This window comes from Providencia sp. PROV202 (assembly GCF_028479565.1).
In the GTDB taxonomy this organism is placed as follows: Bacteria; Pseudomonadota; Gammaproteobacteria; order Enterobacterales; family Enterobacteriaceae; genus Providencia; species Providencia zhijiangensis.
This window is the reverse complement of the sequence record NZ_JAMPNV010000019.1, coordinates 57,672-115,342: the sequence shown is the minus strand read 5'-3', so window position 1 is coordinate 115,342 and position 57,671 is coordinate 57,672. Positions and strand designations below refer to the sequence as shown.

Sequence of the window (57,671 nt, the reverse complement as noted above, 5' to 3'; positions counted from 1 at the left end):
TTGCGGGTGTTGTTTCCATGGGTAATCCGCATTGTGTGGTACAAGTGGACAGCGTGCAAACCGCTGAAGTGGAGGTTTTAGGCCCTGCGTTAGAAAGCCACGAACGCTTCCCTGAACGTGCCAACATTGGTTTTATGGAAATTGTTAGCGCGGACTATATTCGCTTACGTGTTTATGAACGTGGCGCGGGGGAAACTCAAGCGTGCGGGAGTGGTGCATGTGCCGCGGTTGCCGTAGGCGTAGGACAGGGCTTATTAGCTAACCGTGTTCGTGTTGATTTACCGGGCGGTTCCCTCGATATTAGTTGGGAAGGCCCCGGATCACCGTTGTATATGACAGGGCCCGCGACCCATGTTTATGATGGAGTGATCCAAATTTAATCTTGATTGAGTGTAAAGAGGGGAATAATGGATAAGCGTGAACAAGTGCCAGAGATTGCTCAGTTAATTGATGAGCAAGATGTGGTGCAATATTTAAAACAGAACCCTTATTTCTTTATTCGCAATGTGTCTCTTGCTGAACATATCAAGGTTCCTCATGCCGTGCAGGAGGCTATTTCGCTTCCTGAATTGGTGATGAGTCGTCAACGTCAAAAAATCAAAAATCTCGAGCAGGATATCCGCTTTATGGTGGAACAAGCCCACGAAAATGGGCAACTGTTCGATGAGCTTCTTTATCTCGTCATTGAAATGTCTTCCGCAAATAGTTTGCGGGAGATGCTGTTTGTGTTGAATCGCTGGGCTAAAAAGCTTGGGCTATCAGGGGCTTCTGTACGCCTGTTTAGTGATAGCTGGCGATTATCTGCACCATTGGATGCCTACGAATTGGTGCTCCCACGCCGCGTTTTTGAACCCGTACGTATTCAGCGTTTTGGGGATAACCTCAATTATCTTGGGCGACTAAATGGTCCTGAGCTCCAGCTTTTACTTCCGGATGCCCAAAATGTGGGCTCAGTAGCTATTTCGCTGTTTGGCCATCATGGGGAATCTGGCATGGTAATATTTACTAGCCGTGACCGTGAACACTATCAACAGGGTATGGGTACGGTAATGCTGGAAAAAGTGGCTCAAATTCTACCGAGGTTATTATGTCAATGGATAGAGCGCCTGTAGACATTCAGCCAGAAGGGCTGATGATTCAAGTGGAAGCCTTCTTGCGTTACCTCCGTGTTGAACGCCGGTTAAGTCCAGTCACGATAACGAATTATCGTCGCCAATTAGGTGCGGTTTGCCAAATTTTAGGTGAACTGAAAGTGAGCCAATGGCAGCAATTGGATATGACGGTGGGGCGCAATATTGCCGCGAAGAGTCGCCGAACAGGCTTGCAAGCAGCGAGCATGGCATTAAGGCTTTCCGCACTGCGTAGTTTCTGTGATTGGATGGTGCAGCAAGGCGAGTTACCAGCAAACCCAGTTAAAACCATTCATGCCCCTAAAGCCAAAAAACGTCTGCCGAAAAATATGGATGTGGACGAAGTTTCTCAACTGTTGAACATGGACAGTGGCGACCCACTCGTGGTGCGAGATAGAACCATGCTGGAAGTGATGTATGGCGCGGGATTACGTCTTTCTGAATTGGTTGGTTTGGATGTGAAGCACCTTGACCTCAATTTAGGTGAGGTTTGGGTGATGGGGAAAGGTAGTAAAGAACGTAAAATTCCCCTAGGAAAAACGGCAGTGAGCTGGCTAAAACGCTGGCTTGAAATGCGTGAATTGTACGAACCTGTTGATGGTGCGGTATTTATTTCCACCAAAAGTGGTAAGCGTATCTCGAATCGTAATGTGCAAAAGCGGTTTGAGCAGTGGGGTATTAAACAAGCGGTGAATAGCCATATAAATCCCCATAAATTACGTCACTCTTTTGCAACTCATATTCTCGAATCAAGTGGTAATTTACGTGGAGTACAAGAGTTATTAGGACATGCTAATCTCTCTACCACCCAAATCTATACCCATCTTGATTTCCAACATCTCGCTAATGTTTATGATGTGGCACATCCGCGAGCGAAGAGGGAGAAATCTTAATGCACTTTTACCGTCCGTTATCACCCATCAAAGCGATGACGTTTGATTTGGATGATACGTTGTACGACAACCATCCCGTGATTGATAAAACGGAAGAAGAAGTTTTACGATTTATTCGTGAATATGACCCGCGTTTTCATCATTTTACGAACGATGATATTTATGCATTTCGCTATCTTGTGGAAGAACAAGAGCCGGATATTCGCCATGATATTACCCGCTGGCGCTGGTTATCGTCGAAAATGATGCTGTGCCACTATGGTTATAATAAAGAGGATGCCCTCAAAGGTGCGGACGATATTATGGCGCACTTTACCTACTGGCGTAATCAAATTCATGTCCCGCAATCTACACATGAGACGTTAGCAAAATTAGCCGAAAAATTACCGCTGGTGGCGATTACGAATGGTAACGCAGAGCCGCAAGCGTGTGGGCTGGGGCAATATTTTCAGTTTGTATTAAAAGCGGGGCCTGATGGGCGTTCTAAGCCATGCTGCGATATGTACCATCTTGCCTCTACACGCTTGAATATCGAGCCGAGTGCCATTTTACATGTTGGTGATAATTTGCTTACTGATGTAGAAGGGGCGATTAATAGCGGTATGCAAGCTTGCTGGTTCAACGTGGATCATATGACGTTAATGGATGAGAAAGAGGGGCGCATATTGCCTCATGTGGAAATTTGTCGGTTGGATTCTCTCTTGTCATTGGTATAATCCTTTCTCTGTATAAAAATACAGTGGTGGTGATAGCCGCCACTGTCTTGCTTTGATGGTAACTATGGACGTCTCATATCTGCTCGAAGGTCTTAATGACAAACAGCGCGAAGCGGTTGCCGCCCCGCGTACTAATTTACTGGTGCTCGCAGGGGCGGGTAGCGGTAAAACACGCGTGTTGGTTCATCGCATTGCGTGGCTCATGTCGGTGGAGAATGCCTCCCCATTTTCGATTATGGCCGTGACGTTTACCAACAAAGCCGCCGCAGAAATGCGTCATCGTATCAATCAGTTGGTGGGTACTAGCGAAGGCGGTATGTGGATCGGTACTTTCCACGGTCTCGCGCACCGCTTACTTCGCCAGCATTACTTGGATGCGAATCTGCCGCAGGATTTCCAAATTCTCGATAGTGATGACCAATACCGTTTGATTCGTCGTCTGCTTAAAGCCATGAATCTTGATGAGAAGCAGTGGCCGCCTCGTCAGGGAATGTGGTACATCAACGGTAAAAAAGATGAAGGACTACGTCCTCAGCATGTTGAAAGTTATGGTAATCCAGTCGAAGCGACATGGCTGAAAGTCTACCAAGCCTATCAAGAAGCCTGTGACCGCGCAGGGCTGGTGGATTTTGCTGAATTATTGCTACGTGCTCATGAGCTATGGCTGAATAAGCCTCATGTTCTTCAACATTATCGTGAGCGTTTTACCAATATTTTGGTGGATGAGTTCCAAGATACCAACAGTATTCAATATGCGTGGATCCGCGTGTTGGCGGGCGAAACTGGCAAAGTGATGATTGTCGGCGATGATGACCAGTCAATCTATGGCTGGCGTGGCGCTCAAGTTGAAAATATTCAGCGTTTCTTGAATGACTTCCCCGGCGCAGAAACTATCCGTCTTGAGCAAAACTACCGCTCTACCAACAATATCTTGAAAGCGGCAAATACCCTGATCGCTAATAATAGTGACCGTCTCGGTAAGAATTTATGGACGGAAGGCGGTGATGGTGAGCCGATTTCCCTTTACTGTGCCTTCAATGAGCTCGATGAAGCTCGCTATGTGGTTGGGCGGATTAAGCAGTGGCATGAAAACGGTGGTGCGCTGCAAGATTGCGCTATTCTTTATCGCAGCAACGCCCAATCCCGTGTGATGGAAGAAGCGTTAATTCAAGGCGCGATGGCATACCGTATTTATGGTGGTCAACGCTTCTTTGAACGTCAAGAGATCAAAGATGCCTTATCCTATCTCCGATTGATTGCTAACCGTAACGACGACGCCTCTTTTGAGCGAGTGGTAAACACGCCAACACGGGGAATTGGTGAGCGTACGCTGGATACGGTTCGCCAAACCGCTCGGGATCAACAACTGACATTATGGGAAAGTTGTGAGTACTTACTTCGAGAGCAAGTCTTGGGTGGACGAGCGGCAAGCTCCATCGAGCGTTTCCTTGAGTTAATTGAGGCGTTAGCCAAAGAGACTCAAGAGATGCCACTGCATGTGCAGGCTGATCGCGTGATCAATGACTCCGGTTTGCGAGCGATGTATGAGCAGGAAAAAGGTGAAAAAGCTCAAGCGCGAATTGAAAACTTGGAAGAGTTAGTCAACGCAACCCGCGATTTTAGCTATCAAGATGAAGACCAAGATTTAATGCCATTGCAGGCATTTTTATCTCATGCTGCACTCGAGTCTGGAGAAGGGCAAGCAGATGCGAACCAAGATGCAGTGCAATTAATGACGTTGCACTCAGCGAAAGGGTTGGAATTTCCTGTCGTATTTATGGTTGGCGTGGAAGAAGGCATGTTCCCAAGCCAAATGTCGATGGATGAAAGTGGGCGCTTAGAAGAGGAGCGTCGTCTTGCCTACGTGGGTATCACCCGCGCCATGGTGAAATTGACAATCACTTATGCAGAAAGCCGTCGTCTTTATGGCAAAGAAGTTTACCATCGTCCTTCACGCTTTATTGGAGAACTGCCGGCGGAGTGTGTGGAGGAAGTTCGATTAAGAGCCACTGTTTCACGTCCTGTCAGCCATCAACGTCTTGGTACACCGATTAGCCAAAATGATTCGGGTTATGCATTAGGGCAGCGAGTCATGCACCCTAAATTCGGCGAAGGTACGATTATTAATCTCGAAGGAAGTGGTGAACATTGCCGCTTACAAATTGCCTTTCAAGGGCAAGGAATTAAGTGGCTGGTTGCATCTTATGCTAGGTTAGAAACAATATAAATATAGATTCAATGGAGCACCAAAAATAAAGGTGCTTCATTGGAACATATATTTGTCTTATTTTTTTGGCTCAGGTATACATTATTAATATTTGTTTTTTTAGTTTCATTCAATATAATTTCCCTCTCTTAATCAGATAATTAGAGAAATGGAGTTTATATTATATGATGCATGTAAGATCTAAGCCGTTAAGTAATAAGATTATTTTAGCTATTTCTAAAGTAGATAAAATTAATTCACTCATCGAAGAAACTAAGCTTAGCGCAGTTAATGCAAGAGGTCATATGACTTCTGTTCGCGATGGATTATCTAATTCGAATAGAGTTGGTTTTCTGAAAGCAAAAAAAACAATGGGTACTTTAGATTATAAAATAAAGAAAAGTGTTGCAGGGCAACAGAAACGGTTTAATTCTTTATCTAAAGATTTATTACGTCAAAGAGAGGATTTTTTAAATTTAAATTCAATTGATAATACGTATGATCAATACGAAATTGATTATTCTATTAAAGAAATAAATCAAGATTTGAATAATATAGATAGTTGGACTGTGACTGAAAAAAAATTCGAAAAAATAGATTTTCATAATCACAATGGACTGAGAGGGATGATTTTTACACCAATAGCAGATTTCAATCGAAAGAGTGAACAATTAGAAAACGAAATCTATGAGCTGGATTTGCTATTAAATGAAATTCGTAAAGAGAGTTTGTCTCTAGAATTAGAGAAATTTATGGCGATGAAAAACACTGAAGTATTTAAAACTCAGTCTGATCAAACCGAGATGCTGACTCACTATTCGTCAGAATTTGACAAGGGTCATGAAGGTAGTTCAATGGTTGGAAGTCAAATTGAACCAGTGAAAACATCGCTCCCTTTATGTGGCTGTGGCGGTATTGGTCGAACAGCATTTTGTGTTTGATTTGAAATAATTTTACACTTAGTGAACTAATTTTCATCTCTGATGAGATAAGGGACTTAACCTTGTTTAAGTCCTTTTTTTGTCTCCTATTTTTCTATATTTATGATATGAAAACAATTATTCACTTTACTATAGAAATTATAATGTTTTAGTGATTAGCGTTGATATAGTTATTGAATCATCAAGATTTACGTTTTTAGTTTTAATTTTTTATGATAATCAAGTATAAAATGTTACCTAATAACCACTCTTAGATTCATCATGTCGATTAATCAACTTATTGATTCACTTGCTTCACAAGGTTGGTATGTGTGGGACGATTTTCTGAATCTGTCAGAGATTCATACCATTAAAGATTGTATTCCCGATACACTGCAAGACGCACGTATTGGCTATCAAAACACGTTACAAGACAACAAAACCATCCGCGGTGACCAAACGGTGTGGCTCGAGCCCGAAATGGGGGCGCCTGTCGTTCATTATCTGGATAAGATGGAAAACTTGCGTCAGGAACTTAATTGCCAGTTATTTCTTGGATTACGAGACTTTGAAACTCATTTTTGTCGTTATCCCAATGGTGGATTCTATAAAAAGCATGTGGATAATTTCCGTGGGCAAGGGCGCCGTCGAATAACTACTGTGCTGTACATGAATGAGTCATGGCAGCAGGGTGATGGCGGTGAAATTGTGATGTATGACATGCAGGATAACGAGTTGTTTACTCTAGAGCCGTTAGCTGGTCGCATGGTATGTTTTATGTCTGAGGATTTTCCCCATGAAGTTCTACCTACCCAAAAAAAGCGTGAAAGTATTGCCGGTTGGTTCTTGACCGAAAAAATACTGTAACCCTTTCTCGTCTATGCCGCCTCTGCAAAGGGGCGGGCTGTAAATTAATCACCTTAATAATAAAACTTGAGCTTACATATAAATAATAAGTTTGTTTTTTAAACACTCTGCCTTTATTTTAAATTTATTATCTTGGTTGGTATGAAGATAATGAATTTCATTAATTTAAATATAAATAAAGGATGAATTATATGATGAATTTAAATAATAACTTTGAATTTAATTTACAAGTGGAATTTAATTCTTTCAAGTTGAAATTTGAAGATTACAGCGAAAAGTTTGAAGTTTATGTAAAAGAGCAGCAAAGAAATATTAATATTTTAAGAGAACATACAGACAGAAGCTTAGATACCTTAACAACCCGAGAGGTTAAACCTACGGATAAGTTCATACATCAGGAAGAGATGAATTTAAATAATAATAAAGAAAAGTTCTCAATTATTAAAAATAAGATCGTGGAAATGGAAAAATATATTAATACTATTGGTGATGCAGATAACTTTGATAAAGTTATGGGCAGTATTAATGCGCTAAAGCTGAGTTTGGCGTCATTTTCGAATACGGAATACCCATTTCCTTCAGTAATCCCTTCAGACTCCCCATTTGTGCAGCATGCGGTAATATCTCTATATATCCAAAATCAATGGATAAATGGAGAATTCGCAACGTTAGATGCACAACGTATTCGTTTTTCTGAGACGGTGAGCGCAGAGTTCGATATTCTGAATGAGCCTCAAATACCCGATTGTTTTGGCTATAACAATGAATCGATGCTCATCGAATACGTAACAGCGATGGACTCTGTAAATAGCTGTTATATGGGGGATGATGCTATGAGTTCATTGTTCCCTGCTTATCCTGCTTGTGATATTTATCTTGGTTATCCTCATTATGCTTAATTGGTGATAATAGGGTGCCACGAAATAGTGTGGCACCCGTGTTTTTTAAATTCTTTAAGGATGTTCGAGACAATTGGAGTGGCGTGTAGCGATGAGATAATCGTCCTTTACACTCAGTTCGCATCTATTTTCGACCTGCGCCATGCGCGAGGGAATACAAGCTAATCTCATTAGCCACTGGCGAGACCAAATAGCTGTAATCGCCTCGAGAGCCGAGAATAATCACCATACCACGATCAGAGGGAGCTGCACCTTTGCGGTGTAGTCAGCCATCAACTCCATTAATACGACAAGGCTCTACGAGGTTATGGTTCAAATCCAAACATTGCTCGCCAGAAGTTTTTACTTGCTGCCGCCTCATCGGAATTTTTATCAAGCCCATTATGACTATGTTGTTCGACGTATTGGCGTAGAATAGATTGCCCTAAGCCACGCAAGCCACTGTGTACGAGTAACAGGAGTTTTTGTTTATCCAAGCCACTTTGTGCAAATAACTCCGTATCCAGCACTTTAATCGACGGATTGGCACTCAGCGAAATGGTTACCGCCACCAATAGAACTAACGTTTAAAACGATTTTTAACGTTTAAGGCTATTTCTGAGGCTGTCCACAAAGAGTTTGATTAATTGTTGTCATGATGAACCTCCTTGCAGTGAATTGAATGAATGAAAACGTGGCGGATATTAACGGGCGCTTTTTTCTTTTGCATGAGGGAAAAAATCAAAAGTGTAAAATTAATCTTTATCCTAAAGTAATTAATAAATGAGAAATTAATTATTTTTACGACTAATAATAATTAAAAGCTTAAATTTATATTTAATTCTAGATTTGAATGTTATAAAAATATTTCATTGAGATAAGCGCAAACAGGTATATTTTCGCTATTTTAACTTTGCGACTCTTTTGCTGGGTGCTTGATCTTACTCAGTTCAAGCATTTATTTTTGGTCTGGGAAAGAAAAAGCCCCGTTAGTGATATTCACCAACGAGGCTGCACTCCCAACCACACAATCGGGAGTGTGCCTCTTAATAAAAGAGAGGTCAAGGAGAAATGACAAAGTACGCAATGATAGCTGTAGTTTCTATTTGCGTAACAATATTGGGTTGCTCATTTTTAATAAAGGATAGATTAAGCTATTTGCATATTGATAATGACAATACAGTCGTTCAGGTGAAATTGGATTACGAAATCAATTAATCACTGAGTGGGGAAGTTAATTTTAGTTAATTCAATTTAATGACAACTAATTTCCCACTCTTTCTTTTTTCCTATTACCGGTTGGGATATCAAGCACCCAAACTAAAGAGCCCCAATATAATTGGGGCTCTTTTTACTATTTTAATTCATTAAAAAACTACGAAGCAATATGAACCGTTTTTCCGCCCACAATGGTACGTAACACTTTCACATTTTCAATATCATCCGCAGGAATGGTAAATACATTGCGATCCAGTACGATCATATCCGCGAATTTACCCGCCTCAAGCGATCCTAAAACATCTTCACGATGTTGCGCATAAGCAGAGTCAATCGTTGCCGAACGCAGAACCTCGATCACGGTCATATCGCGGTCATTATCCAGTCTTGGGGCTGGCTGACCATTAATATCACGGCCACGGCGGGTTGCGGCGACTTTCAAATCATACCATTCGTCAAAATCATCAATTGGCCAGTCACTACCAAAAGCAACTACTGCACCTGCATCAATAAATTTAGCGATCGGCTCTAGCTGCTGGAAGCGGGCTTCACCCAGCATGTTTTTCTCAAATGCAGCCAGCTCAGGTGTTGGTGCTGCCCACTGGAATGATAAGCACGCAATGGTTTTCAGGCGCGCAAAACGGGCATAATCTTTGGCATCAACCAGTTCATTATGAGCAAGGCCTGGGCGGATATCTTTCTCTGGGTGAGCTGCTCGCATTTTTTCAATGGCATCCAGCACGATAGAAACGGCACCTTCACCGACGGTATGTAAGTGAGGGTCGTAACCCGCAGCGGCGATTTTTTCGAGCAGCTCATCCAGAATTTCAGCTGTGAAATAGAGGTCGCCGTAATTATCGGTTTCGACCCAATTTGGTGCTGAATCAGTACCTTTGTTCACGCGGTATGGCTGTAATAATGATGCAGTCATGGTTGGGTATTGCAGCACGCCATCCACAAACATTTTGATGTTACGCAGACCGATACCCGGCGCTGGAGTCCACTCCGCTTGGTGCCATTTTTTGGCGAACGCCACGGCTTTATCAACAGCAGCCGCAACGGCAGCCACATTCGGGGTATCATCAGGCGTGATTTCGCGCGCAGCTTGGAAGCGCAAAGTGAGTTCGCCACGTTGCTGGAGCTGATGAAAAGCCTCTAATTGTTGCTCAGAAACGCGGGCATCCATCACCATAGTAACGCCTTGCTGATTCAATACTTTTTGAACCAATTCAGCGACTTCAACTGCTTGCTCATCACGGATAGACGGAATGCTATCCGCAGCACGCATGGCGGGTGCATCTTCTAAAATGCCATTAAGTTCGCCATTTTCGTATTTACCGATTTTGCCATCTGGTGGTTCAGGGGTTTCTTTGGTGATCCCGAATAATTCAAGGGCGCGGCTATTGGCTAAGAGGGTATGGCAGTCATTAGAAAACAGGACGACTGGGCGCTTAGTATTGAGCTTGTCCATATCTTCACGGTACATATCAATACCTGCTGGTAACATGCCTTGGCGTAACCATGCAGTGACTTTTAGCCAGTCATTTTCACCCGTGCGAGGATCTTTATCGAGGTGATCTTGCACGCGCTGTAAAATTTGGTCGATAGTCAGGGATTCGTAATTAAGATGGCAGCCGAACAGCTGAATGCCGCCCCAAAATGGGTGCATATGTCCATCAATGATCCCTGGCATCATCATCTTGCCTTCAAGGTCGATGCTCTCGGTTTCTGGACCAACATATTGATGTAATTCATCGGAAGTCCCTGTTGCAAGAATATAACCTTCTTTCAAGGCGATAGCATCGACAACACTATCTTGACTGTCTGCGGTATAGATATAACCGTTGAAATAAATAACATCAGCAATTTTATTATTCATCGTAAACCGTCTGTATCAGGGGCTCCTACGGAGCCAGAACCAAAAAAATAATGGGGAAGATAAGCTTCCCCATAATCAACGAAAGGTACTGGAGGATTAATTGATAATCATCTCAGTCTCGGCATCAGAGATAGCAGGTGGACGACGAGTAAAACCATGAGTCAGAAGCGTGAGGTAGCCTGCCCCTGCCGCTAGCCAGCATAAGCCGACTGTGAAGGCTTCTGCATCTAAGCTTGTCCATAACCATAAGGTTAAAACAACCCCTATGGATGGCATGATCAGGCAAGTGAGCAACTTGGTATTATCCAAGGAGGCTTTGCGGTCAATGTAGAAATGTTTGATGACTGACAAGTTCACAAAGGTAAAGGCTATCAGCGCACCAAAGCTAATCATCGACGCAACCATGCTGAGTGATAACACCAGCGACATCAACGAAGCCACAGCCACAAAGATAATGGAATAGACCGGTGTATTCAGGCGCGGGTGCAAATATGCAAAGATAGAGCGAGGTAGCACACCTTCACGACCCATTGCATAGAAAATACGCACGATACTGGCTTGCGAGGTCATTGCAGAGGCAAAGACACCGATAACATAAGCGGTAATAAAGCTCGATGCCATCAAGGAGGCGCCGATCCACTTCATTTTATCACCCACTTGCTGCATTACCGCGATACTGGCGACATCCGTATTAGGGAGAAAATCTTGCCATACCGGATACATTAAATGTGCACCGTAAGAGATGGCAATAAACAAGGCTCCCGCGATAAATACGGTATATAAAATCGCTTTCGGTAAAGCACGGCGTGCGTCTTTTGTCTCTTCGGCCATGGTTGAAATGGCATCAAAGCCCAAGAAGGCTAAACACAGTACCGCTGCACCCGCAAACAGCCCCGACACTTGTGATGACATCACGGTGAGCGGTGCCATAAGGGCTTCAACATCCAGTACCATCGCGTTTTGCAAGCAGATGTACAAGAAGATGGCGATGAAGACAAATTGCATCAGAATAATCAGCATATTCATCCAAGATACCAATTTGATACCCAAAATGTTCATGATGCTGACAACAGCGATGGTTGAGCAGATTATCACTGGCATTGGGATGTTCGGGAAAGCTTCGTGGACAAAGATCCCAATCGCAATGTAGTTAATAATCGGCAGAAATAGATAATCCAGCAGTTGTGCCCAACCAACAAGAAATCCAAGAGTGCCGCCAAAGGTTTTTTGCACATACGAATAAGCAGACCCAGAAAGCGGGAGTGCACTGGTCATACGGCAATAGCTCATGGCGGTAAAGAAGACAGCAGCGAGCGTAATTAAATAAGCGATAGGTAGATGCCCTTCACTTAATACAGTCACTTGTCCATAGGTGGTAAAAATTCCGAGCGGCACCATATAGGCCAGCCCGAAAAATACTAACGCAGGGGTGGTCAGTACACGTTTCATTTGAACGGTATTCTGTTGCATTTTGAAGCCCTTCCCAAAAGCCCTTAACAACGTTAACTCTGTCTGAATACACAGGCCGAGTGAACCTAAAATGCAGCCATATAACTTGAGCTATAGCACTACATGTTTTGTTTTTTACATACACAAATCATTTAATTAGGTATGTGGATAGACGCCTTGTATTCAATTTCAGAAAACCTCGCACCAGGACAGAATATAAATCACTGTCATCGTGCGCACTTTAATGAAACGTCAGTAATGAATCGGACCATTACCATCCGCTGGGGTGAATACAAGCGGCGTACAATATAATTATCAAGTTCCTATTAAGCAATCATTTATTTCAACAAATAAATATACTGTTTTATTTCAATGGGTTGATATTTGAAAGGTGTATTAATAAGGTGGAATTTAACGTAAGTTAAATATGAATCAAATTTCCGATAAAATCAAGGAATAAAATATTTTATAATGCATTGAAATTTAACAATAAAATGTTTGATTTTGAAATTAACTAAAACAAGAGAAAAATACCCAAAAGGTAAATTATTTTTAATAAAAATACGCTGGTTATATTAAATAATTTAACCTTTTTAGTTCCATTAAATGAAACGTGCATTAAATGGGTAATATAATATACAGGTTAATATTAATTTAAGTCAGATATTATGGGCACGAATGCCCATAATAGAGAAAATTAAATTCTATTTTCTTCTGAGTTTCTGCTGTGTATATAAAGCATCTAAAGTAAATAAAATTAATGCAATCCAGATAAAACCAAATGTAATTAACAATTCTTGGGTCATCACTTCACCATAAACAAAGACGGCAAGTAAGAACATGATGCTTGGGCCTAAATACTGGAAGAACCCTAATGTTGATAGTCTTAAATGGTTAGCTGCTTCAGTAAACAGTAACAATGGCACCGTAGTAATAATCCCCGCTGCAATCAGGAGAATGTTTAAATGCCAGCTGTTCATGGTCATGTTGCTTGTCGGGCTATCTGCAAAGAATAGCAGGAAGATAATACCGACAGGGAGTAACCATAAGGTTTCAAATGTCATACCAATTTGTGCATCGACACCCAATTTTTTACGTAATAAACCGTAGGTGGCAAACGTCACGGCAAGGCTTAATCCAATGATTGGCACGGAGCCAAATTGCCAGAGTTGAATTAATACGCCGGTGAGTGCTAATCCGACCGCAACCCATTGCATTCGGCGGAAGCGCTCATGTAAAAATATCATGCCAAACAAGACGTTAACCAAAGGGTTGATAAAATACCCTAAGCTGGCTTGCAGCATATGCCCATTATTCACCGCCCAGATATAAATCAGCCAGTTAGACGCAATTGTCACGGCGGTCACACCTAAAATTAAGATCTTTTTAGGCTGCTTTAATATTTGGCGGAAATAATTCCAATGGCGCGTAACTGTCAGTAATAACAGCATAAAGAAGAATGACCAAATAATACGGTGAGTCAAAATTTCTTCAGCTGGTACTTCTTTGATGGATTTAAAATAAATGGGAGCGACACCCCAAATAAAATAAGCGCCTAAGGCACATAGTACGCCTTTGGTAGTATTTTGTTGGCTCATGAATAGCTCTGAAAGTGATATAAAGTCAAACTGAGAGATCGAAACCAAGAATGTAAGAGGCTCGATTTGTGATGTCGTTAATGTGACATTGCTCAGGTTTTTTTACAAGCTATTAGTTAATGAGGTTATTAATTATTTACCAAATTGTTTCATGCAATTTGTTCACATTATCCAATCAAATAGGTCGCTGTCGCAGTGGCAATATGCTGATTTTTCTCATTATGTAATTCACAGCGGGTCACGGCGATTTTATTACCATCGCGTAGTAAGCTGGCGCTCGCGATAAAAAACTCTCCGCGGCCAGGGCGCAAATAGTCAACGCGCAAGTCAATGGTGCCCATTTTGGACATCTTTTCGGCAATGTCTTGATGCACGAGAGGCTCAATGCGTTGCAGGATCCGGTTAATACACACCATGCCGCCCGCCACATCTAATAAGGATGCAATCACGCCACCATGCAGAATATTTTGGGTGAAATTACCGATCAGCTCAGGGCGATTTTTCACAGATAGCTGGACTAAGTCATCCGTCATTTGTAAAAGCTCAATTCCAAGTAATTGATTAAAAGGCATTCTATAGATAAATGCATCACTCATAAATTTGCTGGCTTCTTCGAAGGTATAGATGCGGTCATTCATTTTAGGATCCTTGTTTGTGATGTTAATGATAAGTTAACATTATGTATGTGCTAATATCTAGAAAACAAATGAATAATCTTTCAGCGGTTGATCGTTTTTCGGTGTAAAATGAGACAAATTTTTTCACCGCAGTTGAAATAGGAATGGCAAATGCGCGCTTTACAAATGTTGTTGAGTTCTGTGCTCTGTTTCTGGTCTGTTTCACTTTTTGCATCTGACAATACCAACGAACCGGCACAGCAGGATACTGAAAATCATACACCCGTTCGTGGAAGTATTATTTCGGGGTTACTGCAAAATTATGATAACCCATTCGTTCTGTATCCTTATGAACCCAATTACATCATTTATACCTATACGTCTTCGATAAATAAGAAAGCCATCGCGAGTTATGATTGGGGTAATGATGCACTGAAAGATGAAGTGAAATTCCAATTGAGCTTGGCGTTTCCTATTTGGCGTGGAATTGCGGGGGAAAACTCGGTTCTTGCGGCATCTTATACTCAGCGTTCTTGGTGGCAATTAAGCAATAAGAAAGAATCTTCGCCATTTCGTGAAACCAACTATCAACCCCAAATTTTTGTGGGTTGGGCGCTAGATAACCAATTTGCAGGCTGGACGTTACGTGAGTTTGAAACAGGTTTTAACCACGAGTCGAACGGTCGTTCAGATCCTACATCACGTAGCTGGAACCGAGTTTATGCCCGAGCGATGGCACAAAGAGGGGATTGGCAAGTTGAGTTAAAACCGTGGTACCGCATTCCTGAAAGCGAAAGCAGTGATGACAACCGAGATATTAATAAATATCTCGGTTATTACCGCGTAAAAGTGGGGTATGCACTTGGGGATAGCGTTATTTCAGCTGCCGGACACTATAACTGGAATTCAGGGTATGGTAATGCCGAGTTGGGTTGGAGCTACCCAATGACAAAGCACGTGCGCTTGTATACCCAACTGTTTAGCGGTTATGGTGAGTCGATGATAGACTATGACTATCGCCAAACACGTTTTGGTATCGGTGTGATGCTTAACGATATCATGTGATCTGGGCAGACATCCCAGTCATTTCAGGGTAATATCTTGCTAATAGCTGCTCTTTTCGGGCAGCTATTTGTTTCAACCTCTAGAGGGAATTCGTGTCTACCGCTTGCGTTATCAATCAACTTTCACTGGCTGAAAATGTGCTCAATAGCACGTTCGGTTACCAATCCTTTCGTCCGGGGCAAGATGCTGTCATTGGCGGTATTCTCGATGGTCGTGACTGCTTAGTATTGATGCCAACAGGGGGCGGAAAATCGCTCTGCTACCAAGTGCCTGCGCTGGTTAAACAAGGCATTACGCTGGTGGTATCACCTTTAATCTCCTTAATGAAGGATCAAGTTGATCAACTCAAGTTACACGGTGTTGAAGCGGCGTGTTTGAATTCTTCACAAACCCCTCTAGAGCAGCGCCAAATTATGGAATTATGCGCTCAAGGGAAAATCAAACTTCTGTATGTGGCACCAGAGCGTTTACTGACTGACTATTTCATTCAGCAAATTGGTAGCTGGGATATCGCCTTATTAGCAGTAGATGAAGCGCACTGTATTTCCCAATGGGGCCATGATTTCCGTCCTGAATATCGTTCATTAGGTCAATTACGCCATTCCTTACCGAATGTGCCCGTGATGGCGCTGACTGCGACAGCAGATGAAACCACGCGCGCTGATATTATTCGCTTACTCGAGCTTAATGACCCATTAGTTCATGTGAGCAGCTTTGACCGCCCGAACATCCGCTATACTTTAGTCGAGAAATATAAACCGTTAGATCAATTATGGTTTTTTATTAAGGCTCAGAAAGGTAAGTCAGGGATTGTTTATTGTAATAGCCGTAGTAAAGTTGAAGAAACCGCGGAAAGATTACAAAAACGTGGCTTGAGTGTCGCTGCTTACCATGCTGGTTTGGAGAGTGCCCAGCGTGACTGGGTACAAGATGCGTTCTTGAAAGATAACCTGCAAATTGTGGTTGCGACCGTGGCATTTGGAATGGGAATTAACAAGTCCAACGTCCGTTTTGTGGCGCACTTTGATATTCCTCGTAACATTGAAGCGTATTACCAAGAAACGGGACGAGCAGGGCGTGATGGCGTCGAAGCCGAAGCCATTCTATTTTACGATCCTGCTGATATGGCGTGGCTCCGTCGATGTTTAGAAGAAAAACCAGCGGGAATGCAGCAGGATATTGAACGTCATAAATTAAATGCCATTGCTGCCTTTGCCGAAGCGCAAACCTGTCGTCGCCTGGTTTTACTAAACTATTTCGGCGAAAATCGCCAAAAGCCTTGTGGTAACTGTGATATCTGCCTTGATCCTCCAAAACGTTATGATGGGCTGATGGATGCGCAAAAAGCACTTTCTTGTATTTATCGCGTTGGGCAGCGGTTTGGTATTGGCTATATTGTTGAGGTGCTACGAGGCGCTAACAATCAGCGAATTCGCGACTTAGGGCACGATAAACTACCGGTGTATGGTATTGGTAAAGAGCAGACTAATGAACATTGGGTAAGCGTTTTACGTCAATTAATTCATTTAGGCATGATCACTCAAAATATCGCGCATTTCTCCGCATTACAGTTAACGGAAGCGGCTAGGCCCATTCTGCGTGGTGAAATGCCATTACAGTTAGCGGTTCCACGCGTTTTAGTCACCAAAAGCCGGAATCAACAAAACAAAATTTATCATGGCAATTATGATAAGAAGCTGTTTGCCAAATTGCGTAAATTACGTAAATCCATTGCGGATGAAGAAAATATCCCGCCTTTTGTGGTTTTCAACGATGCAACGTTGATAGAAATGGCAGAGCATTGCCCAACCAAACCCGTTGAATTATTGCTGATTAATGGGGTTGGTGAGAAAAAATTAGAGCGTTTTGGTGAGGCGTTTATGACACTCATCCAAGACCATCTAGAAGGTTATGAATGAGGAAACCCCATGTCGCCAGATAGTCTAAAAGCCAGTTGGTTAAATCGAGAAACTGAGTTTTCGGCCTTTACCAACGGTCCGCTTTTAGATTTTTGGCAATTACGTGAAGAAGCTGAGTTTCTTGGCGTTGATGACATTCCTATTCGCTATGTGCGTTTTATTCATGCAAAGCACCATAAAGCCGTGGTTATCTCACCGGGTCGCAGTGAAAGTTACGTTAAATACCCTGAAGTCGCCTACGATTTTTATCATTTAGGGTTCGATGTTTTTATTATTGATCATCGTGGACAAGGGCGATCTGGCCGTATGTTGGCGGATCCCCAAAAAGGGCACGTTGAAAAATTCACAGATTACATCGATGATTTTGAAAAATTCATTGATTTAGAAGTGAGAGATCGCCACTATCCTAAATGCTATGCGCTGGCTCATTCGATGGGAGGCGCTATCCTTGCTGGGTACTTACTCCGAGATAGCGTGACATTTGACGCTGCCGCATTGTGCGCTCCCATGATTGGCGTTAATTTACCGATGCCTCATTGGCTCGCGAGCTTTATTGTTGAGCGTGCAGAACCGCGCCGCAGTGTGCGAAATGATTATGCAGTTTCTACGGGAAAATGGCAGCCATTACCTTATTTAATCAATGTGTTAACCCATAGTCAGGAGCGTTATCGACGCTATTTACGCTACTATGCGGATTATCCTGAATTACGTCTCGGTGGTCCAACTTACCACTGGTTACGAGAAAGTTTTGCGATTGGTAAAGAGCTGGTTGCGAAAGCGGGAGAGATTGAAACCCCTCTGATGCTCCTTGAAGCGAGCGAAGAGAAGGTAGTCAGTAATCGAGAGCTACAAGCTTTTTGTCAAAGTCGGCAAAAAGCGCAAGCAGGACGAGAAGAAAAATTACCCCTCATTATCGAAGGGGCTCACCACGAAATCCTGTTTGAAATAGATGCATTGAGAGCCATGGCCCTCAATGCAATTTGTGATTTTTTTGAGCAGCATTAGCCATAATTAGGGATCTTGTATGAAATATCCGGTTGTTGCTTCCGATTTGGACGGAACACTTTTATCTCCCAATCATGATTTAACCCTGTATACCAAAGACACTCTTAAGCAGCTTGTCGCGACCGAAGAAGTACGATTTGTATTCGCGACGGGACGCCATCATATTGATGTTGCACAGATCCGCGACGGTCTGGGGATTGATGCTTATATGATCACCTCGAATGGAGCGCGTATTCATAACACCAATGGCGACCTTATTTTTGCGAACAACGTTGACTCGCAGATAGCGAAAGAACTGTGCTTAATGGAGTTTGATCACCCAGAAATTCTCACCAATTACTACCATGGCGATGATTGGTTTATTAACCGGGAAAGCCCAGAGCAGAAAGAGTTTTTCAAAGAATCTGTATTTAATTACCAACTGTTTGATCCCCGTAATTTCCCAACATCGGAAGTCTGTAAAGTGTATTACACCAGTGAAGATCATGATTTACTGGTAGATCTGCAACAGCGTATTCAACGTCGTTGGCAGGACAAGGTTCATGTTACTTTCTCCTTGCATAGCTGCCTTGAAGTGATGGCGGGCTCCGTTTCTAAAGGGGAAGCATTGAAACAAGTCACAGCATTGCATGGTTATGGAACCCATGATTGCATCGCGTTTGGTGATGGCATGAATGACAAAGAGATGCTGAAGTTAGCGGGCAAGGGCTGCATTATGCAAAATGCTCATCAGTTGCTGAAAGATGCTTTACCTCAGATGGAAGTTATCGGGTCTAACCAAGATGATGCGGTTGCTCGTTATTTGAGAAGTAAATATTTAGACAACAAATAACCATTTTTTCTATGTGTATAAACAGAAAGCCAGATAGAATAAAAAACTATCTGGCTTTTTATTTGCCTTTTGTCATGAATGATAACGAAAAGTGCTATTCATCAAAATTAAGGTGTTTATCCTATTTTGTCTTCTGACGAGTAAATTTAAACTAGTTCAGATGAAAAGCGAGTTTAGGCTGTATAATCTGCCAAATCAGCCGATAATAACGGGTATTACTGTGTCGCCAGTTGCCATACTGCACTGCTGAGGGTTACTTAGGATGAAAAAAATTGCGTTAGCGCTGTTGTTAGGATCTGTTTGTTATAGTTCATTATTACTGGCTACACCGGCGAAACCAACGACCGCCAGTGAACAGACGACGATAGAGCAAATTACGCAGTTAGCTGAAAAAGGTGATCCCGCTTCTCAGTTCCTTTTAGGAGAGCGTTATTTTAAAGGTCAGGGCGTTTCTCAAGATTCTAAAGTGGCCGCAGAATGGTTTATCAAAGCGGGGGATCAAGGCAATTCAGATGCTCAATTCCGATTAGGTACTATGTACGTTAATGGCTTTGGTGTGCGTCGTGACTACGATAAAGCGATGTTATGGTACGAAGAAGCGGCTAAAAATGGCGATACTCGTGCGGAAACCAACATGGCCACCATGTATTCACAAGGCTTAGGGGTGAAGCAAGATCTAGAAAAAGCCGCATACTGGTTTCGAAAGGCAGCGCAAGGCGGCAATGTGATCGCGCAATTCAAAATCGGGCAAATGTACTCGATTGGTAGTGGTGTCGCATTAGATAATGAAAAAGCGGTGTTTTGGTTCAGAAAAGCGGCAAAACAGCGTGATGCAAATTCTCAAGACCGTTTAGGGGTGATGTACTCTGAAGGGAAAGGGGTGAAAAAGAACTTACAGCAAGCGTATGCATGGCTGTCTACCGCGGTTTATAGTGGCAATAAAGAGAGCCAACGTTTACAGAAAAAAATCGCAGAGCAGTTGAACGCAGAAGAGCTGAAACAAGCGCAAAAACTGGCTGATAACTACATTAAAACCTACGGTAATAGCGAAGAAAGCTAATTCGCTCAATATTAATTTAACGGGATATCAACAGGTATCCCGTTAATCCAATCACAGACAGAATCAAATATCCCCAGCAAAATCGGTAAAACCGATTATATCCCCATCCTCGGCGTACACTCAGTTGCAGCGTTTTTGTCGACAATTGACGAACCTTCAAACGGTAAACCACTAAATACAGCAGGCTGAATCCTTGCCACAGATAGAGCGTATTAAAGGCAAAATCCTTTCCGACAATCAGCAAAATCACCAACGGGATCAGAAAAAACAGAATGGAGCCGACACGCTCATACTGTGCAATTTTCAATTTGATAGATTCGTCTTGGATTTCTACTGCTTGGGTCATTATTCTGCCTTTTCTATGATGAAAAACGAGGGAGCAAACGCTCCCTCGATAAACTTATAGCTCACCAGTACCGCGTGGTGGATTACGACCAGAGAGGTTATTTGTGGCGCTTTGTATCGAATTACTGCGTACATCCACACGGGCTTGGAACGGTGGGAATGGCAATGTAATTCCTTGTTCTGCAAAGGCTTGTAAAATATGTTGGTGAATTTCGTGGCGAGCCGGCAAACGGTGCCCCATTTCACCTGCATACACCCGCAGCTCGAAAATTTGGATCCCTTGCTGTAAGTCCACGAGATAAACTTCAGGATTAGGGTTATCCAAAATCATGGACGAGCGTTTTGCCGCACGCAGGATAATCTCTGTCACTTTTTCGCTATCGGCATCCGCTGGGGCAGGGATAGTCATCACGATACGGGTAACGGTATCGGTCAGAGACCAGTTAATAAACTGTTCAGTAATAAATGCCTTGTTCGGCACAATAATCTCTTTTCTGTCCCAGTCCGTTAATGTGGTGGCGCGGGTATTAATCTTAGTGATGCTACCTGTTAAGTTACGGATAGTGACGGTATCGCCGATACGGATCGGTTTTTCAAATAGGATCATCAAACCAGAGATAATATTGGCGAAAATTTCTTGTAAACCAAACCCTAGCCCGACCCCCATTGCCGCGATAAGCCACTGAAGTTTTGACCAGTCGATCCCCAGCATGGAGAACCCGACAATGGTTCCGATGATGGTGATGCTGTACTTGGTCAAGGTGCTGATGGCATAGCCGGTGCCCGGTGTTAAGTCGAGATGCTGAAGGACGGCGAGTTCTAATAGTGCAGGTAAGTTTCTAACGAGCTGCGCGGTCACGATAATCACCAGTATGGCGATAAAAATCGAGCCCATAGTGATGGCTTGCACAGTTTCCACACCATTGATGGATGAGGTCACATCCCACAGGCGAATATTTTCAAGGAATGAAAATGCGGTATGCAATTCAGACCACAGCCAAATTAACGAGACCAGCGCTATCATAGTCAGAATGGAGCGCACCAATCCAACCGATTGGGTACTGATAGTATCGAGGTCAAGAACCTGCTCTTCAATATCAATGTTCCCTTCACCGCTGGCATTGGGGAGTTGAGAATCTTCTTCCCCTTTAGCTCGCTGGGCTAAGATTTCCGCACGGCGCTGTTTTGCTCGCTCGAAGGCAAGTTTTCGACGCTGCATTGACATCCAGCGCTGGATAGTGTGATAAACAATTAAAATCACAAACCAAATCGCCACTGAGGTCTCGAGTCGCGCCAACAGTGCCTGAGAAGTGGAGAAATAACCCAATACCGAGAAAAATGCGGCAATCACCGGCGCAATGAAAATGAGCCACCATAATGCGGTGTTCACTAAGTTTTCACCGGAGCCGTGTCTGTCCAAATATAATGGGATTTTAGAACGGCGTAAGTTATTGGTAATTAAGCTTAATGCGACGCACAGCACTAAGAAGCAGAGGCGGCCTAAGGTCGCAGAGAACTCTCTCTCGCTGTAATGTTCAAAAGTGATGATCGCCATCACTAACGGCACAATCACAAAAATGGCTAATCGGTAATGGCGCATTGCGCGTTTTACCGCGTCTTTATCCCAACCAAAGTGGGAAATGAACAACCCGGTAGGTCGTGAGAATGTTTCACTGATCATAAACAGCCAGAGCAGCGGGGTCGTTGCGCTAACGCCGTAGCCGATGGCTGCTGCCATCGGATATTGCCATGCACTTTGTAAGCCATAGCCAATGGCAGACCACATCATCGGCAGAGGAAGCGCCACGATAATCGACCAGAAAATAGTGCGGATAGTTAAATAGAAACGGTCTTGTGTAACTTTACCAATGCGCAGGCTTGAACGGTCTAAGAACGCTTGATAATGGCGGCGTGTGCTGACACTGAAAATCACTAAGATAATGGAACCCAGCAGGTATAAGAATGAGTCCTGGCTAGTGACCATCACTTGCAGGGCACCCGCGAGCTGGGAGAGAGTATCCAGTGAAAGCAATTGGGTCATGTCAGTAACCACAAGCACCGGATAATTAATGCTAATCGGCGGGACATCAGCGACCCAGAACAGATAACGGTTTGAGGCGTCTTTTACCTCTTTCAGCGCATCCGTTAATTGCCCCGTTGCAACATTGAGCTTAGTCAGTTCTAACATTTCGCCATCAAATCCCGAAATGAGCGAAGTTAATAGCTCTTTGCGGGTCTTCATCAGTGACTGATAAACCTGTGACTGAGAAGGGTTTAAATCATTGGCGCTTTCTTGTACTGATACGTCAAGCTTGGATAAGCGCTCAAGCATATCTTCATAATTTAAGCGCTGAACACGTAAATCCGCCATTTCGCGGTCAAGTTGCTGGCTTTTAGGGATATCTGGAAGGCGAGAAAGCTGGGTACGAAGCGCTTCTCCTAAAGTACTTGAACTGCTGATCCACTGGGCTTGTTCACGAATAGTCGAGAGTGCTTGTCGTGCATTTCGAATGCTGGTGGAAATTTCCGTTTGGTTGGTGGTGATCTCGCTCATGCGCTGAGCTTGCTCGGTCAACTCTTGGGACATTTTACGGTTGATATCAAGCTGCTCTTTTAAGAAAGGGGTCAATTCACCCTGTTCTGCCAACATTTCGGTATGCTCTAACGCCAATATTGCTTTTTGTTGGCGCTGAGTATTTTGGAAATCACGGAGCTGTTGAAGCTCTAATTCTAGGCGCTGATAACGCTTTTTCTCAAGCTCCAGCGCCATTCGGGAAATTTCTTGACGGTTATTGGCCGATAATTGCGCCATTTCTAGCTCGTTCACAATGGACTTGCGAGCACTTACTTCGGCTTGAGCTAAGGTGTATTGGGCTTCAGCTAACGGAGTCGTTGGCGTATTGAGTGATTGGAATCGCGTTGAGGCATCCGTTAATTGACGTCGTGCCTCAGATAACTGCTGTGGCAAGAGATTCAGGGATTCGCTGATTTCGCGCCCTTTGTCTTGCTCTTGCTGCATCAAGCGCCCTTGGTCAAGTAGCTGGCTGCTGACCTGGGTAATACGCTGCTCTAGTTCACTTAAGCTAATGCTGGTAGGGATCGCGGGCGGTGTATCGGTTTCATTGAGTAAGGCTTGACGGATTGTTTTGATAATTCGAGGGAAATTATCGATAGCATCTTGGTAAGACTTTGCCTTATTGTCTGAATCACGGGCTTCGTTAATCCAGCTTAATGCCCCTTGCAACGCTTGAGCGGTCTCTGCGTCCTTGGGGTTTTTGCTTGGATCAAGCTGTTTGAGCTCCTGTGTAATCTGTGCTTCATCTTGTGCGGAGGCTGGCGCCGCGTGGGATGAAAAAACGATTAACAGGCTAAGTAAAAAACTGATAATCAAACGCACAGTGAGGAGCTCCTTCAGACATAGAATAATTTAATTATAGTTTAAATGATTAGCTAACAGTTTCAGTGCGTTGCTGCTCATCGATTGATTCTGCTAATAGCTCACCCATGCGGGTTGCATAGCCGGGGATCAATGAGGCATTAAAGCGAATTTTGTTAGGTTCAAACAGGTTAATGACAGTGGAACCGAGTTTGAATAGACCCATTTCTTCCCCTTTTTGTAGGAAGATAGCGCCTTCTTCACCTTGTGCTGGATATGTCCAACGTTTAATTACGCCTTCACGCTGAGGGTTAACACAACCGCTCCAAACGGTATCAATGCTGCCGACAATGGTTGCACCAACCAAAATCTGTACCATTGTGCCAAATGGGGTATCAAACACGCAGATTAAACGTTCGTTACGTGCAAATAAATTCGGAACATTTGCTGCGGTTAATGGGTTAACGGAGAACAGATCGCCAGGGACGTAAATCATCTCTGTTAATAAGCCGTCACATGGCATATGTACACGGTGGTAGTCACTTGGGGATAAATAGGTTGTGATAAAATCACCACCACGAAATTTATCTGCTAACTGATATTGCCCAGCAAGTAGGGCTTCAACTGTATAATTATGGCCTTTTGCCTGAAAAATCAGGTCATTATCGATAGGGCCTAATTGGCTAACGGCACCGTCTGCAGGCTGTGCAAGTTGATGTTCGGATTCAACAATTGGGCGTGCGCCATCTTTTAATGTACGGATGAAAAAGTCGTTAAAAGTTGAATACGCGGTGAGCTCACTTTTTTGAGCTTCATTCATATTCACTTTGTAGGCTTTTGCGAACAGCTTTATTGCCCATTGAGTTACAAAACCTACATTGCGACTAGCAAACCATCCTGCGAGTTGAGTAAGTCCTTGTTTAGGAAGCATAAATTGCAGGCGAATTTTGATTTTATCTAGCACGTTAACCTCTGAATTTTAAAGGTAAGTTAGTGAAAGGGCGCTATTGTAACTGAAACTCATCCGCTTTCGAATTATTTCAGAAAGCGGATAAAATGAACGATAAACGTGAGCGCTCACTAACTTATTTTAGACTGATTTCGGGGATTATTTATCTTTAGCAGTAAAGTTACCACGCAGTTTAACTTGTTCCATACTTTCTAAAATACGGTGATAGTTTTCAAAGCGTGATTCGGCAATTTTGCCGTCTTCCATTGCGTCTCGCAGTAAACAGCCGGGGTCATCTAAGTGTTTACAATCGCGGAATTTACAGCCACCAAGGTAATCTTTAAATTCGACAAATCCTTTGGTCACTTGTTCCTTTGTCAGATGCCAAAGACCAAATTCACGTACGCCCGGTGAATCGATGACATCACCACCCTGTGGGAAGTGGTACAGTCTGGATGCGGTCGTAGTGTGTTGCCCTAAGCCCGAGGTATCAGAAACATCATTGACTAAGATCGCGGCCTCATTTTGAGGTAACAGCGTATTCAACAAACTGGATTTACCGACACCAGATTGGCCAACAAAGACTGACACTTTGCCAGATAGCGTGTTAGTGAGTGCTTCCATTCCTTCACCGGTATGACTGGAAACTTCGAGCACTTGGTAGCCAATATCGCTATAAATTGTCATTAAATCACTGACCCACTCGCGATTTTCTTCATCGAGTAAGTCAACTTTGTTTAAGACAATAATCGGCTGGATCCCTGTCGTTTCACAGGCGACTAAGTAGCGGTCGATAATATTGAGCGATAATTCAGGTAAAATCGCAGAAACCACAACGATTTGGTCGATATTTGCAGCGATAGGTTTTAACCCATCATAATAATCAGGACGAGTTAAGACGGAGTGGCGCTCATGAACGGCTTCGACAATGCCGTTCACTTTGATATCACTCTGTGTGTTTAGTGCAGGGCGCCAGACAACTTTGTCCCCGGTCACTAAAGATGAGATGGTTCGACGCAGGTTACAACGCTGTATAGTGCCGTCTAAGGCTTCAATATCCGCATGTTGGCCAAAGCGGCTAATCACTAAGCCCTCTTGAGCCTCACCTAATTGGCTATCATCAATCTCAATGGCTTTCTGTTTTTTGAGTCTTTTTTGATGATTTTCTTGCACGCGGCGCTGTTGGCCTTTCGAAAGTTTCTGCTTAGCCACCTGACCTCTCTCACTTAAATAATTTAGTGTCTATATTATAACCGATAGGGATATTATTGAAAAACTACATACCTATAACGGATAGCACGAAGGGTGTTATCATACCTTAACTCCACCGTATTCAGTTAGGGCATATCATGCAAAAGAATGAGAATAATTTAATTTGGATCGATTTAGAAATGACCGGGCTCGATCCTATTCGTGATCGTATTATTGAAATCGCGACCATTGTGACTGACAGTAACCTGAATATCTTGGCCGAAGGCCCTGTTATCGCGGTACATCAAACCGAAGAGCAGTTGGCATTAATGGATGAGTGGAATGTAAACACGCATACTAATAGTGGCTTAGTGGAGCGTATTCGTAAAAGCTCCATTGGTGAGCGTGAAGCAGAGCTGGCAACCATTGAATTCCTAGAAAAATGGGTACCAAAAGGCGCATCGCCTATTTGTGGGAACAGCGTAGGCCAAGACCGCCGCTTCTTATTTAATTATATGCCAGAGTTAGAAAGTTATTTTCACTACCGCTATCTCGATGTAAGTACATTAAAAGAGTTAGCCCGCCGCTGGAAACCTGAGATCCTCGCCGGATTCTCAAAGAAAAATACCCACCAAGCGCTGGATGATATCCGCGAGTCGATTGCCGAGCTGGTCTATTACCGAGAAACGTTTATTAAATGACGGGCTTTAAAGGCTCAATATTACCGCAATCTTAAGAATGCCATATGCTCAAGCTATATGGCATTGTTTGGATAGTATTGCTTGGGAGATACCATCATGGAAAATAATACTCGTGAATTTGAAAACGTTGATGGTTTGAGAATGGAAGAATCGGGTGACGTCATTATAAGAAAGTAAAAGGTTAACAAACTTAACACCTTGAAATGCTTATTTAACAAACGGCGACGACAAAATCATCACTATGATTGTTTTATCATCAAACGAACAAAAAAATAAAAAATTTGAGTTCAAACGCTTGCTAGTATCTTAATTTCTCGTATAATGCGCTCCCCGTACCGATGAAGTTTTTATGATTTTATTGGCACGATTAAGGCACCAAGATTGGTTATGCGGGAATAGCTCAGTTGGTAGAGCACGACCTTGCCAAGGTCGGGGTCGCGAGTTCGAGTCTCGTTTCCCGCTCCAAATTTTCTTGATGTTTTAGCTAGAGCACTATTTTCGGAATGCGGGAATAGCTCAGTTGGTAGAGCACGACCTTGCCAAGGTCGGGGTCGCGAGTTCGAGTCTCGTTTCCCGCTCCAAACTTTCTTAGTGTTTTAGCAGAACTAGCCTGAATTTAGTCGTAAGTAGTACCCACCAAATGCGGGAATAGCTCAGTTGGTAGAGCACGACCTTGCCAAGGTCGGGGTCGCGAGTTCGAGTCTCGTTTCCCGCTCCAAATTTTTATCTGTTAGTCTCTCTTTATATCTCCCGATAAACACGCCATAAAATATTAGCTTTTGACTTAAGCATTAATACTTATTTGTCTTTTCGTGCGTATTATTTAGACAAAAGCAACTTTTACCTTCCTTGTTCACGATCCTTTTATTATTTATGATCTTTTTAGGATCCACGTGAGTTTTTTACTTGCATTCATAGGCAGAGAGCCATAGAATAGCCACCCCTTAGCAATAGGGCATCCTATAAGAACTTCAGCCAAAATGGCGAACGTTCGAGTGAAAGGTAAAAAATCCTATTTTTACCTGTTCAGTTAAAATTTCTTCTTAACCTGACTTTTTGATAACTTTACTTTAGTTAGTTAACTAAAATTCAGCCTTTTTTATTACTTCTCTCCATGAGAAAGTTATCCACAACCTGAGTGGGTCTAGGTTCAATTTATCCTAGACAGAAATACTTTGCTGCACAGAGTTATCCACAGGTTAGTTATTGGTTAATTTTTGATTATCACAAAATGAATATTATTGATTTTAATTTTAATTAATTGAAATTAAAGTGAAAAATTATTTCTTCAAAATGTGCTGAGCACAACTTGCAAATCCTTTACCTATTGTCGGCTAAGCACTTTTTTATTTTATTCACATCAGTTTGACAATTGATAGATTAGGATATAAGGCCGGTTTTTTTTTAGGCGTCTCGAGGTAAACCTTTAGTAATTGCCCTAACAAGACGTTTTTGTTGCGAAGTTTGAATTGTGACTTGATTTTCTTCTCGGCGTTTTAATTGCTGCTCAATAGACCATTGAAAGTGTTCGTCTAGCATTGGGTTAATTCCAAGGCGATTTTGCAATGCGAGGACAATACTATCTTGATAGGGTGCATTACCCAAAGCGACACTGATATTACGTAGCCATTTTATATAGCCAATACGGCGGATTGCCGACCCTTCCGTAATACGGAGAAATTTTTCTTCATCCCATGAAAAAAGATCTAATAATTCCGGCGTATGCAATGCGGCTCTAGGACTAAAATCCTCTTCATCTGTCAACTGAGAAAAACGATTCCACGGGCAGATAAGCTGGCAGTCATCACAGCCATAAATCCGGTTACCCATTAAAGGTCGAAACTCTTCGGGGATAGCGCTATCGAGCTCAATGGTTAGATAGGAAATACAGCGTCTTGCATCAACAGTGTAAGGCTCTACAATTGCACCCGTTGGGCAAGTTGTCATACAGGCAACGCAGCGCCCGCACTGCTCTTCAACGGGTTGATCTATGGGAAGAGGGAGATTGACCAGCAATTCGCCAAGGAAAAACCATGATCCTGAATGTTGGTTGAGCACCAATGAGTGCTTGCCTGTCCAGCCTAAACCCGCTTTGACAGCAAGAGGGCGTTCCAGAATAGGCGCCGAGTCAACAAAAGGGCGAAAATTCAGGTCATCGGAGCATTCGAACTGACGGCAATACTCGAGGATCCGATCACTAAGCACTTTTAAGCGTTTTTTTAATAGCTTATGATAATCGCGGCCAAGGGCGTAGCGGCTGACATAGCCTAGTTCTGGATTATTTAGCGTGCTGGCAAAAGCTGCCTTAGCAGGAAGATAGTTCATTCGAACACTAATGACGCGCAGTGTGCCGGGGTGTAATTCATGGGGTCTTGCCCGCATCATGCCGTGGCGCTTCATCCACTCCATTTCGCCATGATATTGTTTATCTAACCATGCTTGGAGCTTGGGTTCTTCAAGGGTAAGATCCGTATCGCAAATACCGACTTGTTGAAAGCCAGCATCGATGCCCCATTGTTTAATATTTTGGGCAAGAAGGTCGAGGTCGAGGCGTGTGGACATGGGAAATATCTAGGTAAAAGTGGATTCGCAGGCACTCTAACACGATCATTGGATTTATCAAAATCCACAGATCGCGTTGGCACGATCTTGCTCGGAAATTTCCGATCTCGATGTTCCAACAATGTTAAATAACACAAATAGATCTGCTTGAGTTAAAATAGACGTTAATATCAATATTGAATAAATTTTATCATTATAATTGGCTTCACTAACTATGAAAGAACGCACAGTACAACTTGCTAATGAAGAGCAAACAGTCGCGCTTGGGCGCACGATCGCTATGGCCTGTAAACAAGGGGCGGTCATTAACCTGTATGGCGATTTAGGTGCAGGAAAAACGACATTTAGTCGTGGATTTTTACAGGCATTGGGCCATCAAGGCCATGTAAAAAGTCCAACCTATACACTTGTTGAGCCTTATGAATTAGCAGATAGACACGTTTTTCACTTTGATCTGTATCGTTTAGCCGATCCTGAAGAACTTGAGTTTATGGGGATCCGTGACTACTTTTCAGACAACTCAATCTGTTTAGTGGAATGGCCACAGCAGGGCAAAGGCTTCTTACCTGAAGCGGATCTGGAGATCCATTTAACCTATCAAGATGAAGGGCGTCAGGCTCGGGTTGTCGCTTTTTCGACAACCGGAGAGTCGTTATTGGAAGCGTTAACGGTATTCTAAGGAACATATAGCTCATGATGAATGCATCGATGAACAGAATAACTACCAAGGGTATTTTTTCTCTTTTCTTATTATTGATGATGTTTGCTCTGGCTCTGGTGACATCAACCGCCAAAGCGGCATCTCTCTCTAATATTCAAGTTAGTAATAGCCCTTCACAGGCGCAAGTGACATTAACATTTGTTGATGGAAAGCCTGATTATTCCTACTTCCCGCTGCACTCACCTGAACGCTTAGTGATTGATGTTCAGCAACGTGGTGAAATTATTGGTTTGCCACTCAAGCTTCCGAAAGGGGACTTGGTGAAGCAAGTTCGAGCTAGCCAAGCGCCTGATAGCCAGCACAAACGTATCGTCCTTGAACTTGCCCAAGCCGCGAAGACTAAAGCGAGTGTTCAGCAAGTTTCAGGCCAATATCAAGTTGTCTTTACTGTATCTACAGGAAAAGGACAAACATCAAATTCATATAATAATACCGTGATGCCAGCCCAGCCGACGACAACGCCATCCACACGTAATTCGCAGCCTGTTCAGCCGGTACAAGAAAAACCATTAAAAATGAATGCACCAGCAGCGGCTTCATCGACCACGTCAACCACGCCATCAGCCCCAGCAACGCCAACCAAAACCTTACCAAAAGGCACTAAGCAGGTGGTGATTGCGATTGATGCCGGTCATGGTGGGAAAGACCCAGGGGCGATTGGTAAAAACGGTTATAAAGAAAAAGATGTGACACTGAGTGTGGCGCGTAAGCTGTATCAAAAATTGGATGCCGATCCGATGTTTAAGCCTGTAATGACAAGGGATGGAGACTATTTTATTTCCGTCAGTGGTCGTTCAGACGTTGCGCGTAAAAAAGGTGCCAATATGCTAGTTTCTATTCATGCAGACTCAGCACCAAACAGTAGCGCTCGTGGGGCATCCGTTTGGGTGCTATCTAACCGCCGAGCAAACAGCGAATTAGGTAGCTGGTTGGAACAGCGTGAAAAACAATCTGAACTTCTTGGTGGTGCGGGTGACGCGCTCAGTGGTGCAGACCCATATTTAAGCCAAGCGGTATTGGATTTACAGTTTGGGCATTCACAACGTGTGGGTTACGATGTTGCGGTTCATGTCATTCAGCAGCTTAGAAAAATTGGTAATATTCATAAGAAAACCCCAGAACACGCGAGCCTTGGTGTACTGCGTTCTCCCGATATTCCATCCATTTTAGTGGAAACTGGGTTTATCAGTAATACATCTGAAGAACAGCTATTGAAATCCAATGATTATCAAGAAAAAGTGGCTGATGGTATTCACCAAGGGTTACGCCAGTACTTTTTAGCGAATCCGCTGCAAGCAGCGCCAAAATAAGTGAATTAGGTTATGGCAATCCAGATCCTTTCTCCTCAATTAGCGAACCAAATAGCGGCGGGTGAAGTGGTCGAAAGACCCGCCTCCGTGGTTAAAGAGTTAGTCGAAAATAGCCTTGACTCAGGGGCAACTCGTATCGATATCGAGATTGAGCGAGGAGGAGAAAAGCTGATCCGAATTCGGGATAATGGCTGTGGGATCAACAAAGATGAGTTGATCCTCGCTCTAGCGCGCCATGCCACCAGTAAAATTGCCACATTAGATGACCTTGAAGCGATCATGAGCATGGGTTTCCGCGGTGAAGCCCTAGCCAGTATTAGCTCTGTTTCCCGCCTGACATTAACCTCCAAACCCGCTGAGCAAACTGAAGCATGGCAATCCTATGCAGAAGGTCGTGACATGCAGGTGACGGTAAAACCTGCAGCACACCCCAATGGCACAACGGTCGAAGTGCTGGATCTCTTTTACAATACGCCCGCTCGTCGCAAATTTATGCGTACAGAAAAAACCGAGTTTGGGCATATTGATGAAATCGTGCGCCGAATTGCGCTTTCTCGCCCTGATGTGGCGATTAATTTGTCGCACAATGGCAAATTAGTTAAGCAGTATCGTGCAGCGCAGGATGCCAATCAGCAAGAGCGCCGTTTAGGGACAATTTGCGGAACGGGTTTTATGCAGGGCGCGTTAGCGCTTTCATGGGAGCACAGTGATTTAGGGATCAAAGGCTGGGTGGTTGCACCATCAACGACGTCGAGCGGAGTCAGTGATATTCAGTATTGCTACGTGAATGGTCGTATGATGCGCGATAAACTGATCAACCATGCGATCCGCCAAGCGTATGAAGGCCATCTGGATGAAAATCAACAACCCGCTTATGTGCTGTATTTGACCATCGACCCAAAGCAAGTGGATGTGAACGTCCATCCCGCCAAACATGAAGTGCGTTTTCATCAAGCCAGATTAGTGCATGATTTTATCTATCAAGCGGTACGCACTGTATTGCTTAATGCGCTAACTGAAAATGAACTTCCGGGAATAGAACCTGTATCCAACGAAGTTGAAAATCGGGCATCCGCAGGGGATAACTACTTTGCTTCTCCTACTGTACAGGAAACAGGGAAACCACAAGGAGCTCAACGGAGTCATGCTCAAGAGCCTCCTCTTTCTTATGGTGAGCCACGAAATGCGTCAGTAGCAGGTAAAAACAACACTTTTACTTCAGACAACGCAGGCAAGTCTAGTCCAATATCAAGCTATAACCGCTCAGAGCCAAGCTATGAGCGCAAAGCGGGAGAGCTGTATCAACGTTTGATGTCGATTCCCGTTGCACCTGAAGATAAAAAACCGTTATTCCCAGAAAGAAAGCCGTTGAGTGTCAATCCTGTAGATAGCCAATCTGTAGCGAAAAGTGCGGATAACTATCAATTCGGTAAAGTATTGACAATCTACGCAAAAAACTTTGCATTAATTGAGTCTTCATTAGGGATAATCCTGTTATCCTTAAATGAAGCGAATTACTTACTCAAGCTGGCTCAACTAACGCCAGAAAATGGTGGATTAAAGCCTCAACCGTTGTTAATTCCCTTAAAATTGTCACTAAAAAGTGACGAAATAGAGGTTTTGCGACGTTATAAGGAACAATTGACACTATTTGGTATCGATGCCTCGATATTTCATGGAAAAGTAACAATTCATACGGTATCGTTACCGCTAAGAACGCAAAATTTATCGCAGCTTTTTTCTGATTTAATCGTGTTTTTGTCAGCAAAAGAGAGTGTCTCGAATGAAAATATCGCGCAATGGCTAGCAAATGCGATTTCTCAGACAAAAAACGAGGAAAGTTGGAGTTTGGCGCAGGCAGTTCAATTACTGGCTGATGTTGAGCGGATCTGTCCGCAGTGGGTGGCAAATCCATCGCCAACATTATTACAATTAATTAATTTACAACCCGTGGTAGCTACACTGACAAATGAGTGATTTAGTAACTCAACAAAAACCAAATGCCATCTTCTTAATGGGGCCAACGGCTTCGGGCAAAACGGCATTGGCCATCGAATTACGCAAGCATTTGCCTGTGGAGATCATTAGTGTCGATTCGGCATTGATTTATCGAGGAATGGATATTGGTACCGCGAAGCCTAATCAAGAAGAGCTGAGCCAAGCCCCGCATCGTTTGATAGATATCCTCGATCCATCTCAGCCTTATTCTGCGGCCGATTTTCGTCGTGACGCATTAAATGTAATGGATGAAATTTCGTCTCAAGGTAAGATTCCATTACTGGTTGGCGGCACCATGCTCTATTTTAAAGCCTTATTAGAAGGCTTGTCACCGCTACCATCAGCCTCTCCAGAAGTTCGTGAGGCAATTGAGAACATAGCAAAAGAACAAGGTTGGGCTGAAGTACACCGCCGCTTGGCTGAGGTCGATCCCGTCTCTGCGGCTCGTATTCATCCTAATGATCCACAAAGATTATCCCGAGCTTTAGAGGTATATCTCATTTCGGGACAAACTTTGACTGAAATGACTCAAACAGCAGGCACAGAATTGCCTTATAATGTGTTTCAGTTTGCTATTGAGCCACAAGATCGTAAAATTTTACATGAGCGTATCGAACGACGTTTTCGTTTAATGCTAGAAGCAGGGTTTGAAGACGAAGTGAAAGCGCTATACCAACGAGGCGATCTCCATGTTGATTTACCTTCTATTCGTTGTGTAGGTTATCGGCAAATGTGGTCTTATCTCGATGGTGAAATAGATTATGATGAAATGGTTTATCGAGGGATTTGCGCGACGCGCCAATTGGCTAAACGGCAGATCACTTGGTTGAGAAGCTGGGACAATGTTCATCGGTTAGATAGTGAACAACCTCAGCAAGCGCTTGACACCGTTATACAGGTTATTAGTGCATAGGGCTATTCTTTGTGTACAATTAAAGCGTTAAGCGTAATTTTTGAGTAGTAATTTTTAGGAATCGTAAGATTCTCATTTAAAAAACAACAAAATAAGGAAAACATAGAATGGCTAAGGGGCAATCTTTGCAAGATCCGTTCCTGAACGCATTACGTCGTGAAAGGGTTCCGGTCTCTATTTATTTAGTTAATGGTATTAAATTGCAGGGTCAAATCGAATCTTTTGACCAATTTGTTATTTTGCTGAAAAACACAGTTAGCCAGATGGTTTATAAACACGCTATCTCTACTGTGGTTCCAGCACGCCCTGTTTCTCATCATAGCGGTACTGGTACTGCTGGCGCTGGCAATGGCAACTACCACGGTGGTGCTTCTGCTGGGCAAGATGGCGAATCAGCTGAGTAAGACTGTACGCTAAAAACAAGGAAAGCATGGGTAGGGAGACTATACCTGTGTCTTTCCTTTGCAATTATTGTTTAGCCTAAGAGGTTACACCTTGTTTGATAGGTATGAAGGCGGTGAACTAGCTGTACTGGTCCATGTCTTTTTTGATCAAGAAAAAGACGTTGATAATTTAGCAGAATTTGAGTCCCTAGTGACGTCTGCTGGCGTTAAACCTGTACAAATAGTGACTGGCAGCCGCAAGGCGCCCCACCCAAAATTTTTCGTTGGGGAAGGGAAAGCTGAAGAAATCGCTGAAGCCGTCGAAGCTAGTGGTGCGGATGTGGTGCTATTTAACCACACACTTAGCCCTGCTCAAGAACGTAATCTCGAACGGGTTTGCCAATGTAAGGTCGTTGATCGTACAGGGGTAATTTTAGATATATTTGCACAACGTGCGCGTACGCATGAAGGTAAACTTCAAGTTGAATTAGCTCAATTACGGCATTTATCCACTCGCTTAGTGAGAGGATGGACGCACCTTGAGCGCCAAAAAGGCGGGATTGGTTTACGTGGTCCCGGCGAGACGCAGCTTGAAACTGACCGTCGATTACTCAGAGATAAAATCAAACAGATTTTATCTCGTCTTGGACGAGTCGAAAAACAGCGTGAGCAAGGTCGTCAATCAAGAAGTAAAGCAGATATTCCAACTGTTTCCTTGGTGGGCTACACCAATGCCGGAAAATCCAGTTTATTTAATCGGATGACGTCGGCAGATGTTTACGCAGCAGACCAACTGTTTGCTACGTTAGATCCTACTTTACGTCGTATCGATGTTGATGATGTAGGCACTGTCGTTTTAGCGGACACCGTGGGTTTTATTCGCCACCTTCCACATGATCTGGTTGCTGCATTTAAAGCAACTCTGCAAGAAACGCGTGAAGCCACTTTACTGCTCCATGTGATTGATGCAGTTGATGTCCGACTGGATGAAAATATCCAAGCGGTTGACAGTGTGCTGGAAGAAATCGATGCAAATGAAATCCCAACACTTTTAGTGATGAACAAAGTCGATATGCTCGACGATTTTGTCCCGCGTATTGACAGAGATGAGGATAACAAGCCAGTTCGTGTCTGGGTTTCAGCGCAAACAGGTGAAGGTATCCCTTTGTTGCTTCAAGCATTAACGGAACGCCTTTCAGGTGAGATCGCACATTTTGAATTGCGTTTACCACCGAATGAAGGTCGCTTACGGAGTCGTTTTTATCAACTTCAATCCATCGAACGTGAATGGCAAGAAGAAGACGGCACCATTGGACTTGAGGTGCGTATGCCAATGGTGGATTGGCGACGTTTATGCAAGCAGGAGCAACAATTACCTAACTATGTTGTTTAAAAATGATGTTAAAACAGTCAGTTGGCTGAGTTAACCGCAACACAGTTAGGCAATGGAATTGATATTAAGAGCCCAATATCCTCGACTTGATTCAAGACACCCATGGGTGAAATGAATGATGAGAAATATCGCTCTTAGCCCTAAAAATCAATCATAAAGAATGGAGCTAAAACATGGCGTGGAATCAGCCCGGTAATGACGGACAAGACCGCGATCCGTGGGGAAGCGGCAATAAAGGCAGCAACTCTGGCGGGAACAAAGGTGGTCGGAAACCTGGGGCTTATGATCTCGACGATCTCTTTCGTAAAATAGGCAGCAAGCTTGGCGGCGGTGGTAATAAAGGCGGTGGTGAAGGCAATAATAAACAGCCATCACAACTGAGTGGCCGTTTAGGTATGTTAGCACTTGCTGCGGTTGTCGTAGTTTGGGCAGGCTCAGGCTTCTATACCATTAAAGAAAGTGACCGTGGCGTAGTCTTACGTTTTGGTGAATATAGTGGTGTTGTCGGACCTGGTCTGAACTGGAAACCAACGTTTATTGATCAAGTTGTTCCTGTGAACGTTGAAACTGTTCGCGAACAAGCGACTAACGGTATGATGTTGACATCAGATGAAAACGTTATCCGCGTTGAAATGAACGTTCAGTACCGTGTTACCGATCCTGCTCAATACCTGTTTAGTGTGACTAATCCTGATAATAGTCTGCGTCAAGCGCTGGATAGTGCGGTGCGTGGTGTTATTGGTCAATCTGCTATGGAGCAAGTGTTGACTACGAATCGCGCCTTTATCCGTGATGTTACGCAGAAAGAGCTAGAAGCAACGATTGCACCATACAAAATGGGTATCACCCTGCTGGACGTCAACTTCCAAGCGGCTCGTCCGCCTGAAGATGTTAAAGCGGCGTTTGATGATGTAATTTCCGCAAGGGAAGAAGAACAAAAAACGATTCGTGAAGCGCACGCTTACCGAAACGAAGTTCTGCCTCTCGCGAAAGGTAACGCGCAACGTATGATCGAAGAAGCTGAAGCTTACAAGGCGAGCGTCGTCTTCAAAGCAGAGGGTGAGGTCGCAAGCTTTGCGAAAATGCTACCTGAATATCGTGCTGCACCAGAAATTACCCGCGAACGTTTGTACATCGAAACGATGGAGCGCGTATTAGCAAATACACGTAAAGTGATTGCTAATGATAAGAGTAACAGCATGTTAGTACTGCCGTTGGATCAAATCATGCGTGGTGCGACGGGCAATACGACTGCGGCACCAAAAGTGAATCAGTCAGCAAGAATGACGAACTCAACGAACAATTCATCTTCTACGAGTTCAGCACCTGCGCAGCCAAACAATCCTGTGCGTGGTGATGCAGTTAGAGTAGGGAGACAATAATCATGCGTAAGTCATTTATTTTTGTAGTGATTGCTGTTTTAGCTGTTGCCTACGCATCAATCTTTATTGTTCCTCAAACTGAGCGCGGTATTGTATTACGCTTTGGTAAGGTTTTACGTGATTCTGAGAATAAACCTATCGTTTATGAACCAGGTCTACATTTCAAAGTTCCATTTATTGAAACTGTGAAAATGCTAGATGCGCGTATTCAGACGTTAGAAATTCAAGCTGACCGTTACCTGACTAGCGAAAACAAAGACTTAATGGTGGATTCGTACCTGAAATGGCGTGTCACTGATTTCAGCCGTTACTATGTAGCGACTGGCGGCGGTAACCCATTCCAAGCGGAAACCCTGTTAAAACGTAAGTTCAGTGACCGTTTACGTTCTGAGTTTGGTCGTTTAAGTGTTAAAGACATCATCACTGACTCTCGTGGTCGTTTAACTGTTGATGTTCGTGATGCACTGAACAAAGGTACTGCAACCGATGAAGCAACTAAAGACGCTGATGCTGCAATTGCAGATGCGGCGGCTCGCGTTGAAAAAGAAACTAACCTGAAGCCACTGGTTGTGAATGCAAACAGTATGGCGGCGTTAGGTATCGAAGTTGTCGACGTGCGTATCAAACGTATTGAATTACCAAATGAAGTTTCTGAAGCCATCTATGCACGTATGCGTGCAGAGCGTGAAGCGGTAGCGCGTCAGCACCGTTCACAAGGTCAAGAAGAAGCAACCAAGATTCGTGCGGTAGCGGATAAGACGGTAACAGAAACACTGGCAGAATCAGAGCGTACAGCACTGACCCTGCGAGGTGAAGGTGATGCAATGGCAACGAAACTGTTTGCTGATGCATTCAACCAAGACCCAGAGTTCTATGCCTTTATTCGTAGCCTGCGAGCTTATGAGCAAAGCTTCAAAAGTGGTGATGACGTAATGGTGCTTAGCCCAGATACAGATTTCTTCCGCTTTATGAAGGCGCCAACTAAGCTGCGTTCAACGGATTAAATGATAAACAGCTTAAGTTACGTGCAACGAGCTTAAATTACTGTTAATCTAATAAAGAAAAGCCCGCTTCGGTGGGCTTTTTTTCGCCTGTCGTTTTAAGTGATGGATTTTTCAGGGAAAATTTGAGCTGCTCAGGTTGAGGAAATTCACTTTGAGTCTACGACAGAAATAAAACTACCATTTTACTTGCTTTCTAGAAAAAAATTTTTGTAATGCCAAAATATCACTGGAACAGTTCATTTTTGATGGTAGAATTCATTTTTAAGCAACCGAGTGTATTTCGAAATGGGTAAGAACGTTGTCGTACTGGGCACCCAATGGGGTGACGAAGGGAAGGGCAAGATCGTTGACTTGCTGACAGAACGAGCTAAATATGTAGTTCGCTATCAGGGCGGCCATAATGCTGGCCATACTCTTGTTGTAAACGGTGAAAAAACCGTTCTCCACTTAATTCCATCCGGTATTCTTCGTGAAAATGTCATCAGCATCATTGCTAATGGTGTTGTTCTTGCGCCTGATGCTTTAATGAAAGAGATGAAAGAACTGGAAGATCGCGGTGTTCCTGTTCGTGAGCGTTTACGTATCTCTGAAGCATGCCCACTGATCCTGCCTTACCACATCGCATTAGACAATGCGCGTGAAAAAGCACGTGGAGCAAAAGCTATCGGTACAACTGGTCGTGGTATCGGTCCTGCATACGAAGATAAAGTTGCACGTCGTGGCCTGCGTGTTGGTGACTTATTCGATAAAGCAACTTTCGCTGAAAAATTAAAAGAAATCATCGAATACCATAACTTCCAACTGGTTAACTATTACAAAGAGCCTGCGGTTGATTACCAAGAAACATTAGATTACATCATGTCTGTTGCAGATCTTCTGACTAGCATGGTAATTGATGTTTCTGATTTGCTCTATAAAGCACATCAGAAGAATGAATTAGTCATGTTTGAAGGTGCGCAAGGTACTCTGCTGGATATCGACCACGGTACTTATCCGTATGTAACTTCTTCAAACACAACAGCGGGTGGTGTTGCAACAGGTTCTGGCTTAGGTCCACGTTACGTGAACTACGTACTGGGGATCATCAAGGCTTATTCTACACGTGTTGGTGCGGGTCCATTCCCAACTGAACTGTTCGATGAAACCGGTGAATTCCTGCGTGAGAAAGGCCAAGAATTCGGTGCAACCACGGGCCGTAAGCGTCGTACTGGTTGGTTAGACATCGTAGCTATTAACCGTGCTGTACAAATTAACTCTCTGTCAGGTTTCTGCTTAACTAAGCTGGACGTTTTAGATGGCTTAAAAGAAGTAAAAATCTGTGTAGGTTATCGTCGTAAAGATGGCACAGTGTTAGAAACTACACCTTTAGCCGCTGATGAGTGGGAAGGCTTAGAGCCAGTGTATGAAGTCATGCCTGGTTGGAGCGAAACGACTTTCGGCGTTAAAGAAAGAGCGTTACTGCCACAAGCAGCTTTAGATTACATCCAACGTATTGAAGAACTGACTGGTATCCCTGTTGATATTATTTCAACTGGCCCAGACCGTTCAGAAACGATGATCCTGCGTGATCCGTTTGACGTTGAGTAATAGACAGAACAGCGCTCACTGAGCGCTGTTTTTTTATCTCTCCCATTTTCCTTCCGATGAATTCCTTTTTGATAAAACGCTAAAATTCTCAGATAATATCCATCAAGTTGAACATTATGTGCCATTACAAGCATCTTTACGTGCAAGGATGGGCTAGACTAAAACTAAGGCGATATACTGTAGAAAATCGTTCAAAATGTACTTTAGATGGTAGCCAGAAAACAAATATAACGAAAATGGCAGATAAGTATTTCACGACATATTTGTAGCGCCAAAAAATTTTTGAGGTGATTGTGCAGCTGACAAGTTTTACTGACTATGGGTTACGAGCCCTAATCTACTTAGCCGCCCTAGAAAAAGGGCAGATGACGAGCATTACACAAGTTACTGAGGTGTATGGTGTTTCTCGTAATCACATGGTTAAAATTATCAATCAGCTAAGTCACCTTGGCTATGTAAAAGCCACTCGTGGTAAAAATGGTGGGATCGCATTGGGTCAACCGGCGGAATCAATCCGGATCGGTGATGTCGTTCGCGCATTAGAACCACTCACTCTAGTCAATTGTAGTGGCGAATTTTGCCATATTACGCCAGCCTGCCGCCTAAAAGGTGTGCTACAAAAGGCGATACAACAATTTTTACAAGAACTAGACCAATATACGCTAGCGGACATGGTCAAAGATAATAGTCCGCTGTATCAATTACTGCTCGATTAATGTCTCAGTAATTTATCACTCTGATGACAATGGAGGTAACAATGTCAAACGATCCTTTTCAGGAAAGAGAAGCAGAAAAATATGAATCCCCAATTCCGAGTAGAGAGTTTATTTTAGATCTCTTATCTAAGCGCACAGCCCCTGCAAACCGTGAAGAAATTGCACAGCTACTCAACCTCTCTACGGAAGATGAATTGGAAGCATTGCGTCGTCGCTTACGTGCGATGGAACGTGATGGACAGTTAGTTTTCACCCGCCGCAAATGTTATGCATTACCAGAACGTATTGACCTATTAAAAGGTAAAGTTATTGGTCACCGTGATGGCTATGGTTTCTTGCGTGTCGAAGGTAAAAAAGAAGATTATTACTTATCTCAAGATGAGATGAAGCGCGCTTTACATGGTGATGTGATTTTGGCTCAACCTTATGGTCAAGACCGTAAAGGGCGCACTGAAGTGCGTGTTGTACGTGTATTAGAGCCGCGCAATAACCAAATTGTTGGGCGCTATTTTATTGAAGCGGGAATGGGGTTTGTTGTTCCTGATGATAGTCGTTTAAGTTTCGATATTTTAATTCCGAAAGACAAGCAGTGTGGCGCCCGTATGGGTAACGTGGTGGTGGTTGAATTAGAAACTCGTCCACAACGCCGCTCTCAAGCTGTTGGTAATATTGTTGAAGTACTCGGTGAAACCATGGGTACGGGTATGGCGGTAGAAATCGCATTACGTACTCATGAAATTCCACACTCTTGGCCACCACAAGTGACAAAGCAAGTCGCTGATTACAGTGAAACAGTTCCTGAAGCAGCGAAGAAAGGGCGTGTGGATCTGCGCGATCTTCCTCTCGTCACCATCGACGGCGAAGACGCTCGTGACTTCGATGACGCCGTTTACTGTGCACCGAAAAAAGGTGGCGGCTGGCGTTTATGGGTTGCGATTGCCGATGTGAGCTATTATGTTCGCCCACAAACTGCACTGGATACGGAAGCCCATAGCCGTGGTAACTCGGTCTATTTCCCATCCCAAGTTGTACCCATGCTACCGGAAGTGCTGTCTAACGGATTATGTTCACTAAACCCAGGCGTAGACCGTCTGTGTATGGTGTGTGAAATGACGGTTTCGGCATCTGGAAAACTCTCTTCATATAAATTCTATGAAGCGGTGATGAGCTCCCACGCACGTTTAACTTACACCAAAGTATGGAAAATGCTGCAAGGGGATGAAGAACTACGCGAGCATTACAAAGCGTTAGTCCCTCATATCGAGCATTTACATCAATTATACAAAGCGTTAGATGCAGCGCGTATTGAACGTGGTGCTATCTCGTTTGAATCTGAAGAAGCCAAATTTATCTTCAATGCGGAACGCCGTATTGAGCGTATTGAGCCTGTAGAACGTAATGATGCACACAAATTAATTGAAGAGTGCATGATTTTAGCTAATATTGCGGCTGCGCGATTTGTTGAGAAAAACGAAGAGCCTGCACTATACCGTGTGCATGACCGTCCGAAAGAAGAGAGCGTTATGAACTTACGCTCAGTATTCAGCGAGTTAGGTTTGACGCTGCCGGGTGGCATGAAGCCAGAGCCAAAAGATTACGCCCAAGTAATGAACGAAGTGGCTGAGCGCCCAGACCATGAGCTGTTACAGACCATGATTTTACGCTCCATGAAGCAAGCGATTTATGATCCAGAAAACCGCGGTCACTTTGGTTTAGGTCTGAAATCATATGCCCACTTTACCTCGCCAATTCGTCGTTATCCTGACTTAACCTTGCATCGTGGTATTAAATACTTACTGGCAAAAGAGCATGGTCATGGAGATAAGCTCTGGACGGAAACGGGTGGATGGCACTCCGATATGGACAGCATGCTGCAATTGGGCGAGCACTGCTCACTGACCGAGCGCCGTGCAGATGAAGCTACCCGTGACGTCGCAGATTGGTTAAAATGTGACTTCATGCAAGACCAAGTGGGCCAAGTGTTTACTGGACTTATCACTAGCGTGACAGGTTTTGGTTTCTTTGTTCGCTTAAATGACCTGTTTATTGATGGCTTAGTGCATATTTCGACTCTTGATAACGACTATTATCGTTATGATGCGGTTGGACAGCGCTTAATTGGTGAATCTTCCGGTACAACTTATCGTCTTGGCGATGAAGTGGAAATCCGTGTAGAAGCGGTACATATGGATGAGCGCACCATTGATTTTGCTTTAATTTCAACGACACGAAAAGCGAAAAACCCGGGTAAAACTACACGGGATAAGATGAAGAAAGAAGTTAAAAATGCGACACGTTCAGCCCGTCGAAAAGGCGATGTGAGCAAAGAGAAAAACTTCGAACCTGATTCAGCATTTCGTCGTTCAGAGAAAAAAGGCAAGAAAGACAGCAAAGACGCGAAACCTGAAGGTAAAGGAAACGGTAAAGCGAAAAGCAAAAAGCCATCCGATAAAACCAAAAAAATCAGTGCCAAGTTAAAAGCAAAACGCGTGGCGAAAAAATCCCAAAAACAAGAGGGATAAGCGCGTTTCATGATACAAGGTGGCGGGAAATCGCCACCTTTTGATTTTCCACCTATTTAATGTTCTCAACCTAAAAGATATTTATGAGCGAAATTATTTACGGCATTCACGCAGTGAAAGCCCTGCTTGAGCGTTCACCGCAACGTATTAAAGAAGTCTATATTTTAAAAGGTCGTGAAGACCGCCGCCTGATGCCTATCGTTCATGAAATCGAAGCGTTGGGCATTGTGGTGCAAGTGGCAAATCGCCAATGGATGGACGCACAAACTGAAGGTGCGGTACACCAAGGGATTATCGCCAACGTGCTAGCCGGCAAGCAGTATCAAGAAGGGGATCTCCCAGATTTACTTGAAAGCACCGAATCGCCATTTTTACTGATCCTCGATGGCGTGACTGACCCACACAACTTAGGCGCGTGTTTACGTAGCGCAGACGCAGCTGGTGTTCATGCGGTGATTGTCCCGAAAGACAAATCTGCTCAGTTGAATGCAACAGCGAAGAAAGTCGCTTGTGGCGCAGCGGAAAACGTTCCGTTGATCCGCGTGACCAACTTGGCAAGAACCTTACGTTTACTGCAAGAATACAATGTGTGGATTGTTGGCACCGCCGGTGAAGCTGACCATAACTTGTATCAAAGTAAGCTGACTGGCTCTATCGCATTAGTGATGGGCGCGGAAGGTGAAGGAATGCGTCGTTTGACTCGTGAACATTGCGACGAGTTGATTAGTATTCCAATGGCTGGCTCAGTTTCATCGCTGAACGTCTCTGTGGCAACGGGCGTATGCCTGTTTGAAGCTGTTCGCCAACGCATTGCCAAATAAATCATAAAATAATTTTTGCTTAATTTGTCCCCATCTCTTGAGTTTTTTATCTGGGATGGGTATAGTTACGCGTCAATTTTTTAGCCGCACTCAACAAGTTCCTTGCCTCCGCGGGCCGCGGTTAACCCAGACAGGAGGCTAATAATCCGTAAGGAGCAACTACTAATGCGTCATTACGAAATCGTTTTTATGGTCCATCCTGACCAAAGCGAACAGGTTCCGGGCATGATCGAGCGTTACAGTGCTGTTATCACTAACGCACAAGGTCAGATTCACCGTCTGGAAGACTGGGGCCGTCGTCAACTGGCTTACCCAATCAACAAACTGCACAAAGCTCACTATGTTCTGCTGAACGTAGAAGCTCCACAGGAAGCGATTGATGAGCTGGAAACTAACTTCCGCTTCAACGATGCCGTTATCCGCAGCATGGTTATGCGCTTAAAACACGCAGTAACAGAAGCTTCTCCAATGGTCAAAGCCAAAGACGAACGTCGCGGCCGTGACATGTCTGATGAATATCAAGACGAAGAAGCAGAAGAAACTGGGGATTCTGAAGAGTAATTGCTCAGGTGATCACTAATCGTCTAGTGTTGACAGGCACAGTCTGTAAAGCATTGATTCGAAAAGTGAGTCCGTCCGGCATTCCACATTGCCAGTTTGTTTTAGAACATCGTTCTGGACAACAGGAAGCTGGAATGTCACGGCAAGCATGGTGCAGAATGCCCGTCATTGCCAGCGGACAAGCCTTACAAACCCATACTCACAGTATAACGGTCGGCAGTCTGATTACTGTTACAGGTTTCATTAGCACCCATCAGGGACGTAATGGAATCAGTAAATTAGTCTTACATGCCGAGCAGATTGATTTGATAGATTCTGGAGACTAGCCATATGGCACGTTATTTCCGTCGTCGCAAGTTCTGCCGTTTCACAGCGGAAGGCGTTCAAGAGATCGACTATAAAGATATCGCAACGCTGAAAAACTATATCACTGAAAGTGGTAAAATTGTACCAAGCCGTATCACCGGTACTCGTGCAAAATATCAACGCCAGCTCGCTCGTGCTATCAAGCGCGCTCGCTACCTGTCTCTGTTACCATACACTGATCGTCATCAGTAATTGGTACAGTCCATTAACGACTAATAGAGGATAAGGTAATGCAAGTTATTCTGCTTGATAAAGTAGCTAACCTAGGTAGCCTGGGTGACCAAGTTAACGTTAAATCGGGCTACGCTCGTAACTTCTTAGTACCACAGGGCAAAGCTGTTCCTGCAACTAAGAAAAACGTTGAATTCTTCGAAGCTCGCCGCGCTGAACTGGAAGCTAAATTAGCTGACGTTCTGGCAGCAGCACAGGCTCGTGCAGCAGCTGTTACTGCGCTGGGTTCTGTTACTCTGGCTTCTAAAGCTGGTGACGAAGGTAAACTGTTCGGTTCAATCGGTACTCGTGACATCGCTGACGCAATCACTGCGGCTGGCGTTAAAGTTGCGAAAAGCGAAGTTCGCCTGCCAAACGGCGTTCTGCGTACTACTGGTGACCACGAAGTTCACTTCCAGTTACACAGCGATGTTTTCGCAGAGCTGAACGTTATCATCGTTGCTGAGTAATCAATAATGATGATAGTTGCCACTGTTAACGCGGTGGCACAATAAAAAAACACCGGGGATCCGGTGTTTTTTTATTTCTAGCGTATGGAAAATTTACTGATTAACTGAACATTGGTAATCCAGCAATTCTCCCGCACTACCTAAATTAAACTGCCAAACATCCATACGATTCGCTAATAATACCATCGAACCATCTTTCAGCTCCGTCACAGCCAGTCCATAGTTCCCCATGCTGTCATTATGTGCTTGAACATACTCATTTAACTGCTTGAAAGGACTCTGTTGGCTATCTAACTTTTTCACCCAATATTCATGACCTTCTAACGGCACAGGAAAAACATGCCATTCAGATTTAATCGCATCCGCATGTTGGTTAACTAGCTCAATAACTTGTGGTTTTAGGCAAGCAATATGGATATGAAGTTGATCTTGTGAACGCCCATATTGTGAATTAATCGCTAAGGCGAGTTTATCATCGCTAATAGCGGGTTGACCCGCTGGGCTAACACTCTCTCGCTCATTCCAGGCAATCGTAAAGTAATCAGGACTATTATCTTCAAGTAATAAAGGGGATTCGATACCGCTGACTTTATCGGTTGGCAGCACCAAATTATGAACCGGGCCTTTTTTATCTTTGAAGAGTACATAGCGATTGTCTAAATCCACTTTCAAGCAAGATGGATTACGCTGGTCGGGATCATTGATAGCAATGCACTGCTGGCTAATGATATTCCACAGCCCATCCGCATGGTATTTAATCCATGAAATATAGCCAATAACACTGAGCAGTAGGAGTAAAACTACGGCGGCAATAATTTTAATGAGCTTCTTTTTGCAGGTATTGTTATTTTTCTGCATAGATTTTCCTGTTCTTTTCCCTGTTTAACCATTAAGTGTAATAAAGAACAGTGATTATACGTAGTTTATGGTGAGAGACGTCATCAAATAACGTCTCCATTGAATTTTTATTCTGAAAATAAAAGAAAAGTCGGGTTATTGTATGAAATACCCGACGTTAAAAGACAAACTAAGGTGTTCGATAATAGCTACCATCGCTTAAGCGCGTAAAGCTATAGGTTTGGCCGTTGGTTGCTGTGATTTCCAGCTGTTGAACTTCACCTTTACCATTGGCTTTTAATCGGATTTTCTGCCCTTGTTGCAAGTTGCTAAGGGGTTTTTCTGAGCCTTCAACTTTTGCCATGATAAAGGCATCATTCGCCTGCAAGTTATTATCACGAAATAGCTGCGCCAATGTTTTCCCTTTCTGAACGCGATAATTCTGCCATTCATTAGCTGAAGGGCGAGTGGTTGATGGCTCACTGGTACTTGGCTGCTGTGTTGACTGAGACGTTTGTGGTTCTTGAATAACTTCAGGCTCACTTGGCAATGACGTTGATGTATCTGGGATGTTGGTTGTCGGTTGTTCTGGCTGCGATAATACCGTATCAGGGATTGGATTTGGCTGTGCAGTTGGTGGGATCACTATTGGCTGATTCGGTATATTGCCCGTATTATTCTGCGCGGTATTCGGCTTATCGCTAGATGGCCAAAATAAGGCAGCAATAACGATCAGCGCTAGAATAGCAATTCCATAGCGATGAAAAGTGGATAGTCTCAACATGACCCCTCCTATATTTGAGGAATAATTAATCACAGACGTTTTAACGCATACTAGCACTATTTACGCGTAAATTAACAAGTTGAAGGCTAATTTAGGAGAACACTGAATAATTTAGACAGTTTTATTCTTCCGTGATCGGGTTTAGGTTTACCCATAGGAAAGGGGCTGCTATCCTTGGTTTTTCTCAAAAAATGAAATGGGTATTTTCATGGCAAACCAAAACTTTGATTCAGTAGAAGCTCAAGCGAGCTATGGCATTGGTCTACAAATTGGACAGCAATTATTAGAATCAGGACTAGAGGGCTTAGTTCCAGACGCAATTTTAGCGGGTCTGACTGATTCTTTAGAAGGCAACATGCCATCAGTTCCAGTTGAAGCTCTGCATAAAGCACTGCGTGAAATGCACGAACGTGCAGATGCAGTTCGCCAAGAGCGTCAAAAAGAACTGGCTGCAGAAGGTCAAAAATTCTTAGATGAGAACCAGAAGAAAGACGGCGTATCGACTACTGAGTCTGGTTTGCAGTTCTCTGTGATAAACCAAGGTGAAGGCGCAATCCCAGCTCGTTCTGATCGCGTTCGCGTTCATTATACAGGCCGTTTAATTGACGGTACTGTGTTCGACAGCTCCGTACAGCGCGGTCAACCAGCAGAATTCCCAGTGAGCGGCGTGATCCCAGGTTGGATTGAAGCGCTGACATTAATGCCAGTGGGTTCAAAATGGGAATTATACATTCCTCATGAATTAGCTTACGGTGAGCGCGGTGCAGGTGCATCTATCCCGCCATTCAGCACTCTTGTTTTCGAAGTTGAGTTACTGGAAATTTTGTAATTTCTGACTGACTTACAGAAAAGAAGAATAGCCTTATTAGCTTGCCATTTTGGTATAGCTAATGAGGCTTTTTTATTAGCGTAAATATTCTGCTCTTGTTACTCTTAAAGGCTTCGTGTCATTAGGGGAAATAAAATGCGCCAACAACTTTGTACACTTGCCCGAGAGGCGGGTGATGCCATCATGAAAATCTACAATGGGCATGCGCCATTGCAGGTTGAACATAAGCAAGATGATTCCCCTGTCACAGCTGCGGATATTGCGGCCCATCAAATCATCAAAGAGGGACTTTCACGTTTATCACCTGATATCCCTCAACTTTCGGAAGAAGATCCTCCAGAATGGCCTGTACGTCGTGACTGGCAACGTTACTGGCTTATTGACCCATTGGATGGAACTAAAGAATTTATTAATCGTAATGGTGATTTCACCGTCAATATTGCGTTAATTGAAAATGGCATTCCAGTCATGGGTGTGGTTTTTGCGCCAGCTAAAGGGTTAATGTATTACGCCGAAGGCTCTCAAGCGTGGAAAGAAGAGCACGGGGAAATTCAGCGTATTCACGTCAAAGCTGAGACGCCGCCTGTGGTGGTGATCAGCCGTTCTCATCAAGACCCCCAATTGATGGCGTATCTCGCGAAGCTTCCAGAGCATCGCACAGCGGAGATAGGTTCATCGCTAAAATTCTGTTTAGTAGCGGAAGGCAGCGCGCAGTTATACCCTCGTTTTGGACCGACTAATATCTGGGATACAGCCGCAGGGCATGCAGTGGCATTAGGAGCAGGGGCGAGCGTGGTGGATTGGCAGGGAAATACACTGGATTATTCACCGAGAGAGTCTTTTTTGAACCCTGGTTTTGAATGTCGCTAAGACCACGAAAATAGCAAGATAGTAAAAGTCGGGTAGCTAATGATTCACTTACCCGACTTGAATAACATGATTTAATGTTTAGTTATCTAATTGCAGCACTTTAGCCGTTGCAGTACGAATATCTAAACACGCTTTTGCATCCTGTTTTAAATCAATTCCATAAGTTGGAATGATGGTCTTCAGGCGAGCTTCCCAACCATCCGCAGAGAGTTGATCTGCAAAGCAGGTCTTCAGTACGTTGAGGGCGATAAACGCAGCAGTCGATGCACCTGGTGATGCACCCATTAATACGGTGAACGATTTATCTGCACTCGTAATCAGCTCAGTACCGAACTCCAATACGCCTTTTTTCACCGGATCCGGTTTAATGATCTGAACGCGTTGGCCTGCGACAACTTCTTTCCAATCTTCACGCTGCGCATCAGGATAGAATTTTTGCAGCATAGAGAATTGATGAGCAGACGTTTGCAATACTTGTCCCACGAGATATTCAGCCAACGACCAATCATCTTTCGCGATGGCAAGCATCGGTTCAATATTGTTCAGTCTGATAGAATCAAACAGATCCAGATAAGATCCATGTTTTAGGAACTTACTCGAGAAACCAGCATATGGCCCAAACAGTAAAGAGCGTTTTCCGCCGATGATGCGGGTATCTAAATGCGGTACAGACATCGGTGGTGAGCCTTTATCGGCTTTCCCGTAGACTTTGGCATGGTGGCGAGCCGCCACTTTTTCATCGTCACAGCGTAGCCAAATTCCACTCACAGGGAATCCGCCATAGCCTTTACCTTCAGGAATACCGGATTTTTGCAGTAACTCAATGGCGCGACCACCGGCTCCTACAAACACAAATTTTGCGGACGTAATGGTTTTTTCGTGAGTCAGAAGGTTCTTCACTTCGACATTCCAGCGCCCGTCAGGCGTCTGTGTCACATCAATCACTTCATGTTTATAGTGAAGAGAAAACCCACTCTGCTCGCTCAGTTGTGCCATCAATAAGTGAGTTAAGGCACCGTAATCCACATCAGCGCCGGTGACGACACGGGTGACCGCAATTTTTTCATTAGGATCACGGCCTTCAACCACTAATGGTGCCCACTCATCAATCTGTTTTAGGTCATCGCTGTATTCCATATTGTGGTAACAGTGATGGGCAGACATTTGACGGAAACGTTGTTGTAAAAACTTGATGTTGTCTGCACCAGAGACAAAGCTCATGTGTGGGCAAGGGTGGATAAAGTCCCGTGGATTTTTGATTTTGCCTTTGGTGACTAAGTAAGACCATAGCTGACGAGATAGGTCAAATTCAGTATTTACTTCAAGGGCTTTGCTGATATCTACCGTACCATCAGGGTTTGGCGGGGTATAGTTCATTTCACAGTTTGCCGCGTGACCTGTCCCCGCGTTATTCCATGGGTGGGAACTCTCTTGGGCGCAGTCATTTAATCTTTCGAACACGGCGACAGTGAGATTTGGCTCCAGCTCTTTAAGAAATGTACCGAGCGTGGCGCTCATGATCCCCGCACCGATCAGCGCGATATCAACATTTTCTGCAATGGGTTTAGTCATGGAAATCCCTATTTTTTATTCGGAGTGAAACACAAGTCTGTACCGTCTTGATACACCACATAAGCGCGTCTCCAAGGTTCATCACCAATCAAACGCCATTTATGTCCTGTTCCTGTGTTGTCTTGAGCAAGCAGAATGTCACCTGGCTTGATAATAAATGTGGAGCCATCTTTGGTTTCGAACTCTAAGGTACCAGTGAGGGTGATAACATAGCGTGGAACGGGATCTTTGTGCCAATCCCAAGAGCCACCTGAAACGGTTTCGCGAAAGGTGAGTTTACTGACGGCAATGACAGGGCTTTGGTCATCTCCACGAGCAACACCATTCAGTTCAATGGTGCCTTCTTCAAACAGAGAGTTACCGTCTTCACCTGTCCACATACGAATACAACGGATCATCTTATTTAGCTCCTTAACTTAAGAATAATATTGCTTAATAACTAAGATAATATTCAGTGTTTCGATTTTTACCTTAACGAAAAAATAGTGAAATTCAGAAAGTAGTTTGTCTTTAAATCTAAAGTTTTTTAATGACAAGGTCAAAGTTAATATTTTTCAATGAAAGTATTTCATTGAAAAAAATAGGCTTTTTAATTTTATTGATGATTGTTTTTAGATGGGTTTATTTGGTGATTTTTTAATTTAAATCAAAGCGATAAAAGATAATTCTTTTTTGATGGAATAAACTCTATTTTATTCTTTTCTTTATCGAGTTTAGATGCTCGGTAATGGAAAGTGTAATAAAATGTAATTTATCAAACATGAGTAAATAAAATATGAAAAATAAAAGAGAATAGGAAAAATAAAGAGCAAAGAAATCGTTTAATGATGATTATATAGAACAGATTCAGAGTGGAAGGGCAAAAATGCTATTTTCACCCTTTAAAAATTAACTATTTTTGGGGTCTAGAATTCCGTTTAAGGCAAGATGTTGAATAAGCATAATGGTTTTACCATCCATGATCTCCCCATTTTTGATAGCAGCAAGCGCATCAGGGAATGACCATTCCATAACCTCAATATCTTCACCTTCATCAGCGAGTCCGCCACCATTACTTTGGCGGTCTTTATCACTGTATTGTGCAATATAAAAATGCAGCTTTTCAGTGACTGAGCCCGGGCTCATAAAGGCTTCAAATACCTTTTCTAGGTTATCAATTTTATAGCCAGTCTCTTCTTCGGCTTCAGCAATAATTCTTGCTTCAGGGGAAGAGCCCTCAAGTAATCCAGCGGCGGCCTCAATCAGCAGCTGTTTATATCCAGAAACGTACATTGGCATCCGAAATTGACGGATTAAGATAATGCTATTTTTGGATGTGTTATACAGCAAAATGACAGCGCCATCGCCACGGTCATACACTTCTCGCTCTTGTTTTTGCCAAGTGCCATCGTGTCGCTGTAATTCATAGGTATATTTTTTGAGAATGTACCAGTTATCGGACAGTAATTTTTCGCTGATATTCCTAACTTGAGGCTGTTTCATAAATAAGTACGAGAAGAGACAAGGTAAGCATAATTTAGCACTATAAATTAAGAGGGGAAATAGGGAGGCAGGGAACAGACTGAAATAACAAAAGGCCAGCAATGGTGAATTTGCTGGCCTCTGGTCGAAATTAATTATTTGATGATTTGCAGTTGTTTAACGTCTATTTCTTTAGAGTTCCAGTCTTTATCAACTTCACCGCGAATTTCGATTTTATCTTTCGGCGTGACGTTCACACCATTGAAACGTTTTTGGCTAATTTCAACGGTGATAGTGCCTGTGCCATCGGTGAATTCGTAATGTTTTTTATCCAGCTGTTTAACGAGATTACCGCGTAAAACAACCCAGCTGTTGTCAGATAATTCAAGGGCTTTCGCAACGGTTGTTTCACTTGCATTTGGGCCGTTAAAGCCACCTTCTTGTGTTTTCATGGTTTCAGTGTTAGTGGTGTTGGCGACTTCACCTGGACCTGAAAAACCACCAGTAGCAGCAAAAACAGGGGCGGTAGCAAGGGCAGCGATTAAGGTGATTAAAGGTAATTTTTTCATTTTTGTTTCTCCACAAGTAACCAGAAATTTGGTCTATGGGATGTATTTAACCAAGTAAATCTTAACAGGATCTTAAGAACTCAAATTAATTAAATATATTTTTAATTTGGACAATCACCACTGGTCATCATGAATTTAATAAGATAAATATAACAATATTCGATGCGGAGGTTAAATATGCGTATTTTATTAATAGAAGATGATCGATTAATTGGCGATGGCCTAAAAGTAGGGTTAACACAATTAGGGTTTACCCTTGATTGGTTTATGGATGGTAAACAAGGTCAACAGGCTTTGTTTGATGCCCCTTATGATGCTGTCGTGTTGGATTTATCACTTCCGCATATTGATGGTATGGATATTTTGAAGTTTTGGCGTAAGCAAGGGCGAGATGAGCCTGTTTTGATTTTGACAGCGCGAGATGCCCTTGAGCAACGGGTAAATGGGCTACAGCAAGGGGCTGATGATTATCTGTGTAAGCCGTTTGCGCTTGCGGAGGTTGCGGCGCGTTTGCAAGCGTTGATCCGTCGGCGCAGTGGGCAGCTATCACCCACGTTGGTACATGGTGACGTGGAGATGGATCCTTTAGCGATGACGGTCACTTACCAAGGGAATCCTGTGCAGTTAAAGGGTAAAGAGCTGGCACTATTATCATTATTTTTGCATAACCCGAAAAAAGTGCTGTCTCGTAGTGCGATAGAAGAAAAGTTGTATAACTGGGATGAAGAGGTCTCCAGTAATTCGGTTGAAGTTCACATTCACCATTTGCGCCGCAAATTAGGCAGTAAGTTTATTCAAACTGTTCATGGTGTTGGTTATCGACTGGGTGATGAAGCATGAAAACGTTCAGCTTAAGGCTCAAACTGACTTTGATGTTATTGCTCCTCGCTGTCATGACGTGGGGAATTGCTAGCTCATTGGCATGGTATCAAACCTATAAAACCATTAACGAATTGTTTGATACTCAACAAATGGTATTTGCAAAGCGCTTATCGGTGTTACCGACGGATATCGACTTGCCTCAAGCATCATTGAGTAAAACTAAAAAATTATTGCGGAAAAATCGGGGAAGCCAAGACGATGATGCATTGGCGTTTGCGATTTTTACTCCGAGTGGCGAAATGGTGCTAAATGATGGTGATAATGGGCGCAAAATTGAATTTCAATTTGATCGTGAAGGATTCAGTGAAGGTAAGCTGAAAGGTAGTGATGATGAATGGCGCTTTGTTTGGCTAAAATCCATTGATAATCAATATATTATTGCGGTAGGGCAAGAGTGGGAATACCGCCAAAGTATGGCGAACAGCATTATGTTTTCCCAGCTCATACCGTGGCTGGTCGCGCTACCGATGATGCTAATCGTATTTTTATGGCTACTCACTCGAGCATTAAAGCCCCTGCGGGATGTGGCTAAACAGCTACGGCAGAGAAAGCCGGATGAGCTGAGCCCAGTGACGGTACCAACAATTCCGAGTGAAGCGAAGCCAATTCTAGATTCTCTGAACGGATTATTCGACAAAATAAACCACATGTTTGTGCGTGAACGACAATTTACCTCTGATGCTGCCCATGAACTGCGTAGTCCTCTTGCCGCATTGAAAGTCCAAACTGAAGTGGTGCAGATTGCTGGAAGTGACGAGGCAATTCGCCAACATGCAGTGGCTAATCTTTCGGAGGGAATTGATCGTGCAACTCGGCTGGTGGATCAGTTATTAACGTTATCCCGCTTGGAGTCTTCTAATCAGCTAGATGATGTGAGTGAAGTGAGTTGGCAGGAATTAATTGAGCAAGCCGTTAAAGAGAGCGAGCTGGAAGCTCGGCAAAATCAGGTAACGTTGAAAATATCGATTGTTGAAACGCCGCCGCCTTTTAAGGGGCAAAAACTTTTGTTGTCCGTACTCTTAAGAAACCTTCTTCACAATGCTATCCGCTATGGTAAGGCCGCCGGTATGGTTGAAGTCAATTTGTATCGCCACTATCTGGAAGTGAAAGATGATGGTGATGGCGTTTCCCCTGAAGTATTAGCGCGTTTAGGGGAGCGTTTCTACCGACCACCGGGGCAAGAAAAAACGGGCAGTGGCTTAGGGTTATCAATTGTTAAACGCGTGGCTCAGTTACATCATCTCAACGTGACGTTTACTAATGTCACGGAAGGGGGCTTTTGTGTCACTGTTCGTTGGAGTGCATAATTTAGTCTGTTTTATGCACAATATTGAATGAAGTTGTTGCAGAATAATCAGCTGAGTTTAAATCTTATTATGATGTGTTTTTGCGGTTATGTTCAGCAGGATCTCATGACGGTAAAACATATTTCTGTGCGTCAACAGTAGTCGACGCACAGGAAAACAGCCTATATTTATGAGAATGAGAGCCGGAATGGCTCTTTTCTTATCTGTTGAATGTTGGTCTTGTTCACTCTGACCTTGTTAACTCCGATCTTGTTAATTATGGCTTTTCTAACTCGGCGACAATCACGCTAATGGCTTTATTAACCTCTTGAGGCGTTAGCGCGCCATCTTTATAAAATAAGACATTACCTTGCTTGTTGAGAATGATAATGGCGGAACTCTCTGGCGCAAGGCTCCATGCATTCTTCACCACACCATCGCTATCAACAATAAATTGAGAGTAAGGAAACTCTTTCTTGCTGTCTTCCACGCTGTTTTTTACAAATACACCAGTACCAAAAATTGAATCATCCGTATTGATAATGCTAGTGGTTTGGTATTTGTCGTGAGGGAATTTGGCTTGTTTAATCGCTTCGATGAGCGGAGCATTAAGCTCTTTGGCGGAAGAGCGTCCTGCAATGTGTTGAATGGTGCGAACTTTACCGGCAAATTGCTGGCTCTTCCACGGTTGGTAATTGAATTTTCCCGCATTATCTAACTGTAATTCGCCTTTATCTGTGACGGTAACGGCGGGTACAGGTTGATTTAATTGAATATTAATGGCAAATCCCGTTGAAGATAAACCGAGCAAGCAGGTTAATAAAAGCAGTTTTTTTATCATAAAGGTACCTTTAGAAATCATTGTCATTGTTGTGTATAGGGTGAGGATTTCTGGTGCTGCTAGTTATAGCATAGCTCATCGGATGAGTGGCAAGATGAAAATTAACAAATTGGTAAAATTCAGCATAAATACGAGGTTTAAATGTAATTTAACCGTATATTGACAATGTCATGTTGTGTCAGCATTTTGAATAAAATTGCAATTTTCGAACCAAAACAAAATTTTCTAGTCTATGATTATTGAGCGATATGCAATGAGGTATCGTCAGAACAACATGGAGATCAGTTCTAATGAAAATTTTTAAGCATTATAACCCATCGAAAATTGCTCTATACGTGAAAACACTATTCAGAGGTAGGCTCTATATTAAGGATTTTGGGGCTTTCGAATTCAATAATGGGAAGATTTTACCACCAAAAGTAACCGATAAAACTCATTACAATGTGATGAATGAAGTGAACAAACAAGTGATATTACTGCGAGCGGAGTTAGGCTAACAACCTTCAAGCTCCTTAAGAATAACAACGCCACATACAGTGGCGTGTTCATATTAGCTATCAGTGGTTATTTTAAGTTTTTGACGTATCTTCACTACCCGCAGTACCTGGCTGAACCACAACTGCGGACGGTGTGTTTGTGATACGCGTGACTAACAGCTGATCAATCTTGTAGTTATCAATATCGACCACTTCAAATTTGTAGCCCGCATATTTCACATAATCAGTGCGTTTCGGCATCTTTCTCAAGCGATACATCATAAAGCCTGCAATGGTTTCGTAGTTGCTGAAATCTGGGAATTCGTCGATATCAAGGATACGTTGAACATCCTCGATTGGCGTGCCCCCATCAACCAGCCATGAATTCTCATCACGGGTAATAATTTGCTCTTCTTGTCCTGGCCCAATCAAGTCACCCATTAAGGTGATCATCACGTCATTGATGGTAATAACACCCATCACTAAGGCATATTCGTTCAGGATAACGGCAAAATCGACGCCACTATTTTTAAAGGCTTCTAAGGTATCAGACAGGGATAAAGTATCCGGAAGCATTAAGGTATTCTGGATATGTACACCGTCACGTAAACTCAGGCTTTGGCCATTCAATACGCGGTTGAGGAGCTCTTTGGAATCCACATAACCAATCACATGGTCGATATCCCCTGCACAGACTAAAAATTTCGAATGTGGCTGGGTGGAGATTTTGTGTTTGATGCTCTCTTCAGATTCGTCTTTATCAAAGAAAATGATGTTTTCTCGTGGTGTCATCGCCGAAGGAACAGTACGTGACTCAAGTTCAAACACGTTTTCAATAAGCTCGTGCTCTTGTTTACGCAACACCCCAGCGACTGCGCCCGCTTCAACAACAGCAAAGATATCATCAGAAGTAATGTCTTCATTACGTGCAGTGGGTAATTTGAAGAGTTTAAAAATTAAGTTCGCTAAGCCATTGAAGAACCATACGAGCGGGCTTAAAACCACTAAGCAGAAACGCATTGGGTTAACGATGCGTATAGCGATAGCTTCAGGTTTTACCATTCCAATACGTTTTGGTGTTAAGTCCGCCACGAGAATAAATAAGCTGGTGACGATGGTAAATGACACAATGGAAGCGGCTTGCTGTGCCCATGTAGGGGATAAGAATTTAATGAATAGCTCTTGCAATGCAGGAGAGAATGCAGATTCACCCACAATACCGGCTAAAATCGCAACGGCGTTTAAACCAATTTGTACAACGGTGAAGAACATGCCCGGCATTTCTTGTAATTTGAGAACGCGAGCGGCGTTAATATTGCCTTCGTCGGCCATTAACTTCAATTTAATACGGCGAGAAGCTGCCAATGAAATTTCGGACAGCGAAAAAAATGCGCTGATTGCACATAATAAAAGAACGATAAGTAAACTGTTTAGCATAAATTATCCAACCCTCTAGGTAGTGAATTGTCACTTCTTGAAATCCTAAAGGCAATGTAAGGGTATTCCATTTCAATAATAATTAGCGCCTTAG

Annotated in this window: 52 protein-coding genes, 3 tRNA genes and 1 pseudogene (1 of these 56 only partly in view); 38 read left to right on the top strand and 18 right to left on the bottom strand. The window is 43.4% G+C overall.

The features are described from left to right. The 8 genes from dapF to PR799_RS14720 all read left to right on the top strand — a co-directional run. Positions 1–380: the 3' end of a diaminopimelate epimerase gene (gene dapF / locus PR799_RS14755; RefSeq protein ID WP_181478845.1), read on the top strand. It extends 445 nt beyond the left edge of the window; only the last 380 of its 825 coding nucleotides appear in the window; its start codon lies off the left edge, out of view; it ends in the stop codon at positions 378–380. 27 nt (positions 381–407) lie between these two features. Next, positions 408–1,112, top strand: a complete 705-nt coding sequence (locus PR799_RS14750) for a DUF484 family protein (RefSeq protein ID WP_154628867.1) — start codon at positions 408–410, stop codon at positions 1,110–1,112. Further along, positions 1,094–2,023, top strand: coding sequence for a tyrosine recombinase XerC (xerC, locus tag PR799_RS14745; RefSeq protein ID WP_154628866.1), 930 nt, complete (start codon positions 1,094–1,096; stop codon positions 2,021–2,023). Before PR799_RS14750 ends, xerC begins: the two co-directional genes overlap by 19 nt. Next, entirely contained in the window at positions 2,023–2,739 is a 717-nt protein-coding gene (gene yigB / locus PR799_RS14740; protein ID WP_272522581.1) for a 5-amino-6-(5-phospho-D-ribitylamino)uracil phosphatase YigB, read from the top strand. Before xerC ends, yigB begins: the two co-directional genes overlap by 1 nt. 64 nt (positions 2,740–2,803) lie before the next feature. Then, on the top strand, positions 2,804–4,966 hold the full coding sequence (gene uvrD / locus PR799_RS14735; RefSeq protein ID WP_272522580.1) for a DNA helicase II: 2,163 nt from the start codon (positions 2,804–2,806) through the stop codon (positions 4,964–4,966). Positions 4,967–5,130: 164 nt separating this feature from the next. Further along, on the top strand, positions 5,131–5,886 hold the full coding sequence (locus PR799_RS14730; RefSeq protein WP_272522579.1) for a hypothetical protein: 756 nt from the start codon (positions 5,131–5,133) through the stop codon (positions 5,884–5,886). Between the two features lie 261 nt (positions 5,887–6,147). Continuing rightward, positions 6,148–6,732 carry a 2OG-Fe(II) oxygenase gene (locus PR799_RS14725; RefSeq protein WP_272522578.1) on the top strand — a complete coding sequence of 195 codons (585 nt, stop codon included), beginning with the start codon at positions 6,148–6,150 and terminating at the stop codon, positions 6,730–6,732. A gap of 191 nt (positions 6,733–6,923) precedes the next feature. Then, entirely contained in the window at positions 6,924–7,631 is a 708-nt protein-coding gene (locus tag PR799_RS14720; RefSeq protein ID WP_272522576.1) for a hypothetical protein, read from the top strand. Positions 7,632–7,686: 55 nt separating this feature from the next. On the opposite strand, the pseudogene PR799_RS14715 reads toward PR799_RS14720, so the two are convergent. The 5 genes and pseudogenes from PR799_RS14715 to PR799_RS14690 all read right to left on the bottom strand — a co-directional run. Next, positions 7,687–8,198: pseudogene (locus PR799_RS14715) on the bottom strand (RtcB family protein); the annotation flags it as partial. Positions 8,199–8,985: 787 nt separating this feature from the next. After that, positions 8,986–10,707: an amidohydrolase gene (locus PR799_RS14705; protein ID WP_272522574.1), complete on the bottom strand. Its 1,722-nt coding sequence runs from the start codon at positions 10,705–10,707 to the stop codon at positions 8,986–8,988. A gap of 96 nt (positions 10,708–10,803) precedes the next feature. Next, positions 10,804–12,177, bottom strand: coding sequence for an APC family permease (locus PR799_RS14700; RefSeq protein ID WP_132496322.1), 1,374 nt, complete (start codon positions 12,175–12,177; stop codon positions 10,804–10,806). A 683-nt stretch (positions 12,178–12,860) separates the two neighbouring features. Next, positions 12,861–13,754, bottom strand: a complete 894-nt coding sequence (gene rarD, locus PR799_RS14695) for an EamA family transporter RarD (RefSeq protein ID WP_272522572.1) — start codon at positions 13,752–13,754, stop codon at positions 12,861–12,863. Between the two features lie 167 nt (positions 13,755–13,921). Then, positions 13,922–14,392 (bottom strand): thioesterase family protein, encoded by a 471-nt coding sequence (locus PR799_RS14690; protein WP_154628859.1) that lies wholly within the window; start codon positions 14,390–14,392, stop codon positions 13,922–13,924. Between the two features lie 150 nt (positions 14,393–14,542). Here PR799_RS14690 and pldA point away from each other — a divergent pair, with 150 nt between their 5' ends. The 5 genes from pldA to PR799_RS14665 all read left to right on the top strand — a co-directional run bounded on the left by pldA (position 14,543) and on the right by PR799_RS14665 (position 20,252). Beyond that, positions 14,543–15,436: a phospholipase A gene (pldA, locus tag PR799_RS14685; RefSeq protein ID WP_272522570.1), complete on the top strand. Its 894-nt coding sequence runs from the start codon at positions 14,543–14,545 to the stop codon at positions 15,434–15,436. Between the two features lie 92 nt (positions 15,437–15,528). Next, entirely contained in the window at positions 15,529–17,355 is a 1,827-nt protein-coding gene (recQ, locus tag PR799_RS14680; RefSeq protein WP_272522569.1) for an ATP-dependent DNA helicase RecQ, read from the top strand. A 9-nt stretch (positions 17,356–17,364) separates the two neighbouring features. Beyond that, a complete protein-coding gene (gene pldB / locus PR799_RS14675; RefSeq protein WP_272522568.1) occupies positions 17,365–18,360 on the top strand; it encodes a lysophospholipase L2 in 996 nt (331 codons plus the stop codon). Positions 18,361–18,379: 19 nt separating this feature from the next. Then, positions 18,380–19,192 carry a sugar/pyridoxal phosphate phosphatase YigL gene (gene yigL, locus PR799_RS14670; RefSeq protein ID WP_154603064.1) on the top strand — a complete coding sequence of 271 codons (813 nt, stop codon included), beginning with the start codon at positions 18,380–18,382 and terminating at the stop codon, positions 19,190–19,192. 262 nt (positions 19,193–19,454) lie between these two features. Next, on the top strand, positions 19,455–20,252 hold the full coding sequence (locus PR799_RS14665; RefSeq protein WP_272522565.1) for a tetratricopeptide repeat protein: 798 nt from the start codon (positions 19,455–19,457) through the stop codon (positions 20,250–20,252). A 16-nt stretch (positions 20,253–20,268) separates the two neighbouring features. On the opposite strand, the gene PR799_RS14660 is transcribed toward PR799_RS14665, so the two are convergent. The 4 genes from PR799_RS14660 to rsgA form a co-directional block, all read right to left on the bottom strand. Then, complete coding sequence (locus PR799_RS14660) at positions 20,269–20,598, bottom strand: hypothetical protein (RefSeq protein WP_154628855.1); 330 nt, start codon at positions 20,596–20,598, stop codon at positions 20,269–20,271. Between the two features lie 54 nt (positions 20,599–20,652). Continuing rightward, positions 20,653–23,994, bottom strand: a complete 3,342-nt coding sequence (mscM, locus tag PR799_RS14655) for a miniconductance mechanosensitive channel MscM (protein WP_272522564.1) — start codon at positions 23,992–23,994, stop codon at positions 20,653–20,655. A 49-nt stretch (positions 23,995–24,043) separates the two neighbouring features. Then, a complete protein-coding gene (gene asd / locus PR799_RS14650; protein WP_272522562.1) occupies positions 24,044–24,937 on the bottom strand; it encodes an archaetidylserine decarboxylase in 894 nt (297 codons plus the stop codon). A 144-nt stretch (positions 24,938–25,081) separates the two neighbouring features. Continuing rightward, entirely contained in the window at positions 25,082–26,134 is a 1,053-nt protein-coding gene (rsgA, locus tag PR799_RS14645) for a small ribosomal subunit biogenesis GTPase RsgA (protein ID WP_272522560.1), read from the bottom strand. Between the two features lie 137 nt (positions 26,135–26,271). Between rsgA and orn the strand changes: the two genes are divergently transcribed. The 4 genes from orn to PR799_RS14625 all read left to right on the top strand — a co-directional run bounded on the left by orn (position 26,272) and on the right by PR799_RS14625 (position 27,532). After that, the gene (gene orn / locus PR799_RS14640; protein WP_036948917.1) at positions 26,272–26,814 is read left to right on the top strand and encodes an oligoribonuclease; all 543 of its coding nucleotides are present in this window, start codon (positions 26,272–26,274) and stop codon (positions 26,812–26,814) included. A 389-nt stretch (positions 26,815–27,203) separates the two neighbouring features. Then, positions 27,204–27,279 (top strand) — tRNA-Gly (locus tag PR799_RS14635). Between the two features lie 40 nt (positions 27,280–27,319). Beyond that, positions 27,320–27,395: transfer RNA gene (locus tag PR799_RS14630), tRNA-Gly, on the top strand. A gap of 61 nt (positions 27,396–27,456) precedes the next feature. Continuing rightward, a tRNA-Gly gene (locus PR799_RS14625) sits at positions 27,457–27,532 on the top strand. A 686-nt stretch (positions 27,533–28,218) separates the two neighbouring features. Here PR799_RS14625 and queG read toward each other — a convergent pair. Beyond that, positions 28,219–29,376 carry a tRNA epoxyqueuosine(34) reductase QueG gene (queG, locus tag PR799_RS14620; protein ID WP_272522558.1) on the bottom strand — a complete coding sequence of 386 codons (1,158 nt, stop codon included), beginning with the start codon at positions 29,374–29,376 and terminating at the stop codon, positions 28,219–28,221. A gap of 214 nt (positions 29,377–29,590) precedes the next feature. Here queG and tsaE point away from each other — a divergent pair, with 214 nt between their 5' ends. The 16 genes from tsaE to rplI all read left to right on the top strand — a co-directional run bounded on the left by tsaE (position 29,591) and on the right by rplI (position 45,733). After that, on the top strand, positions 29,591–30,055 hold the full coding sequence (gene tsaE / locus PR799_RS14615) for a tRNA (adenosine(37)-N6)-threonylcarbamoyltransferase complex ATPase subunit type 1 TsaE (protein WP_154628852.1): 465 nt from the start codon (positions 29,591–29,593) through the stop codon (positions 30,053–30,055). 14 nt (positions 30,056–30,069) lie between these two features. Continuing rightward, a complete protein-coding gene (gene amiB, locus PR799_RS14610; protein WP_272522557.1) occupies positions 30,070–31,407 on the top strand; it encodes an N-acetylmuramoyl-L-alanine amidase AmiB in 1,338 nt (445 codons plus the stop codon). A 12-nt stretch (positions 31,408–31,419) separates the two neighbouring features. Then, positions 31,420–33,384, top strand: a complete 1,965-nt coding sequence (gene mutL / locus PR799_RS14605) for a DNA mismatch repair endonuclease MutL (protein ID WP_272522555.1) — start codon at positions 31,420–31,422, stop codon at positions 33,382–33,384. Then, positions 33,377–34,318: a tRNA (adenosine(37)-N6)-dimethylallyltransferase MiaA gene (gene miaA, locus PR799_RS14600; RefSeq protein ID WP_154628849.1), complete on the top strand. Its 942-nt coding sequence runs from the start codon at positions 33,377–33,379 to the stop codon at positions 34,316–34,318. The genes mutL and miaA overlap by 8 nt, the downstream gene beginning before the upstream one ends. Before the next feature lie 107 nt (positions 34,319–34,425). Then, positions 34,426–34,722, top strand: a complete 297-nt coding sequence (gene hfq, locus PR799_RS14595; protein WP_006662385.1) for an RNA chaperone Hfq — start codon at positions 34,426–34,428, stop codon at positions 34,720–34,722. 91 nt (positions 34,723–34,813) lie between these two features. Beyond that, positions 34,814–36,094: a ribosome rescue GTPase HflX gene (hflX, locus tag PR799_RS14590; RefSeq protein WP_154628848.1), complete on the top strand. Its 1,281-nt coding sequence runs from the start codon at positions 34,814–34,816 to the stop codon at positions 36,092–36,094. A 173-nt stretch (positions 36,095–36,267) separates the two neighbouring features. Beyond that, a complete protein-coding gene (gene hflK / locus PR799_RS14585; RefSeq protein ID WP_154628847.1) occupies positions 36,268–37,476 on the top strand; it encodes an FtsH protease activity modulator HflK in 1,209 nt (402 codons plus the stop codon). A gap of 2 nt (positions 37,477–37,478) precedes the next feature. Continuing rightward, positions 37,479–38,480, top strand: coding sequence for a protease modulator HflC (hflC, locus tag PR799_RS14580; protein ID WP_132496337.1), 1,002 nt, complete (start codon positions 37,479–37,481; stop codon positions 38,478–38,480). Between the two features lie 285 nt (positions 38,481–38,765). Then, complete coding sequence (locus PR799_RS14575) at positions 38,766–40,067, top strand: adenylosuccinate synthase (protein WP_154603052.1); 1,302 nt, start codon at positions 38,766–38,768, stop codon at positions 40,065–40,067. Positions 40,068–40,360: 293 nt separating this feature from the next. Next, entirely contained in the window at positions 40,361–40,783 is a 423-nt protein-coding gene (nsrR, locus tag PR799_RS14570) for a nitric oxide-sensing transcriptional repressor NsrR (RefSeq protein ID WP_036948950.1), read from the top strand. Between the two features lie 41 nt (positions 40,784–40,824). Next, complete coding sequence (rnr, locus tag PR799_RS14565) at positions 40,825–43,305, top strand: ribonuclease R (RefSeq protein ID WP_272522551.1); 2,481 nt, start codon at positions 40,825–40,827, stop codon at positions 43,303–43,305. A gap of 83 nt (positions 43,306–43,388) precedes the next feature. Beyond that, positions 43,389–44,126 (top strand): 23S rRNA (guanosine(2251)-2'-O)-methyltransferase RlmB, encoded by a 738-nt coding sequence (gene rlmB, locus PR799_RS14560; RefSeq protein ID WP_154603050.1) that lies wholly within the window; start codon positions 43,389–43,391, stop codon positions 44,124–44,126. A 165-nt stretch (positions 44,127–44,291) separates the two neighbouring features. Then, positions 44,292–44,687 carry a 30S ribosomal protein S6 gene (gene rpsF / locus PR799_RS14555; RefSeq protein ID WP_154603049.1) on the top strand — a complete coding sequence of 132 codons (396 nt, stop codon included), beginning with the start codon at positions 44,292–44,294 and terminating at the stop codon, positions 44,685–44,687. A gap of 8 nt (positions 44,688–44,695) precedes the next feature. Beyond that, on the top strand, positions 44,696–45,013 hold the full coding sequence (priB, locus tag PR799_RS14550; protein WP_036948958.1) for a primosomal replication protein N: 318 nt from the start codon (positions 44,696–44,698) through the stop codon (positions 45,011–45,013). A gap of 4 nt (positions 45,014–45,017) precedes the next feature. Continuing rightward, on the top strand, positions 45,018–45,245 hold the full coding sequence (gene rpsR, locus PR799_RS14545) for a 30S ribosomal protein S18 (protein ID WP_000135199.1): 228 nt from the start codon (positions 45,018–45,020) through the stop codon (positions 45,243–45,245). 38 nt (positions 45,246–45,283) lie between these two features. Continuing rightward, entirely contained in the window at positions 45,284–45,733 is a 450-nt protein-coding gene (gene rplI / locus PR799_RS14540) for a 50S ribosomal protein L9 (protein WP_036948960.1), read from the top strand. Positions 45,734–45,826: 93 nt separating this feature from the next. On the opposite strand, the gene PR799_RS14535 is transcribed toward rplI, so the two are convergent. Both PR799_RS14535 and PR799_RS14530 read right to left on the bottom strand, forming a co-directional pair. Continuing rightward, on the bottom strand, positions 45,827–46,591 hold the full coding sequence (locus PR799_RS14535; protein ID WP_272522545.1) for a CDP-diacylglycerol diphosphatase: 765 nt from the start codon (positions 46,589–46,591) through the stop codon (positions 45,827–45,829). A gap of 169 nt (positions 46,592–46,760) precedes the next feature. Beyond that, positions 46,761–47,354, bottom strand: coding sequence for a LysM-like peptidoglycan-binding domain-containing protein (locus PR799_RS14530; protein WP_272522544.1), 594 nt, complete (start codon positions 47,352–47,354; stop codon positions 46,761–46,763). A gap of 208 nt (positions 47,355–47,562) precedes the next feature. Between PR799_RS14530 and PR799_RS14525 the strand changes: the two genes are divergently transcribed. Beyond that, the gene (locus PR799_RS14525; RefSeq protein ID WP_036949262.1) at positions 47,563–48,183 is read left to right on the top strand and encodes a peptidylprolyl isomerase; all 621 of its coding nucleotides are present in this window, start codon (positions 47,563–47,565) and stop codon (positions 48,181–48,183) included. Positions 48,184–48,318: 135 nt separating this feature from the next. Further along, complete coding sequence (cysQ, locus tag PR799_RS14520) at positions 48,319–49,053, top strand: 3'(2'),5'-bisphosphate nucleotidase CysQ (RefSeq protein WP_154603046.1); 735 nt, start codon at positions 48,319–48,321, stop codon at positions 49,051–49,053. A gap of 78 nt (positions 49,054–49,131) precedes the next feature. Here the strand turns inward: cysQ and mqo are convergent, their stop codons facing one another. The 4 genes from mqo to PR799_RS14500 form a co-directional block, all read right to left on the bottom strand. Continuing rightward, complete coding sequence (gene mqo, locus PR799_RS14515) at positions 49,132–50,625, bottom strand: malate dehydrogenase (quinone) (RefSeq protein ID WP_272522540.1); 1,494 nt, start codon at positions 50,623–50,625, stop codon at positions 49,132–49,134. Between the two features lie 8 nt (positions 50,626–50,633). After that, entirely contained in the window at positions 50,634–51,023 is a 390-nt protein-coding gene (locus PR799_RS14510) for a hypothetical protein (RefSeq protein ID WP_272522539.1), read from the bottom strand. Positions 51,024–51,513: 490 nt separating this feature from the next. Further along, positions 51,514–52,107, bottom strand: coding sequence for an NUDIX domain-containing protein (locus PR799_RS14505; RefSeq protein WP_272522538.1), 594 nt, complete (start codon positions 52,105–52,107; stop codon positions 51,514–51,516). Between the two features lie 134 nt (positions 52,108–52,241). Next, positions 52,242–52,655: a YgiW/YdeI family stress tolerance OB fold protein gene (locus tag PR799_RS14500; RefSeq protein ID WP_036948980.1), complete on the bottom strand. Its 414-nt coding sequence runs from the start codon at positions 52,653–52,655 to the stop codon at positions 52,242–52,244. 177 nt (positions 52,656–52,832) lie between these two features. Here PR799_RS14500 and qseB point away from each other — a divergent pair, with 177 nt between their 5' ends. Next, on the top strand, positions 52,833–53,495 hold the full coding sequence (gene qseB / locus PR799_RS14495) for a quorum sensing response regulator transcription factor QseB (protein ID WP_036948983.1): 663 nt from the start codon (positions 52,833–52,835) through the stop codon (positions 53,493–53,495). Further along, a complete protein-coding gene (gene qseC, locus PR799_RS14490; RefSeq protein ID WP_272522535.1) occupies positions 53,492–54,844 on the top strand; it encodes a quorum sensing histidine kinase QseC in 1,353 nt (450 codons plus the stop codon). The genes qseB and qseC overlap by 4 nt, the downstream gene beginning before the upstream one ends. 256 nt (positions 54,845–55,100) lie before the next feature. Here qseC and PR799_RS14485 read toward each other — a convergent pair whose 3' ends face one another. Beyond that, complete coding sequence (locus PR799_RS14485; protein WP_154628839.1) at positions 55,101–55,664, bottom strand: YtfJ family protein; 564 nt, start codon at positions 55,662–55,664, stop codon at positions 55,101–55,103. Positions 55,665–55,954: 290 nt separating this feature from the next. Between PR799_RS14485 and PR799_RS14480 the strand changes: the two genes are divergently transcribed. Next, positions 55,955–56,161, top strand: coding sequence for a DUF1107 domain-containing protein (locus PR799_RS14480; protein WP_272522533.1), 207 nt, complete (start codon positions 55,955–55,957; stop codon positions 56,159–56,161). Positions 56,162–56,233: 72 nt separating this feature from the next. Here the strand turns inward: PR799_RS14480 and PR799_RS14475 are convergent, their stop codons facing one another. Next, entirely contained in the window at positions 56,234–57,577 is a 1,344-nt protein-coding gene (locus PR799_RS14475; RefSeq protein WP_272522531.1) for a hemolysin family protein, read from the bottom strand. Positions 57,578–57,671 lie beyond the last annotated feature (94 nt).

Coding starts and splice junctions, on each gene's coding strand:
- PR799_RS14750 (WP_154628867.1), top strand. CDS start 408: ATGGATAAGCGTGAACAAGTGCCAGAGATTGCTCAGTTAATTGATGAG.
- xerC (WP_154628866.1), top strand. CDS start 1,094: ATGGATAGAGCGCCTGTAGACATTCAGCCAGAAGGGCTGATGATTCAA.
- yigB (WP_272522581.1), top strand. CDS start 2,023: ATGCACTTTTACCGTCCGTTATCACCCATCAAAGCGATGACGTTTGAT.
- uvrD (WP_272522580.1), top strand. CDS start 2,804: ATGGACGTCTCATATCTGCTCGAAGGTCTTAATGACAAACAGCGCGAA.
- PR799_RS14730 (WP_272522579.1), top strand. CDS start 5,131: ATGATGCATGTAAGATCTAAGCCGTTAAGTAATAAGATTATTTTAGCT.
- PR799_RS14725 (WP_272522578.1), top strand. CDS start 6,148: ATGTCGATTAATCAACTTATTGATTCACTTGCTTCACAAGGTTGGTAT.
- PR799_RS14720 (WP_272522576.1), top strand. CDS start 6,924: ATGATGAATTTAAATAATAACTTTGAATTTAATTTACAAGTGGAATTT.
- PR799_RS14705 (WP_272522574.1), bottom strand. CDS start 10,707: ATGAATAATAAAATTGCTGATGTTATTTATTTCAACGGTTATATCTAT.
- PR799_RS14700 (WP_132496322.1), bottom strand. CDS start 12,177: ATGCAACAGAATACCGTTCAAATGAAACGTGTACTGACCACCCCTGCG.
- rarD (WP_272522572.1), bottom strand. CDS start 13,754: ATGAGCCAACAAAATACTACCAAAGGCGTACTATGTGCCTTAGGCGCT.
- PR799_RS14690 (WP_154628859.1), bottom strand. CDS start 14,392: ATGAATGACCGCATCTATACCTTCGAAGAAGCCAGCAAATTTATGAGT.
- pldA (WP_272522570.1), top strand. CDS start 14,543: ATGCGCGCTTTACAAATGTTGTTGAGTTCTGTGCTCTGTTTCTGGTCT.
- pldB (WP_272522568.1), top strand. CDS start 17,365: ATGTCGCCAGATAGTCTAAAAGCCAGTTGGTTAAATCGAGAAACTGAG.
- yigL (WP_154603064.1), top strand. CDS start 18,380: ATGAAATATCCGGTTGTTGCTTCCGATTTGGACGGAACACTTTTATCT.
- PR799_RS14665 (WP_272522565.1), top strand. CDS start 19,455: ATGAAAAAAATTGCGTTAGCGCTGTTGTTAGGATCTGTTTGTTATAGT.
- PR799_RS14660 (WP_154628855.1), bottom strand. CDS start 20,598: ATGACCCAAGCAGTAGAAATCCAAGACGAATCTATCAAATTGAAAATT.
- orn (WP_036948917.1), top strand. CDS start 26,272: ATGCAAAAGAATGAGAATAATTTAATTTGGATCGATTTAGAAATGACC.
- queG (WP_272522558.1), bottom strand. CDS start 29,376: ATGTCCACACGCCTCGACCTCGACCTTCTTGCCCAAAATATTAAACAA.
- tsaE (WP_154628852.1), top strand. CDS start 29,591: ATGAAAGAACGCACAGTACAACTTGCTAATGAAGAGCAAACAGTCGCG.
- amiB (WP_272522557.1), top strand. CDS start 30,070: ATGATGAATGCATCGATGAACAGAATAACTACCAAGGGTATTTTTTCT.
- mutL (WP_272522555.1), top strand. CDS start 31,420: ATGGCAATCCAGATCCTTTCTCCTCAATTAGCGAACCAAATAGCGGCG.
- miaA (WP_154628849.1), top strand. CDS start 33,377: ATGAGTGATTTAGTAACTCAACAAAAACCAAATGCCATCTTCTTAATG.
- hfq (WP_006662385.1), top strand. CDS start 34,426: ATGGCTAAGGGGCAATCTTTGCAAGATCCGTTCCTGAACGCATTACGT.
- hflK (WP_154628847.1), top strand. CDS start 36,268: ATGGCGTGGAATCAGCCCGGTAATGACGGACAAGACCGCGATCCGTGG.
- hflC (WP_132496337.1), top strand. CDS start 37,479: ATGCGTAAGTCATTTATTTTTGTAGTGATTGCTGTTTTAGCTGTTGCC.
- PR799_RS14575 (WP_154603052.1), top strand. CDS start 38,766: ATGGGTAAGAACGTTGTCGTACTGGGCACCCAATGGGGTGACGAAGGG.
- rnr (WP_272522551.1), top strand. CDS start 40,825: ATGTCAAACGATCCTTTTCAGGAAAGAGAAGCAGAAAAATATGAATCC.
- rlmB (WP_154603050.1), top strand. CDS start 43,389: ATGAGCGAAATTATTTACGGCATTCACGCAGTGAAAGCCCTGCTTGAG.
- rpsF (WP_154603049.1), top strand. CDS start 44,292: ATGCGTCATTACGAAATCGTTTTTATGGTCCATCCTGACCAAAGCGAA.
- rpsR (WP_000135199.1), top strand. CDS start 45,018: ATGGCACGTTATTTCCGTCGTCGCAAGTTCTGCCGTTTCACAGCGGAA.
- rplI (WP_036948960.1), top strand. CDS start 45,284: ATGCAAGTTATTCTGCTTGATAAAGTAGCTAACCTAGGTAGCCTGGGT.
- PR799_RS14535 (WP_272522545.1), bottom strand. CDS start 46,591: ATGCAGAAAAATAACAATACCTGCAAAAAGAAGCTCATTAAAATTATT.
- PR799_RS14530 (WP_272522544.1), bottom strand. CDS start 47,354: ATGTTGAGACTATCCACTTTTCATCGCTATGGAATTGCTATTCTAGCG.
- PR799_RS14525 (WP_036949262.1), top strand. CDS start 47,563: ATGGCAAACCAAAACTTTGATTCAGTAGAAGCTCAAGCGAGCTATGGC.
- cysQ (WP_154603046.1), top strand. CDS start 48,319: ATGCGCCAACAACTTTGTACACTTGCCCGAGAGGCGGGTGATGCCATC.
- mqo (WP_272522540.1), bottom strand. CDS start 50,625: ATGACTAAACCCATTGCAGAAAATGTTGATATCGCGCTGATCGGTGCG.
- PR799_RS14510 (WP_272522539.1), bottom strand. CDS start 51,023: ATGATCCGTTGTATTCGTATGTGGACAGGTGAAGACGGTAACTCTCTG.
- PR799_RS14505 (WP_272522538.1), bottom strand. CDS start 52,107: ATGAAACAGCCTCAAGTTAGGAATATCAGCGAAAAATTACTGTCCGAT.
- PR799_RS14500 (WP_036948980.1), bottom strand. CDS start 52,655: ATGAAAAAATTACCTTTAATCACCTTAATCGCTGCCCTTGCTACCGCC.
- qseB (WP_036948983.1), top strand. CDS start 52,833: ATGCGTATTTTATTAATAGAAGATGATCGATTAATTGGCGATGGCCTA.
- qseC (WP_272522535.1), top strand. CDS start 53,492: ATGAAAACGTTCAGCTTAAGGCTCAAACTGACTTTGATGTTATTGCTC.
- PR799_RS14485 (WP_154628839.1), bottom strand. CDS start 55,664: ATGATAAAAAAACTGCTTTTATTAACCTGCTTGCTCGGTTTATCTTCA.
- PR799_RS14480 (WP_272522533.1), top strand. CDS start 55,955: ATGAAAATTTTTAAGCATTATAACCCATCGAAAATTGCTCTATACGTG.
- PR799_RS14475 (WP_272522531.1), bottom strand. CDS start 57,577: ATGCTAAACAGTTTACTTATCGTTCTTTTATTATGTGCAATCAGCGCA.